The organism is Microcoleus sp. N9_A2 (assembly GCF_036701775.1).
Taxonomy (GTDB): domain Bacteria; phylum Cyanobacteriota; class Cyanobacteriia; order Cyanobacteriales; family Microcoleaceae; genus Microcoleus.
The window spans coordinates 1-57,671 of record NZ_JAUBRH010000023.1 but is presented as its reverse complement, the minus strand read 5'-3'; the positions used below and the strand labels follow the sequence as shown (position 1 = coordinate 57,671).

Below are 57,671 nucleotides of genomic sequence, written 5' to 3'. Positions count from 1 at the left end.
TAAAACCGCCCAAAAGCCGTCTCCGAAGAAACCGGCGCGGAAGATGTCGCGGTGGGCGATCGGTTTGGCCGCAGCCGGGTTGCTAGCTGTACCGACTACCATATATATAGCAAAAAGTCGATCGCAACCGAAAGTAGATGCGATCGCCACAATGACAGTGCCGGTGGAAGCCCAAAACCTCACGGTGCGGATCACGTCTAGCGGCACGGTGCAGCCCGTACAGCGCGTGAATCTCAGCCCCAAAGGCTCCGGGCGCATCGCAGAATTATTTGTCGAACAGGGCGATAAAGTCGAAGCAGGACAAATCGTGGCGCGGATGGAAAGCCGCGACGTGGAAGCTCAACTGGCTCAAGCTAAAGCCCGCGAAGCCAGCGTGCGAGCCAAACTTGCCAAAATCGAAGCCGGGAATCGATCGGAAGACATCGCCAGCGCCCGCGCGCGCTTAGATCAAGCCGAAGCCTCTCTCGCTCAACTCCAAGCCGGTAGTCGCGTAGAAGAAGTTGCAGGAGCCAGAGCCCGCTTGCAGCAAACTCAAGCTAATTTGCAGCAACTGCGAGCCGGCAGTCGTGTAGAAGAAGTAAACCAAGGGCGAGCTCGTTTAGCCCAAGCTCAAGCTCGTTTAGCAGATGCTCAAACTGGCAGTGTTAAACAAGAAATTGCCCAAGCACAAACGCAAATTGAATCGAGCCAAGCCCAAGCAGAACTAACAGCTCAACGGGTGGAACGCAACCGTCCGTTAGTGCAAGAAGGTGCCCTTGCTCAAGATAAACTGGATGAATTAGTCAAAGAAAATCGCACTGCTCAAGCTAAATTAACAGAATCTCAAAAACGCCTGCAACAACTGCAAGAAAGTCGGAAGTCGCAAATCAAGCAACTGCAAGCTGCTGTGGATGTCGAACAGCAAGCATTCAAGCAGTTACAAAACGGTACGCGATCAGAAGGAATTGCTAAAGGTGAGGCAGAAGTTTCCGAAGCAAAAAGCAAATTAGCACAAGTTGAAAACGGCAATCGTCCCGAAGAAATTGCTAAAGCCGAAGCAGCAGTTGCTGAAGCAAAAAGCCAATTAGCAGCCCAAGAAAACGGCGCTCGCCCGGAAGAAATAACTGCCGCGAAAGCTGATTTAGCAGAAGCTCAGGCTCAAGTCCGCTTTCAAGAAGTGCAGTTAGAAGATACAAAAGTTCGCGCTCCTTTTGCGGGAATTATTACCCAAAGATACGCGATTCAAGGAGCTTTTGTAACTCCGGCAACTTCGGCATCGGAAGCGACTTCGGCAACTTCGACATCGATTGTCGCTTTGGCTAGAGATGTGGAAGTTTTGGCGAAAGTGCCGGAAGCAGATATCAGTCAAATTAAACCGGGTCAAATAGTTGAAATTGTAGCTGATGCTTATCCCGATAAAGTGTTTAAAGGCCGCGTTAAATTGATTGCGCCGGAAGCTGTTAAGGAACGAGATGTGACTTTGTTTCAAGTGCGCGTCGCCATTGACTCTGGTAAGGATTTCTTGCAGTCGGGAATGAATGTTGATTTGAGATTTGTCGGTCAAAAACTCAGTAATGCTTTGGTTGTCCCGACGGTGGCAATTGTGACGAATAAAGGTCAAACAGGTGTGCTAGTTCCCGATGAGAAGCAGCAGCCGAAGTTTCAGCCTGTGACTGTGGGTTCGACTATTGGTAACAAGATTCAGATTTTGGAAGGTGCTAAGGCGGGCGATCGAGTTTTTACTGAACTTCCTGCTGGTAAAAAGCTGGAGGATATTATCAAGAATCAGAAGTAGGGAATGGGGCATGGGGAATGGGGCATTGGGCATGGGGCATTGGTCATTGGTCATTAGTGTCATTAGTCTAGGATTTTCGCACAGGTTTTTTTTGAGAAACCGGGTTTTTTCGATAATACTTCGTTGCAAGCAGTAGATTAGACAAAAAACCAGGTTTCTTTGGTTTTGATGAGTAAGTCCTGCAATCTAAAATCTAAAATCCAAAATCTAAAATCGAATTATGGATATTATTGAAAGTGTCAAAATGGCTGTCACAACTTTGACAGCAAATAAATTACGCAGTAGCTTGACGATGTTAGGAATTATCATCGGTAATGCTTCTGTAATTTCGATGATTGGTATCGGTGAAGGTGCTCAGACGTTTATTGCGGGACAAGTTAACTCTCTGGGTTCAAATTTGCTGTTTATCATTCCCGGAAGTCCTGAAGCCCAAAGTCGCCCGGTGATTCCTCCTCAGACGTTGGTGTTGGAAGATGCAAATGCGATCGCCTCTCAAGTTGCTTCTGTCCAAGAAGTTGCACCAACTCTCAACGACAGTCAACTGGTTACTTACCGCAATAAAAACGTTTCCTCTTCCATTGTCGGAACTACTCCCGAATTTCTGACAGTCAGAAGCTTTGATGTTGGTAAAGGTCGATTTTTAAACAAATTAGATTTAGAAAGACAGGAAAATGTAGTTGCTTTAGGTTCAGAAGCTGCTGAACAATTGTTTGGCAATACGCAGCCGATTGGTCAATATATTCGGATCAAAAATTCTACTTTTCAAGTGATTGGAGTGATGCAGTCAAAGGGTTCGAGTTTTGGCGACAATCAAGATATGAATGTTTATTTGCCGCTGACAACGATGGCTAATCGGATTGTCGGGCGCTCGTCTCCCTACGGTACTAAGGTAACATTTATTTCTGTGTCTGTGAAAGATGAAAAGTTGATGCGGGCGGCGCAATTTCAAATTGAAAATTTGCTGCGATTGCGCCACAATATTACGAAAGAAGATGATTTTACTGTCCGAAATCAGAAGGATTTAATGAATACTTTGGGCAGTATAACTGGTGCTTTGACTCTGATGCTGGCTTTTGTGGCGGCGATTTCGTTGTTTGTGGGCGGCATTGGAATTATGAATATTATGCTGGTTTCTGTGACGGAACGTACTAAGGAAATTGGACTGAGAAAGGCGATCGGGGCTTCTCCCCAAGATATTCTCATTCAGTTTATGATCGAGGCTGTGATTTTGTCGGCGGCTGGTGGTGCGATCGGCACTGGTTTCGGTATCGGCGGTGTTTTTTTAGTGTCGGCTTTTACTCCTCTGCAAGCTAGTGTGTCTCCAGTGGCGATCGCACTTGCAGTCGGCGTTTCTGGCAGCATCGGCTTATTTTTCGGCATCGTACCAGCAAAACAAGCTGCTAAATTAGACCCGATTGTGGCATTGAGAAGCGCTTAGTCAGTTGACAGTTGACAGTTGACAGTTGACAGTTGACAGTTGACAGTTGTCAGTTTTCAGTTGACAGTTTTCATTGGAAGAAATTCCCAATTTCCAATTACCAATTCCCAATTCCCAATTTATGAATTTTATTGAAAGTGTTAAAATGGCTGGCCAAACACTGCTAGCAAACAAAACTCGTAGCAGTTTAACGATGATTGGGATGATTGTCGGAAACGCTTCGGTAATTGCGATGATTGGTATTGGACAGGGAGCACAAAAATTTGTCAGCGGACAAGTTCAAGCCCTGGGTACAAATGTATTGATCGTGAGGCCAGGAGTGCCAAATGCTAGGCGAAGTTCGATCGCAAGTGCGCCTCAAACATTGATAGTAGAAGATGGTAAGGCGATCGCATCTCAAGTCCCCTCCGTCCAAGGTGTCTCCGCAGAGCTCAACAGTTCTGAACTCGTTCGTTACGGTAACAAAAATGTTTCGTCTCTAATTTTTGGCACGCTTCCCGAATTTCTAGAAGTCAGAAGCTTTGAAATGGCTAAAGGGCGATTTTTGACGGAACTCGATGTTAAGCAAAACAATCAAGTTGTGGTTCTCGGTTCAGAATTGGCCGAGAAACTGTTTGACAATGCTAATCCCCTCGGCGAACAAGTGCGAATCCAAAATGTCAGTCTAAAAATAATTGGAGTATTCGCGCCCAAAGGCACATCTTTTGGTACGAATTATGATAACTCGGCTGTTGTGCCGATCGCCACAATGGCCAACCGCATTGTCGGGCGGAAATCTCCCTACGGTTTAGCCGTCACTTCGCTGTTTATTTCGATTCAAGATGAGTCGAAAATGGACGCGGCTCAATTTCAGGTAGAAAACTTGCTGAGACTGCGGCACAAGATTAGCACAGAAGATGACTTTACGGTCAGAAATCAGAAAGATTTAATGGCGACAATGGACTCGATTTCCGGGGCTCTGACACTGATGCTAACTGCTGTGGCTAGTATTTCTTTGTTAGTAGGAGGAATTGGGATTATGAACATTATGCTAGTGTCCGTCAGCGAAAGGACGCAAGAAATTGGGCTCAGAAAGGCGATCGGGGCTTCCCAACAAGATATATTGTTTCAATTTATCGTCGAAGCTATAATTTTATCGGCTGCCGGAGGGATAGTAGGTACTTGCGTAGGTGTCGGCGGTATCTTGCTTGTAGGTAATTTTACGCCATTGCAAGCTGGTATCTCCCCTGTGGCGATCGCCCTTGCTGTCAGCGTGTCCGGCACAGTAGGTCTGTTCTTCGGCGTTGTCCCGGCGCGTCAAGCCTCCAAACTCGACCCGATCGCAGCTTTAAGAAGTGCTTAGCTTAATCAATATATACTTACTCAGTTACACAATCCGCGCCTTTTATGCTGGTAAAAATTATCTTGCTCTAAATATTAAAAATTATTTTTATAAACAATTAATAACCTTGCAGTATCTAATGCAGTTTTAATGTATGTATTTTTACGCAGATTCAAAGCGCAAAACTTCATAAAAAGACCGTGAAATATTAAAGATTAAATAAAGCTTGGTTGTGGTGTTTCAATACTCCGGACAGTTTTTGAGGCCGAGGCTGAAACCCTCATTCTACCGTTAGCATTTGACCTCACTGAGAAGGCTGAAACCCGGATTCTGCCGTTAGTGATTGAAAACTGTCCGGACTATTGGGTGTTTACATCCCCACCAGAAAGTTTAATAATATTAAATCAGGGGTAAACACACCTAAACATCTACAGACGGTACGAACCTTTGCACTGTAATCAAAATATCCAATAAATAAACATGGCATCCCTGACCCCTAGTCCTGAATTTGACTATCTCGAAGGAACCACCCAACCAGACAGATTTAACGCCTGGGATGGCAACGACATAATTTATGCCAACAGCGGAGACGACTATCTCGAAGGCGATGTCGGCAAAGACAAAATCTGTGGCGACCAAGGCAACGATACGATTCTTGGCGGTGCAGACAATGACATCCTCTGGGGAGGCAAGGGCAGCGACCTAATTGGTGGCGACTCCGGCAACGATCTCATCTATGCGGGCGCCGGTAGCGATACCGTGAGCGGCGGCACAGGCGATGATGTATTTGCCATTGCTAAAGGCAGCGGTGGCCCAACTGTAGCCACGGCAGATTATATCACCGACTTCGGCAGCGGCAATGACAAAATTCGATTGGTAGACGGCCTGACATTTAACGACTTAAACATCCAGCAAGGCACAGGCGCCAACAGCAACAGCACCGTAATTCAAGACAAACTCACAGGCGAGTATTTAGCAGCATTGCCGGGAGTCAACAGCAACACAATCAACCGCGACCAATTCACAAATCAGCTATCGGCAAACCCTGTCATCGAGTGGAACGGAGTCATGCTGAATGCAGTGCGGACATCCAACACCGCGCCTCCCCTCGCATCCCGCAACATGGCAATGGTTCACGCAGCCATTTACGATGCTGTTAACTCCATCAGCAAAAAATACACCCCTTACCTCGTGGAAATAGACCCACCCGCAGGTACATCAGCAGAAGCAGCCACCGCCGCGGCCGCCCACCGCGTCTTAGTCAACCTCTACCCAGCACAAGCAGTCACATTTGACGAAGCATACGCATCGTCTCTAGCTAAAATTACCGATGGCAAAGCCAAACAAGACGGGATTGCCCTCGGACAGCAAGTTGCTGACCAAATTATCAGTTCGCGGAGTACAGACGGCATCACGAAAGTAGTGCAGTACACCCCCAAAACCGACCCCGGTAGTTGGGTGCCGACTCCCCCCGCCCTTGCCGCCGCGCTGGCGCCACAGTGGGCCGAAGTTACTCCCTTTGCGATGACTAGCGGTTCTCAGTTCCGCTCGGCCGGCCCGCCCGCCCTTGACAGCGCCAAGTACGCAGAGGAAGTTAACTACGTCAAAGAAATCGGCAAAATTGACAGCCTCACGCGCACCCCAGACCAAACAGTCATCGCCAAATTCTGGGCCAACGGCGCTGGGACGTTTACGCCTCCGGGCCACTGGAACCAAATCGCCGAAGAAACAGCGACTCTCACCGGCCAATCCTTAGAAGATAGCGCCCGCTTGTTCGCCCTGCTAAATTTTGCCCTCGCCGATGCAGCTATTAGCTGTTGGGATGCTAAGTACCAGTACAATTTGTGGCGGCCGATGACAGCTATCCGCCAAGCTGACACGGACAACAACCCCGACACGACAGCCGACCCCTTGTGGACTCCGCTGCTAACTACTCCGCCCTTCCCTGAGTACACGTCGGGCCACAGCACCTTTAGCGGTGCAGCAGATCCTGTTATGAGTTCTGTATTTGGTTCGGATTACGGCTTTGCCGATCGGGGAGACAGGACTGTCAACACTTTGCGAACCTACGAAAACTTCAGCGAAGCGGCCGACGAATCGGGCATGAGCCGCATTTACGGAGGCATTCATTTCATGAGTGCTAACGTAAATGGTTTGAGTGCGGGTAGAAATGTGGGGAACTATGTTGTCCAGAATTTATTAGTCTAAGAAAGTAGGACTCGGAGATACAGCAGATTCCACATTTATGAAGCCGTAGGGACACGGCACTGCCGTGTCCTTATTTATGAAGCCGTAGGGACACGGCACTGCCGTGTCCCTACCTACAAACAAGTTTTTACATTTTTCTTTCCGTTTATTCGAGAAGTTCTACAGTGCCGAGATACCCGTCTACTCGCACTTTTTGACCGTCTCGCAAGCGAGTTGTAGCTTCAGCAATATTCATAACTGCGGGAATTTTGTACTCGCGAGCGATGATTGCTCCGTGAGATAGTTGACCGCCAACTTCGGCGATAATGGCTGTTGCTCCTAATAGCATCGGTGCCCAACCTGCATCGGTGTAAGGAACTACTGCGATCGCATTTTCTCCTAAATCTGTGTTCGCGGTGCGACAAATCTTCACAAAGCCTTCGACACAGCCAATACTTGCTGGGATTCCCTGGAGGATATTAGTTTCGGATGTTGCGGGGACGATCGACCTTTTGGAATAATTTGGCAGCAAATTGCCGTAGACTACAGGGGGAATCGGGCGATCGCGATCGGCTAACAGGCGATCGCGCCTTTGGCTAATTTTATATTGAAAACAAACATTTGCAGCGCTACGAATCCACTGCTGAATCTCCCCAAATTCCAGATAAAAAATATCCCCCGGTTCCTCAAATACCTGCATTTCCAATCCGCAAGCTTCAATCTCCAAAAAAGTCCAGCGTAGGTGAGCCAACAAACGAGCGTAAACTTCGCTAATTTGGCTTTTAACTATAGCTCGATCCTGACATTTATTTAAGCGCCATTTTTGAGCAAAAGTCAAGCTTAATTTACCCGTTGCTGCCAAATTAGCAACAGCAGGTTTTTGAGCCAGAGTTAACAGCAACTTTCGGTAAATTTCCGGCTGTTCTCGCCAAGTAGGAACAGCGATATCCGTTCCCACCTCGCTCAAATATCCGTAAGTATTAAGCCACTGCTCAAAGTTTGCTTGTAAAACCGAATTTTCAGCAAAAAATTGTGCTAACTGTGCGGTTGAAACAGTTTCGCCCAATTGCAAAATAGCAGTTGTTCGCAATTTTTCAGCCAACTGTTGCAAAGCTCGCACCGAAGCGATTTCAGGAGCAGTATCATTGACAAGCCATTCATCGTCAACCTGAAAAATTGATTTGCGAATTGCCAGCCCGATCGGCCCTAAGATATTGTAATAAGTAATCGGTTTCAGCCACTCCTGAATTTGCTCAGCTCTGGCCAACAACTCCGACAAATACTGATAATTGGGCATTGGGCATTGGGCATTGGGCATTGGGCATTGGGAATCGGGAATTGGGAATTGGGCATTGTTACTATTATCAACTGCCAACTGCTTACTATCAAATGACTTCTCCAGACTTTGCAGTGCGGGGATAAAAATAGAAGTACGATCGCCCTCAAAATCTGCATTCAGCGCCTTCTCACGCTGCACCAAACGCCACAAACCGGGCAAATTAGGCAAAATCTTCCCCCAAGGCGGCTTACCCATCTTTTGGCCTCTGAGCAAAAATTCCAAACCCTGCTCCGGCAATCCCATCATCCGAAAAATTTCGCCCAACAAAGTCGCGTTAAAATAGGCATGGGAACCAAGCAAAGTTGCTGTTTCATTAAAATTTAGATTAGCAGCGCGATCGCCCAAAACCACCCGAAAAATCTCTCCCCAAACCCCGCAAGTCAGCGGCCGATTAATCGACCAAGTTAGCGGGCGAATTGCACCGGGAATCACTTCTGCCGCAATAGTCCGCGTCCAAAACGGCTGCAAATTGGTAATCGGGCGGCTTTGCAAAATCCAAACTTTTTCCCCATCCCAACTCCACTCAATATCCTGCGGGATGCCGTGAAAAAAAGCTTCGATGGCTTGCGCTTGTTTGACTAATTCTGCTATAATTTTTTTATCAATAATTGAACTCAATTCTAGGGTGCTTAAATTTTGTTCTAAAGTTTCAGGTTGGCTAAAATCAACTTCCAAATGAACCGGAGTAACTTGCCCGCCAACAACAGATTCAGCACCTACTGGCAAAGCTTCAATAATGATTTGGGAACCGCCATCTAAAGGATTGCGGCTGAACATAACTCCGGCAATCTCGCCTTCAATATAAGGCTGAATCAAGACAGCCATTTGAGTATCGGGGAGTTGTCGCTGGCGGCGGTAAGCCACAGCTTCGGAAGTCCAATAAGACTGGCGGCAGAAATTAATGCCGTCGAGCAATTCTGCTTCTGTCAAAACAGGCCCGATGGTTTGATATTGTCCGGCGGCGGAACTCAAATCGCCATCTTCTCCCGCAGCAGAAGAGCGCACAATTATGCGGTTGGGGATTTTTGCTTTGAGGTTTTGGATGACAGAATTACTGATTGAAGGGCGATCGCACTTCCGATTATTTCCTCGGCCTATTTTCCTATTCTTAACATCCGTTACATCCGCTACAAAATCCGCTGCCGAACTGCCCTCTTCCCTCTTTCTTACATCCGCTACATCCGCTACAAAATCCGCTGCCGAACTGCCTTCTTCCTTCAAATATGGCAAAATCCAGCCCGAAGGAACATTAAAACCAGCGCGTTTTAGCTGAGACAACTTAGCAGCTTTATCGCCGCAGATTGTAGCATCCAACGAGTCATCGAGAGAAAACAATTGTTCCGATTTAGATAAAGCCATATCATCACCCTGACGGATATTAATCGCTGCTAATAAAACTCCCAATCCGGCTGCTGCTAAAAATTCGGGCATTAATTGCCGCCACACCCAAACCCAGAGAGGAGTGCACAGACAGCCGCAGCGGGAAGCAAAGAGTCTCGCCCGATCGCCCTTTTGCCACCATCGCCGTGCCAAACCCCACACCAGCAGCCCCCAAATGCCCGACGAGAAAGCCACCGCCGGCGAAAATACCAAAAGACCCCAAACGGCATTAGTGACACCTCCACCTCCGGCGATCGCGTACCGGGCCGCGACTAGAGGAATCAACAGGGCGATCGCAATTTGCGGTGCATCCGGGAAGCAAAATCTGCCCGCCAAAACCGGTAAAATACCCCTAGCAATTTCCGCCAACACCGCAGCAATCCCCGCCAATTTCCCGCCGTGAATGAAAGCAGCCGACACGCCAACATTCCCCGTACCCAACCGCCTCAAATCACCGCCGCCCAACAGTCGCACCGCCCAGGTAGTAAGCGGCAAAGCACCGAGGGCAAAACTGGCGGCTAACAGCAATGCCATTGTCAACAGCGACATAAAATCAGCCCCCAAATTCCCATATCTAAGTATTATGGCTGCAATGCACTCACTTTTTCAGCCTTCAGATATATTGCGCGATCGCCAATAGCACATAAAATACTATGGAAGTAGAGTAAATAAGGATTTCAACATAATGGTAGAACACAACCTAATTATTCCCATCTCAGTTCTTGGTGTGGGATTTGTAGCTGCGGTTAGTATCGGCTCCATTGCGTGGTACAACTCCAAGCGTCCGCCCGGTTGGGAATCCAAAGAACGGCCTGATTTTGTACCGAAAGTTGACAAAGACGATTTGATTGCTGATGTTTCTGATTCCAAAGGTAAGTAAAACAAAGTTTTTTTAAACAATACGTAGCGACAGTTTCATTGCTGACCGATATGTAGCTAGAAACCCGGTTTCTACGAGTTTTGCGTTTGGTAACGAACAATCACGCAAGAAACCGGTTTTCTGAAGTTGCCAGTTTAAGTTTAACTTTTCGGGCGCTACTCAAATCCCACCCACAAAAGTTTAGAAAAACAAGATTGTTAAAATTAGATGCGCGCCAGCTTAGAGCCTAGAAACGAGAAAAAATGCCAAAAAAGCTCGATCGCCCGCTACAATAAATAAGAGCCGGCACCGCCTTTTGCAATGAATCCAGAATCAACTCTCGCCAGACTACAAGCTACACTTCCCGACGGAAAACTGCCTTCTAGCTACGGGGTTTACTTCAAAAACACCCTAGTAGCCCTGTGTCACGCCCTAGAAGACCACATCTTGCAAACCAGCGGGGGGGAGGACGATCTCGCACTCAAACCACTGGTATTGGTGACATTTCAGCAGGGAAAATGGTATTTGCAAGAAGCCGATCGCTACCTGGATATTGCTAATGCCTCGCGGCGCGTCGTCATCGGTGCAGTAGCCGATAGCGGTTTCGCTACCCACAAAACAGGTCAATTAGAAAATGTATCTTTAATAGAACTCGATGAGATCGATCCCATCATCCAAGAATGGAATTTAATCATCCTCGCCCCGACATATAAAGCAATGGTGCTTTGTCGCGAACTTTCCACCGAAGAATATTTGCCAGAGGGCAAGCCAGAAGTTGATACAGAGCGAAAATTCTACGGTTTGTGGTCGTTTGACCAGTCTTTAGTGTCGGCTGCGGCAGAAATTTTTATAGAACAAACACGACATTATAATTCTTCCCTAGCCGACAGTTTGCAGGAAATTTACCACTCCATTTTGGCAACCAAAGGCCCGCCCTTAGCAGACATTAGCGGCGTAGTATCGCGGATCGTCACTTACCTGCAAACTTCTCAGCAGCAAATGGTAGCAATTAACCGCCAAACCCGCGATTTGTGGGAATTGGAAGGTCAAGCTTTGCGCGTCAGCCGCAATTTGAACGCAAACAAACTGCAAGCTTTTCTGCGGATGGCCCAGCGCGTGGACGAACGCGATCTATCAAATCCCGCAGCTTCTTTGCAGGTAGCGGCGCTGTCAGAAACTTTAGGTCAACTGCTGGATTTGCCCGCTTTGCAGTTGCGCCGGCTGCGGCTGGCCGGATTGCTGTTTCGAGTCGGCTTGGTTTCGGCCCCAAATGAAGTATTCGATCGCACTCCCGACACCTTCGACCAAGCAACTCTATCATTTTGGCGCGATCGCAGTTTCATCGGTTCCCAACTGCTGCAAGCCATGCCGGAAATAGCACCTGTAGCGGAAATTGTCAAGCACAAACTCGAATATTGGGACGGCAGCGGCAGACCAGAGGGTTTGCGAGGCGAAGAGATACCGATTGCTGCGCGGATTTTGGGGTTGGTCGCTTATTTTCAAGAATTGACTCAACCGCGGGGCGATCGTCCGGCCTTGAGTTTGAGCGCAGCTTTGGAACAGTGCCGCGAACAGTCGGGTACTCGCTTCGATCCGGCTTTGGTAGAAACTCTCAGTAACGTCGTCAGACTCGCAGAAATGGGTTTGATGGAGTTACCGAGCCGCCCCAGCCAATTGCCGAATGTCTGGTTGGAAGAATCGGGCGATCGAACGACCGCCGCCGCTCCGGCATTATAAAATCACTGGATTGTTGACTGTTGACTGTTGACTGTTGACTGTTGACTGTTGACTGTTAACCAACAACTGACAACCCACAACTGACAACTGACTAATGACTAACGACCTCGAAGCCATACGCAAAGGCAAAATTCTCATGTTGGCCGGCAGAGATTTAGCCGGCACAGACTTAGCGGGAGCCGAACTCGCCGGTGCTGACTTGTCTCAAGCCAACTTAGCAGGAGCTAATCTCGCCGGCGCTAACTTGCAGCGGGCGGTACTGCGAGCAAACCTCCGCGGCGCTGACTTGAGCGGTGCAGATTTGCGGGGCGCAGATTTTCGGAATGCCGATTTGCGCGGAGCTTCCTTTGCTAATGCTTTAGTGCGCGAGGCAAGTTTTGGGGGTGCTTTTTTGACAGGCGCTTCTATCGGCAATTTGGATTTGAGCGGTGTCGATTTGCGCGGTGCCGATTTGCGGGGCGCAGCTTTGGCTAGGGCAATTTTGCAATCCGCCGATTTGAGCCATGCTAATTTGTCCGGTGCTGATTTGTCCGGCGCTGACTTGGAAGAAGCCATCTTGAATGGAGCCGTACTGCGCGGCGCTAACCTGACGGGGGCTAATTTGCTCTGTGCTGCGATCGAACAAACCGTTTGGGATGGAGCGTTGCTCGATCGCGCCTGTCTCCAAGGCACCCCCCTGAGTCCTTAAATTTCAAAAATCTTCCTTTCTAGGCAGACCAAAAATAGCTTCTGCTTATAAAGTGAATAAGCACAAGCTATTTTAACATTTCTTAATGGGAGGTTATAATGGCGACTGTAGATCAGCAAACGCATAAATGGTAGCAGCTTTGTTCAGCGGTACATCCTTTCAAGGTCAAAGTGGCGATCGCCTTGTCAGCAAAGTAGCAGGAGCTGCGATCGCGGCCTTATTCAAAAGTTCGGAAAAGGCCGAAGCCAACATCCGAGTCGAACCAGTAGCCAAACTATTACAGGGAAGCATCGACGGTTTCGACTTCATTGGCAAAGGTATGTTGATGTACAACGGCCTTCGCATAGAAGTGATGGAACTCTACCTGCAAGCACTCTCCATTGATTTTGGGGCGATTTTTGCAGGAAGCGTGAAATTGCGGCAGCCTACCCAGGCAAATATGCGAGTAGTCTTAAGTCGATCGGATTTAACCACCTCATTCAACACACCTTTTGTAGTTGAAAAACTCCAGAAGCTGAAATATCAAGAGCAATCTCTGCACTTTCAAAACACAGAAGTCAGCTTCGGAACAGACAAATCAATTCGGCTTCAGTCCGAAATTGCCGTAGGCGATGCCAGCGAACCAGTCAACATAGATATTACAGCTCAATTGCAAGTAGAAGACCGACGCAAAATCCAATTTGTCAGCGTTACATACGGAGGCGACCAGCAAGCAGTAGACTTGGGTCAAGCTATAATTGCCCACGTAAATAACTTGTTAGACTTAGACAAATTTGCCTTAGAAGGCACTCAACTGCGAGTAGACCGCTGCCGAGTTCAAAACGACGAGCTAGTGTTTTACGGTTGGGCTGGCATAGAACAGTTCCCCAAAGGCAAGCGTTAAGCCTCAGCCTGCTGAGGTTTGCCCAGCCATCTAGTTTAGAAAAAGAGCATTTTTCAGTTAGCAAACAACCCGCACCGGCGGGTTTTGCTTTAGATTTTAGATGGGAGAAAAAATCTAAGATCTAAAATCTCGCATCTAAAGTCGATCGACCCAAAATCAGCACTGAGGTTGATTCGGGCTGGCAAATTATTTTGATAGATTTAAATAATAAATTAAATCACCCCTCAAGAATCAAGATGCTCGGATTTTATTTATTTTGTATCTACGTCGCAGTCTTGTCCGTGCTTGCGGGGCCCAGCCACCGCCGAGCTGAGAAATGGTGGGTAGAAATTGTCACCGATTTGCCCCACTGTACCTACTATTTTGGCCCCTTTGACACCGACAAAGAAGCTTCCAGCAATACTCCAGGCTACATAGAAGACTTGGAAAGCGAGGGAGCCAAAAGGCTTAGCATCCGCATTAAACGGTGTCAGCCTTCGCATCTGACCATTTGCGAAGAGGAAGTCTCAGAAAGTGTAGCGACGTAATGATTTTGAGTTAACTCAAATCTCAACAATAAGATAAAAAGGCTCTTTTTCTAGTCGTTGCCTTGCGGACTTTGTATGTCTAGCAGTGACTTACAGCCACCCAGCCTAAAACTCTTCTCCACCGAAATGCTGATTTTAGACAGCACAAACTCTCAAAAATTACCTGCGTCAAATCAGCACTGAGGATGAGCCGATCGAGTTATTTGCCCGGATAAGTTGAGAACAGTAAACACTACTTAACTTGTTGCAGAGGTGAATTATGTTTGAAGTTTATATGTTCGGTATGTTCCTGGCGGCGGTTTCGATACTGACTGCACCGATGGCCAGCGGTAGAGGTCGCGAGTGGTGGGTGGAAGTTGACACAGATTCGCCCAAGCACACCTATTACTTTGGCCCCTACGACAGCAAGGATGAAGCTTCTAATAACACTAACGCCTACATTACAGACTTGGAAAAGAAAGGAGCTAAAAACATTAGCATCAACATCAAGCAAGGTCGCCAACCCAGTCAGCTAAAAACTAGCGAAGAGTCTTGAGAAAGTGGAATGCTCAACTATGAATAGGTTGATCAACCTAAATCTGCTCGGGCGCGGGTTCACCAATATCGATGAGTTCAGAGCCAGGATATTTGTAAACCCGCCTAAACCCAAGGGATGATTCGCTCCTCTTCCTAATTTTGTTTGAGACAGGCAATGCAAGTTTTTTCAAAGTAGCGCTTGGTTTAAATTGCTCCGGGGATTAAAAGTGCGACTGGCCTGGATTTTTTCATAGCATTCGCGTTCTACAGTGCTAATTTCTTTCGGCGGGACAATCGCAATTTTTACCAACAAATCAGTCCGCTCGTTTTTCTTGGGTTTCGGCCATCCTTTGCCCCGCAACCGCAAAGACTGACCCGAACGAATCCCGGCTGGAAATTTCACAGTGATCATACCTTCAGGCGCCGGCAGTTCAATTGAAGCTCCCAACACCGCTTCGTCGGGAGTTATCGGCACTTCGCAGACCAAATTCTCTCCCTCAAACTGGAAAAAAGCGTGGGGTAAAACTTCTAACTTTAAGTACAAATCTCCCTGCTGCTTGGTGTACGGGTCAACTTGACCTTTGCCTTTTACCCGAATTTTACTGCCGGTTTTTACTCCTGCTGGAATCGAAACTTCGCCCGTGGCGACTCGCTTAGAAGTTCCCCGAAATGCTTCCCCCAGAGTCAGGGAAATGGCGACCTCGGTGTCGAGAGAGCTTCCTGCGGTGCGGTTTTCGTACCCCGCGAAATCTTCAAATCCGCCAAAACCTGTGGGCCCGCCGCTGGTGCGGTAGTTGCTGTAATTCCACTTGGCGTTACGGGCATTACCCGGACTACTACCTGCGCGGCCTAGCAAGGCATTGATAAATTCGTCAAAACTGCCGTACTCGCTGAAGTCAACCCCGCCAAAGTCTACATTCGTACTGCCCCCGCCTGGCCATCCGCCTGGAGTTGTGGCAGCTTGCTTCCAGTATTGACCGTATTGGTCGTATTTTTTGCGTTTTTCAGGGTCTGAGAGCACTTCGTAAGCTTCGTTGACTTCTTTAAAACGAGCTTCGGCTTCTTTGTTGCCGGGGTTCATGTCCGGGTGATATTTGCGGGCTAGTTTGCGGAAAGTTTTTTTAATTTCGTCAGAACTGGCAGTTTTGTTGAGTCCCAAAATAGCGTAATAGTCTTTAAAATCTGTTGCAGCCATTAAGCAATCCCCTCTTTATTAGTTGTTATTTGTTAGTTGTTAGTTGTTAGAAAGAATAAATCCCAAATTAGCCGCAGGATGGCGCATTAGTACAATGCCAGGAGCCGAAGTGCCTGCGGCATCTCATTCAAATTATAGGTTATCAAAGGTTTGGACTCGATCGAGTTCGGTTGTTGCTTGGCGTTCGATCGCAATTTCCGCACTCCGCTGCTGTTTAAGATTTTATAGCATTCGGCTCTCTCGTGCTGAAGGGAGCTGGAGCAGCCGCCTCTAGAAATGCTTTTGGCATTCGACAGCAAAAACAATGCTTTCATCAATTAAGGAACGTCCTTACCCTATAGGCCGTTGCTATAGTGAGCTTTGAGACGGTGAAACTCCTGCGGCGAAAACTTTTGGGGAGTTATGAGGCAAAGGGCTTTCGGGAGGTCGCAGCCCGATTGAGGTGAGGCGGGGAAAGCTGCTGCTGTTGCGGGCGCGAGGCTAGGAGGGTTGGCTGGCGCGGACGATCGATCTTTTTTTGGTCTTTTTTTCCGGGGCGCGGTGCGATGGCTACGCCCCGGCTTACGCCTACGAACTTCTCGATATGAGATTTATCACCCAATCGAAATCTTAGCAGGTTTTCATCAGCAAGTTAGATCCAATCTGGTGTCTAAATTGTGACTATATAATACCCTAAATTGCGCCGTTCTTCCACAAAATTTCTAGATATTTTTTATTGACCCCACACCCGAGCTATAAAATTTTATTTTTACTACCTCTGAATAGATTTAAATCCAAGTAATATAACATAATTTCTCCCCTGTCTGTTAGCTACATCACACACTTTTATAAAACATTAAGATAGGATAGTAGAGCGATAAGATTTTAACGCTACGAGGGTGCTAACATTATGAATTATTTGCTAAGTTGGCCTTGCGGCTGCTGCGACGATTGGAAAGATAGTTCCGAGAGTTCTGTTGTACTCAGAAACGGGCAGCGCATTTGTCAGTCGTGCTACCAGCGCAAATACAAGAATCAGAAGCTATTCGCCAGACGCAGGCGATCGGACATATCTGTATCACGGCAGACAGTAACAGAGACTGTCGCTTATTAATAATGCGCGAGCCTTTTAATAAAGCCAAGTATTTCGACAACCTCGCATCAGCGGTGGGAATTAATAATCAACAAAAAAAGAATGAATTTCGTCATCAGTCATCAGTCATCAGTCATCGGCCATTGGTTATCTGTCACTAATTTATTTATTTATCATCAGTCACTTGCTGAGAGGTAACAGATTTTAACTTAAAAAACTAATGACTGACGACTAATGACTAATGACTAATAACTAAATGATAGTTCCATCAGGAATCGTGGCATTTTTCAGAACTACGATAATGCCGCTGCGGATGTAAAAACCTTGGTTTTCGCGGTTGGCTTCTTCCACTCGGTCTTTATTAATTATTTGAACATTGCGGCCGATGCGGGCATTTTTATCCACAATTGCGCGGCGAATTGTAGTATCTGCACCGATACCGAGGGCGACGCCACCGCTGTCCAAACTCGAATGCCGTTCGGCGTCGGGTTCGTAGAAGTCAGCACCCATGACCAGAGTGTCTTGAATCGTACATCCAGCTTCAATGCGCGATCGAACTCCCAGCACAGAATGGTCGATCCGGCACTGTTTGAGAATGCAGCCTTCAGCAATAATCGATTCAGTCACGTGAGTATCTAAAAGCTTAGTCGGCGGCAAGAAACGCGGGCGAGTGTAAATCGGCGCATTTTCATCGTAGAAACTGAAAGGCGGCTGAGGCTGTTTTGTCAGAGCCATGTTAGCGTCGTAAAAAGCCTCAATGGTTCCGATATCTTCCCAGTAATCGTCAAACAAATAAGCTTGAACGTTGTGTTCTTTTGAAGAATTGGGAATTATCTCTTTACCAAAATCAGTTTGGTTTGGAGATTCTTTCAGGAGTTTAATCAGAACTTCTCTTTTGAAGACGTAAATCCCCATCGAAGCAATGTAAGGACTTTCCTGAGCCTGCTGCGCTGTCAGTCCCAGTTTAGTAGTATCCACCTGCATTTGTTTGAGCGCATCGCCTTTTGGCTTTTCGCTGAAAGAAACAATGCGGCCGGTGTCGTCGATTTTCATCAAACCAAAATCCGAGGCCCGCTTCTCGTCCATTGGCAAAACCGAGAGGGTGATATCGGCGTTGGTTTCGCGGTGTCTGTGCACAAACTTCTGGTAGTCCATGCGGTACAGGTGGTCGCCCGAAAGAATCAAGTATTCGTCAACGTCCCACTGTTCTAGCAGCGAGAGATATTGGCGAACTGCGTCGGCTGTCCCTTGAAACCAGTTGGGGTTTTCCTGAGTTTGCTGGGCGGCGAGCACCTCGACAAATCCCTCGGTGAAGCCGGAAAACTGGTATGTCCGAGAGATGTGACGGTTGAGGGATGCCGAGTTGAATTGCGTGAGGACGTAAATTTTGACTATTTCCGAGTTGATGCAGTTGCTGACAGGAATATCGATGAGGCGATATTTGCCTGCGAGGGGAACTGCGGGTTTGGCTCGCAGTTTGGTTAGGGGGTAAAGGCGGGTGCCTACACCGCCACCGAGGATGATGGCTAAGACTTTTTTCAAGGAACTTTCTCCCTAGGGTCGATTAACTCTCCAAGTACAGTGTCCGATGGTGAGGGCTTCTTGACAAGGGGGGGAGCAAGAAAGTTTTGAGTTTTGAGTTATGAGTTGAGTCGCTTACACAGAAACCGGGTTGTTTAATCCAAATACTTCTTCAAACCCTCAATAAGAGTTAAAAAATCCGGTTTAGGGGAGTTGGACTGTTTCCGGGGCTGGAGTTAGGAGTTTTGAGTTGTGAGTTAAAATACCCATCCATCCATAATGGATATTTTAAAAAGTTTTGAGTTGTGAGTTAAAATACCCTTCAATAAATAAAGGCAGTTTAAGGAAAGAATAAGGTTCGGGGTTTTGGCTGTTAATAACAAGTTTTTTGGCTAAATTCCCCGTTTTCACAATTTCTCGATCGAGGTTCATGGCGCTGTTGTTCTTTTTCAAGGCAGGTCGCGATGCACCGCCACGCCCGCTGACCCTCTGTATGGGGCCAAGGTGCGCTCTGGTTATGCTTGAATTTAAGCCGGTTCTTTTTTCGGGCGTTGCTGTTATCTGAGTTTGTTCGACTCCACAGCACTCAGGAAGCGCCACTCGTCGGGACGATAAATTTCGAGGTAGAGTCAGTTTTCAATCTTAGATTGACTGCCAATTTGTGTAAAATTTTACAATTTGTCGAGCGATAAAATGGGATAAAATGTCTATTCTCTACCAAAAGTTAGATCCCCTAGAAACCTCTGCTACTGTAGCGTAAGCCGTAAAAGCTAGAAAAAGTGTATGCAAATTCAAACGCCGGACTGGGTTAAACACGCGGTATTCTACCAAATATTCCCCGATCGCTTCGCCAAAAGCAAACAGCCTCGCAAACGCCTGCTGCAAAACTTCATGTGGGAAGAATGGCACGAAATTCCCACCCTGCAAGGCTACAAAGGCGGCGACTTGTGGGGCGTGATGGAACAGCTAGACTACTTGCAAGACTTAGGCATTAACGCAATTTACTTCACCCCCATATTTCAGTCGGCCAGCAATCACCGCTACCACACCCACGACTACTATCAAGTCGATCCAATGTTGGGTGGCAATCCGGCTTTTAAAGAGCTTCTAGACGCAGCTCACGATCGCAACATCAAAATCGTCCTCGACGGCGTATTCAACCACGCCAGCCGCGGCTTTTTCTTCTTTCACGACATTCTGGAAAACGGCCCCCATTCTCCTTGGCTCGATTGGTTTCAAATTGAAGGCTGGCCGCTATCCGCCTACGACGGCAATTTTCCAGCTAATTATCTCGGTTGGGACGGCAATCGAGCGCTGCCTGTATTCAATCACAACAATCCAGAAGTGCGAGAGTACATTATGGAAATCGCCGAATATTGGATTAAATTCGGCGTTGACGGCTGGCGGCTGGACGTTCCTTTTGAAATTAAAACAGAGGGATTTTGGCAGGAATTTCGAGACAGAGTGAAAGCGGTTAATCCTGAAGCTTACATTGTCGGCGAAGTTTGGGAAGATGCCAGAGAATGGCTCGACGGCAGTCAATTTGACGGAGTGATGAATTATCTGTTTGCGGCCCCGACTATTGCTTTTGCCGCGGGCGATCGGGTAGATATGAACCAATTAGAAGGTCGCTCTTATTACCCCTATCCGGCGCTGTTTGCCAAGCAGTACGGGGAGAAGATTCAGGAAGTTTTGGAATTATATCCCTGGGAAATACAGCTAACTCAACTAAATTTGTTGGCCAGTCACGATACTGCGAGGTTGCTGTCAATTTCTGGAGACGATCGAGCTAGTGTAGAAATTGCGACTTTGCTGCTGTTAACTTATCCCGGAGCTCCCAGCATTTATTACGGTGATGAAGTTGGTTTACCCGGTGCTCTAGATCCTGATTCTCGCCGCAGTTTTCCCTTAAATGCTCACTGGGAACTTGATGTTTTAGACTATCACAAGCAGTTGATAGCTTTGCGCCACAAATACGCCGCCCTCCGCACTGGGACTTACCAAATTCTGTTTGCTGAAGGCACGGTTTACGTTTTTGCTCGAATTTTGGAGGATGAGGAAATAATTGTGGCTGTGAATGTGGCAACTCAAGAGGTAAAGGTAAGTTTTGAGACTCCCAGTTTGAAATCTCCTCACGAGAAATTGCTGTTCGGTAAAGGCGAATTTGTTTGGAAAGGTGAAGGGGAAACTCGGCAGTTAGAATTGAGTCTGCCGGCGCGATCGGGTTTAATTATCGGTTCAGCTAATTAGTGCTTTACACATTTGAGACCAAAGAAACCGGGTTTTTGACCTAATCTGTGAGTGAAAACGAAATATTGAAGTAAAAAACCCGGTTTCTGACATTGGTGCAAGATTTCTGATTGATGAGATTGTTGGGCAAAGTGAAACGTAGGGTTCGTTCCTCCTGACATCTTGCACAACAAACAAAAACTGGGAATAGGATTAAAAATCTAGGATAAAAACTTAGATTTTTGGTTTTATTCGCGGTTTTTATAAGTTTATTGACAATGGTGCAATATCTCAGTTCCTCTCAACCCAACCTACACAAACTGCCTCTTATTGATGCTGCCACCACAAAGATAGGCATCAATGCACTACACTAGGTTGGTAAAAAATATTTATTGTTTCTCAGGATATGTAATGCAGCGCCTAAAGATATTAGCGCAGTTCCTTCGGTTGAGACGCTGGTTTGCTCAGAATTTAGGGGTGAGCACCCTTCGCAAAGAACAAGTCTATTTGGACCTTGCTCAGTCGGTGACTCTGACAGATGCCAGTTATTGGATTCAAGTTTTATTTTCTGCTGGGATAGCTACCCTGGGATTGGTGTTGAATAGTCCGGCCGTCATCATTGGCGCGATGCTGATTTCACCTTTAATGGGGAGTATTTTGGCAAACGGGCTGGCTTTGGCTGCTGGGGATGCGATTTTGGCGCTGCGGGCCCTCGTTAATTTAATTTTGAGCTGCACGCTGGCTATTTCCTTTGCGGTGGTGTTGGTATTGATTTTGCCATTTCAGGAAATGACCGACGAAATTCTGGCGAGAACTCAGCCAAATTTGCTGGATTTAGTGATTGCGCTGTTTTCTGGGGCTGTGGGGGCGGTGGCTATTTGCAAGGAGGCTAAGGGGGTTGTTACGTCTATTCCGGGGGTTTCGATCGCAGTGGCGCTGATGCCGCCGCTTTGTGTTGTGGGTTATGGTATTGCAACGGCGGTGAGTGTGAGTCCTGGAAGCGGGTTGGCGGTGGCGCGGGGGGGAGGGCTGCTGTTTTTTACCAACTTAGTCGCTATTACGTTTATGGCGATGCTGGTGTTTTTGGTTCTGCACATTGATAGCTTTCCCGTGCGCGAGCGGGTGCGTTTGTGGCGGGAAAGCAATGGAGAAAGCATTTGGATGCAGTCGTTGGTCGCTCGAATTCCGGCGTCGGAACGATTGAAGCGCATCGGTAGTTTGCCAAGTCGCCTGCTGCTGATTTTGATGACTATTTCATTGACTTCGATTCCTCTGTATCAATCTTACAATCAACTTAGCGAAGAAATTTCTCGCAAGCAGCAAGAAAATCAACTGCGTAATAGCACTACAGAAATCTGGCAAAAAAACTTTGGTAACTTTCCTGATGGTAAGGTGCGATCGTACATCAGTCAACTTTCGTTTCGACAACAAAAGCGTAAATTAGTCGCTCAACTTCAGGTAGTTACTAGCAAGGTTTACACAGAAGCGGAACGAGAGCAATACAAGCAATTGCTGTCAGCGAAACTTGGGAGGCCGTTGGAGTCAATTGCTCTGAATTTGATTCAAATTCCCATAGCTTCTAACGAGCTGTTACCAACAAAGGTTTCTGAAACAACAATCAAGCCGGAGCCTCCCCCCACGGTTGCGGAATTGCAATCGAGTTTTTTGACGGCTGTGGAGTCTGCCCTCGACTCCCTGATTTTGCCCCTACCGGCTCAATTGATGAGTTATCAGGCGATTACTAGCCCGCTGACGCCGTTAAGGATTCAGATTGCTTACTTTAGTGCGCGGGATCTCGATCGCGACGGACAAGCGCTGCTGGTGGATGATATCCGCAGTCAATTAAATTACCCTACAGCCCAGGTCAATTTCAATCGGATTGCGCCGGTTGCTGGAACGGTTACTTTTGCGTTAAATCAAGCTCAAATTGCGGCAAATCAAGTTCAATTGCTCGATCGACTGGGTAAGACGGTACAGCAAAATCCTAAATTGCAGATTGAAATGAGTTCCGGTCAAGCGCCCTCGGAAGCTGGGGCGCCGGCGATCGGGCGATCGGTGGCGGTTCGCAATTATTTGCAAACAAAATGGCAAATTAAGCCCGATCGCTATATTACTAAAACTGCAGCTGCAACTCAACCAATTGTCCAGTTAAAAACAGTTCTGAAAAAACCGCCCCAAAATTCCTCACCTTCTGTTCAGCAGGATGCAGTTGAAGGAGGAGTGACACGCTGACTGTTTTTAACACTGGTGTCAAAAAGACGGTTCGTAGTGCAGACTCGCATTCCGCACTACGAACCAATCTGTCTGTGCAATCCGATAATTACAAATAGGAAAATTTTAAAATGATAGAAACGAGTCTACAAGAAGTGGCGATTGAAGACAATCTGAAGCAATTTTTACTGGTTCTTTCAGTTTCTTTGAGTGTGGCAACTCTGCCACAAATTGTTAGTTGGTTGCGCCGAATTCCCTATACGCTGCTGCTAGTAATTGTGGGAGCAGGACTGGCTTTGGTCGATGTGCGGTTGGTGAATCTTTCGCCTGAATTGATTCTGTTGATTTTTCTGCCGCCGCTGCTGTTTGAAGCTGCTTGGAATTTGAAGTGGTCGAGTTTAAAACAGGATTTAATTCCTATTTGTCTTTATGCTGTTTTCGGTGTGCTGATTTCTATTGCGGGTGTGGCAATTGGTTTGAATCAATTTGCCGGTCTTTCTTTGGGAACTGCGCTGATGATTGGGGCTACCCTTTCAGCTACCGATCCGGTTTCGGTGACGGCTTTGTTTCGGGAGTTGGGGGTTGAGAAGCGTCTCAGCACTTTGATGGAAGGCGAAAGTTTGTTTAATGACGGAATGGCAGTTGTGGCGTTTGGATTTCTGGCTGCTTTTGCTCAGGGAACTGCTAAGTTATCGCCGGGGCCGATTGTGCTGGAGTTGATAACGGTGGTGGGGATTGGGCTGGGGGTTGGCGGGCTGATCGGGTTTGCGATTTCTTATCTGACGCAGCGGTTCGATTTGCCTCTGGTGGAGCAGTCTCTGACGTTGGTTTCGGCCTACGGTACTTATTTGATTGCGGAGGATTTGGGGGGTTCGGGGGTGATTGGGGTGGTCACGACTGGGCTAATTTTGGGCAATTTTGGTTCTCGCATCGGGATGAATCCTCGCACTCGGATTATTGTGAGTGAGTTTTGGGAATTTTTAGCTTTTTTTGTAAATTCGATTGTGTTTTTACTGATTGGCGATCAGATTCGGTTTGGGAGTTTGGGCGAAAATTTGGATGCGATCGCGGTGACGATTGTGGCGGTGATTGTAACGCGGGCGATCGCCATTTACGGACTGGGAAGTCTCAGCAACCGTTTTGCCGCATCCGCCATTCCGCTGCAGGAGCAAACGGTGCTGTGGTGGGGAGGGCTGCGGGGTGCGGTGTCGGTGGCTTTGGCTTTGAGCGTACCTGAAGGTTTACCGGGCCGGGAGGTGGTGATTGCGACGGTTTTTGGGACGGTGTTGTTTACTTTATTGGTGCAGGGACTGACTATTCAGCCTGTTCTGAAAAAACTGGATCTGCTGGGGGATGGGCCGATGCGCGGGGAGTATTTGGAGGCGATCGCCCGTCGGGCGGCTTTGGGTAGGGTGTTGCAACGGTTGGCTGAGATGGAGGATCAGCCGGGGGTCGATCGGGAGTTTTATGAGTATCAAGAATCGCTGGTTAAGGGGGAGTTAATGAGGATTGAGGCGGAGGTCGATCGGCTTCAAGATGAATATCCCGATCTCAGCACGTTTATTGCTGAGCAAATTCGAGCGGAGTTGCTGGCGATCGAAGCTGACACCTATGCTGAGTTTGTGCGATCGGGTCGCTTAAATCAAGAACTGTCTCTGTTTTTGGGAGTTGAGAATATAGGGGAGTAATTATAGAGTGCGACGGTTTTTTCTATATCTTGGAGACTTCCAAAATGCCGCCGCAGAATAGATTCAAACTAATACTTAAACATTTCGAGCAAGTTCGATCGTTCGGACTTCAATCCTTTCCATCAAGTGCGATCGTTCGGACTTCAATCCTTTCCATCAAGTTCGATCGTTCGGACTTCAGTCCTTTCGAGCATTGTCTAACAGTGTTAAGGGAACTGAACGGGTAACTCAATCAGTTTAAGCCGTTATAATGCAAAAGTAATCTGAGTATCAAGTACCAAAGTGCGCTGGCAAAGTATTCCTCAAGCACTGCCGCACCGTTAATCCTTCTGATGGTTGCACTTATTGGGCTTTGTCATCAATATCCAGTTTGCAATTCCCTGAGACCTCTCTAACGATTCTTGTAGAACGGGCATCCTGCTTGTTCAAAAACTTGCTTTGCGGTGGAGGTCTATTAGAGGCATAGCGATCGCGGAATATGAGGAGTGCATTGAAATTGGTAAAATATGTTAAATCGCCGGAAATCTTCATTTGTTCGTTACCAAATACTGGGAATCATCACAGCCTTAGCGCTGAGCTTAGTTTTACAGGCTGTACCCGTTCAAGCAGCGAGGACGGCGACATCTGTTGTGGTAGATGGTCGTCCAATTTTTAGCGTGAGCGATGCTGACTCATTGACGGGCGCCGAACGAGCCGATTTGCTCAATTTGCGACTAAAACAAATTGAGCAATCTCAAGAAACCATTCAAGTTACAACTGAATTTCGCGATCGGTACCCCACCATTCTGGTTAATGGCAAATACTTGCTGACAGTCACTCAATCCGATGTGCAAGAAAATCGCACGCCCGCCGAACAAGCTAATCTTTGGGCAGAACAACTCCGTCAAGCTTTGCAGCAAGCTCAAAATGAAAAAAGCGCCGGATTCATGAAAAATATGTTGATGCTGGCAGCGGCGACTGTCGGGCTGGCGATCGCCCTCAACAAAGCATTGGGATGGCTGTGGCGATCGGCCAGACAAGCTGCAATCCAGCGATTTGTCGAACCATCAAACGAAGAAGTTGGGGTTAATGATTCGCCCAAAGCTCTGAACTTATTATTTAACTTAACTCTGTTTTTCGCAAGGGTTGCGCTTTGGATTGTCACTGCCCTTTACATTACCAATCTGTTTCCGGTAACTCGGATTTGGAGTTACACTCTAACCAGCAGTTTAGTCAGCACTTTCACATCTAAAGCCCTGTCTGTAGGACGCAACAATTACTCAGTCACCGATCTGCTAATTCTAGCTGCTCTAATCCTGGGATGGGTTGTCCTTAGCGGCGTTATTTCTAAAATATTTAAACTGCGAATTTTGGAAGTCACCCGCATCAGTCGAGGCAGTCAAGAAGCCGTTGCCGTGATTGCCAAATATTTGCTGGTTGTTATAGGAACCATCGTTCTGATGCAAATATGGGGAATTGACCTGAGTTCTCTAACAATTATCTTTAGTGCATTAGGAGTTGGTATCGGTTTTGGATTTCAGGATATCGCTAAAAACTTTGGTAGCGGTCTGATTTTGCTCTTTGAACGTCCGATTCGGGTAGGCGACTTTGTGAATGTCGGTAAAATTGAAGGCACTGTGATCCGTATTGGCGCTCGCAGTACAGTGCTTCGCAACCTAGATCAAGTTTCGATTATTTTGCCCAATTCTCGTTTCTTAGAGGATGATGTAACTAACTGGAATTATGAGAATTCTGTGTCGCGAATCAGAATTCCAGTTGGTGTTGCCTACGGCTGTGATATCAATCAAGTTAAGGAGGCACTGCTAAAAGCTGGTAGGGGACATTCTGATGTCTTGAAGACTCCAGAACCGATTGTTTTTTTCTTGGGTTTTGGTGATAGTTCCTTGGATTTTGAGCTGCGGGTTTGGATTGTTGAACCCATCGCACAGTATCGCGTCAAGAGTGATTTATTTTTCCGTATTGAAGAACTGTTTCGAGAGCATGAAATCGAAATTCCGTTTCCTCAACGAGATTTGCACGTGCGTTCTGGGAGCATTCCTTTGGCTTTATCACCGGAACTAGAGGCAACCTTACGCAACACTTTACTCAAGTCGGAAAATAACTCAACCATCCAGAAATAATCTCGGCTATGCAGAACAACAACGCTATAACTAATACAATCTTTGATTTCAAATCTAGCACTTAACTTTGCCATGATAAAAACAATCGATGCGCTATTTATGCTCGCACAACTGCCTTTAGATAATGGCGATCGCTTCCTGCAAATTACTCTAATTTTGATAGCAGGAGGGATTGGCGGATTAGCAGGAATGGTGGCGGTTCCTGCCTTGAGTGTAGCCTTAAATGGGTTTGCTCCCAATTTATTGACACAGGCTTATATTCGTGTATTCCTTGCCTCTAAAAACATAATTTTAACGTTATTCACTCTGTCGGCGATGGAAGTGATGTTGCTTCTGCTCCCTCGCACTGAATGGCTGAAATTTATGGAATTTTGCCTGAGTGCGGGCATCACTTTTTTTTGCGGTTGGTTGCTGTGGAGTCTATTTCGAGACTTTTTTAATACCACAATTATAGGCGTTACTTTTGAGTCCAATCCTAAAGTAAGAGGCGAGTCTATTTTTTTGATTCGCTATCTCGGAGAATTTGTGATCGCTATCACGTTAATTTTAGTTTTTTGTATTAGCCACAACATCAACGTTGCCGGGATACTTACTAGCTTGGGGATTGGCGGTATTGCTTTTGCCTTTGCCGCTCAAAAGACTCTAGAACAACTTTTGGGAGGGATTGTTTTAACTCTCGATCGCCCTTTTACAGTTGGCGACTATATTGGTTTAGGAGATGGGCAGCAAGGCAAACAAGGTACTTTTGGCAGAGTAGAAAGTATTGGCTTAAGATCGACCAGAATTCGCATCTCCGGTAAAGGCACTCTCACAGTTATTCCTAATAATTCCTTGACTCAAGCTACCATCGAGAACTTTACCGGCGCAAAGAAAGTTATGTCTGTCATGATGCTAGAGTTTCCCGAACAGGTACCTGCGGACAAACAAGCACTAATCCGCCAAACCGTGATGGACAGCACGGTGGACATTTTTGGTTTAGACTGGCGCAGCACAGAAGTTTCCTTCAGTGACGATCGCGCCCAAATTTCTTTTTTTATTCTGGGTGCTAATGAATTATCTATGGAACTGAGGCGGCAATTGCTCGATTTGGCTACCCAACAAATTACTAAACAACTGCAAAAGCATGATATTTCTTTTACCATTAACCAACCAACGATTTATGTGGATGCTCCAATCGCTATTTAAGCGGCAAATTAAACTGATATTTTTAGGTACGATCTGCTGGTTGCTGTTCGCCACTCCGATGAGTTTTGCTCAAAGTGTTGGTGGCCCTCGTTCTCCCGTAGTAGTTGATGGAATTCCGCTGTTTTATTTGCAACCTGTCGATCGGTTTACAGCATTGGAACGTACCCAATTTGCCAACGATTTACTGGCTGAGGCAATCTCTAACCAGAAAGTCATAACTTTTGATGTGCGTAATGACTCCAATACAAGTGCTACCTCAATTTCTTTGAACAACAATTACCTGTTGACAGTTACAGCCAACGATGTTCTACCAAATTTTTCTTTATCTCAACAAGCTAAACAATGGCAAAATGTTTTAGAAAAAGCGGTAGCTAAAGCTAAAAAAGAACGAACTTCAAAATACGTTTTGCAGAGAGCTCTGTGGATTTTAATTGGCATAGGAATTATTATCCTGTTGCGGTTTTTAGTGGCAATTGTAGCCAAAATAGCTAAGTGGGAAACGGGAATTTTTACCAATATTATTTTTGGTTCTGCCTGGATAGCGATCACCCTAGTGAGTTCGGAATGGTTTCCGGTATTACGCAGTATTCGTTATCAGATTGTTTCCCCATTTTCTCAGCCCCAGTGGCTAATATTTTTGGGAGCATTAGGAGGCTCTTTTGTATTTAGCCATTACGCTCCAGCCTTATTGAGATTTGCCATCAAAAAGTTAGATATCCAATCAGCAGAAAATATTTATCTGGCAATTATTCAACCCAGCGATCGCCTCGTGCAATTTTCAGTCCTCTGTATTTCTATAAGTTGGTCTCTGAACTTACTCGAAACATTAGTACCAGTTGTTTACGGCCTGCTAAAACCAATTGCTAATCTATTTGTAGTTGGCTGTTTGTATTGGTTATCTACAAAACTTACTAGCCGCTACCTGCGTACCTATGGATTCAAGTTTGGGGGTAAATTTAATCCCAGTAGCGATGATGCAATTCTGGTATTTGAGACCGTGTTGAATATCTTTATCTTTATTGTAGCACTGGTGACATTTGCCCGCAGCGTCAACTTTGACTTGATTGGCTTGGTTGCTAGTTTGGGGTTAGTTGGTTTGGCCGTCGCTTTTGCTGCCCAAAAAATTCTCGAACAACTCATTGCTACTTTAGTATTGTATTTAGATCGTCCTTTTGTTACTGGTGACTATATCCGTCTACCCGCTGGAGAGTTGGGGAAAGTAGAAAGTATTGGCTTGCGATCGACAAAAATTCGTTCCCTTGGCACGGGTACAATTATTGTGATGCCAAATTCTATCTTAGTCAGCGTAGAAATTGAAAACGTTACTCTTGCCAAAAAAATTATGGTGTTACTGTATATGGACTTTGCGAGTGTTTTAGGAGAACGAGAATACGCCCTAGTGCAGCAAGCTATAATGGAAAAAACTGCTTTCCTATCAGGAATTGATGCTAACAGCACAAATATTGCTCTCGCAAATGGATCGGGAAAAAGATTGAGGGTAAGTTTGGCAATTTTAGGTTCTCAGGATAATGCGGTTGAGGTGCGTAAACGCCTACTAGAGTTAGCAAGCGTTCAAATTGCTAAATCTCTTGCAGTCCACGGTATTGTGTTTACGATGGAAAATCCTACGGTTTACGTGCAGTCCCCTGCTACTATTTGAGTAAAACTGTTCCCTTGCCCAAAAACTGCTTTAAAATTTCTCCGGGTTTTCTGTCCCAAGTGTCGATATGTTGGTAAATCAAGCTGTCCTCATCCATTTTGTAGGTAGAGTAGCCGTTAAAGAAAATTTGAGCTTTCCAGGGTACGCGCAGCGTCCCGCGCACAGTCCAATTTGCCACAATAGTATCAGGGGCTGTCTGACTTACGTCGTGGAGGTCGAAGTAAATCTCGTTAAAAAATAGCTGCCCGTGAAATCGCAAAGTCCAAAAGATAATGCGGTAGTTGATTTTTCCTTTAAATTTGTTGACGGGATCTTGAAAATAGATGGCTTTTGTGTATATGTCGTAGGAGATGTCTTTCTCAAACAGCGTCGGGAGATCCGCTTTCAGGGTGTCTACTACTTGTTTTACCTGCATTTGATATTCGATCGCGCTCAAGCTACCACCTTGTGACAGTATTGATTTATAAGTTTAAATGAATAATCTCGATCGCTGGACGATCGCAGATTTGAGATTTCATCCAGCTCTGATTTTAACTCTAACGCTATTGTCCGCATCTGCCTTTGTGCAGACCCGGATTTGCGACATTGAAACCTTGGCACAGATTTGACTGAGTACACCAACCCCTCTGACATTCTCGCAGAAATCAACAGCGGCAAGCTGTTGATGGTAGATAGCCGTCGCCGGAACGGTCTAATTTTGATTAAACGCTTTCACGCAGAGTTTGCCGGGCCGGGGGCTGCGGTTGGCGGTGCTTTTGATGTTGACTCTGTGCGGGCGATTCCGGTGGGGGATTTTTGTTTGGTTTGTCCTCAATCTCCCGAAGAAAAACAGAAAGCTTTTGAAATTCGGCGGCATTGGGTGCGTTTAACGGAACAGTTAACGGCAAAGCCTGTAGCTTTGGAACGGGCACAAATGATTTTAACTCAGTTTGAACAATATTTTGATGGGGAAACAGTGGCACAAATTCCCGATGAACCTTTGGCACTTTTAGTAGGCGTATTTCCCAAAACTATTCGCGCGGCCCGACAAGAAAATGATTAGTTATAAATTGGTGTAAGCTGTTCCACATTTAAACTGCATTATTTGTGGTCTATACCCCATACTGTAAGGGGTTCAGGCAAGAAATTTAAATGACTAACAGCTTATAGCCTTTCGATATCTCATATTAAGTACGCGAACGGCTATGGGCTATGGGCTATGGGCTATGGGCTATGGGCTATGGGCTATCCTCACCACGCTTGAGAACCGCTATAGATATTTTATGTGGCGGGCGATCGCGCTGCTACAAGCTCCACTCGGCATTCTGCAAAACGACTCGATAGCCATCTGGGTCTTCAAAAGTCACTCCATTTTTGTCCCAGTAGGGATTGTATGAGTTTACAGGCTCAAATCCAATTGCTTTCATTCGCTCAACAGCCTGCTGCCATTCTTGTTGGTTAGGAAGGTAAAAGACGATAATATTGTCTTGAGTTGGAGCGCCACCTACAATATGTCCCCGTTGATGGATGAATTCAAGGTGGTGGCTTTCTCCTGGCATCCCAACCATTACTCCGTCAAAACCTTCATGGTTTTCAAAACTATCGAGGATTTGCAGCCCTAAACCCTCTGTGTAGAAATGAACAACTTGATCGAGGCAATCAGTTGGACGAGCAACCCGTAAAACCTTTCCTTTAAGCATATATATCTTCTCCAAAGTTATTTTTGTGTTAAGCAAAAACTGGATACCGAATATTATGAGTTGTCAAAAATTTCTCCAATGCGATCGACTGTGCGCTGATTTTCCTCGGGACTTCCTACCGTAATTCGCAAACCTCCGCCGGTGTGCCGAATCAAAGTACCTCTAGCTTTTAGCTGCTGCATGATTTGTTGCTGTTCCTGTTCTGCTGATTTACCCTCACCGGCTTTCACCCGCAGGTAAACAAAGTTGGCCGCACTGGGCCAAATTTGCAATTTTTGATGCTGAGTTAGCGCTGCAATTAATTTGGATCTTTCTGATATAGTTTGGGGAATTGTTGCTAGCAATAATTGTCGCTGGGCTAGGGCAAATTCGGCGGCGATTTGAGAAAACGCGGGCAGGTTGTAGGGGAGGCGGATTTTTTCTAAGGCGGCTACGAATTCGGGATGGGCGATCGCATATCCGACTCTCATTGATGCTAGTCGAAATGCTTTGGAAAATGTTCGCAAAATTATCCAATTCGGGTGTTGGTGCAATCTGTCTGCTAAGGTATTTTGGCTGAATTCAAAATAAGCTTCGTCAATTACTACTAAAATATCTTCGGGCAAACTTGACAACCATTCTATTTCATTGGTTGTTAAAGCATTGGCTGTGGGGGAATTGGGATGGACGACAAAGACGACGCGCACGGGGGGATTTTGATTTTGGTCGTTAGCGCAGCCCGCCCCTACGGGGGCTGCGCCAACGGAGAGGATCGCTCTTTTTGCTGCTTCTAGATCGATCGCAAAATTATCCTCTTTTCGCGCAACACTGACAGCGGGAATACCGAGGGTTTGCGCGATAATGCCATACATCGAAAAGGTGGGATTGGCGACTAAAATTGAGCCTTGGCCACCCAGACAGGTTGCAATTAAGAGCGATCTAATTAGTTCGTCGGAACCGTTTCCGACAGAGATATTGTCGGCTGTAATGGCATTTTTGGGCCGTGTAACTCCCCCTTGCCCCCCTTTGTTAAGGGGGGAGATATTTAGGAGAACACCCTGGTTAAGGGGGGAGACATTTAGGGATTCGTTGACGTATTGGGCGATCGCCTCTTTGAGTGCTGCGTGGCCTCCGTCGGGATAGCGATTTGTTTCAATTAACTGCTGGTAAGTCCAAGCTAGCTTTTGTTTTAATTCTTCTGGTAAGTCGTAGGGGCATTCGTTGGTGTCTAGGCGATCGATTACAATTTCCGAGTGCGCTGATTCTGTTGATGCGCCACCCGGATGGGGAGTGTAGGCGGTAAGTTCGGCTAAGTCTTGGCGGATAAAAGGCAGCATAGTATGATTTCAGCTTTGAGATTGTAGATGGTCTAATTACGATTTAGTTTTACACTATTAGGGTTATTAGTCATTAATCTCTAATATCTAGTTGGTAAATTCTTCATTCTTACAAATAACTAATGACTAATGACTAATGACTAATGACGGCAGGAGGGCGGGCACGGGGGCACCGCCCCTACTGACTAATGACTAATGACTAATGATTATTTAAATCGCGCCACAAAGCGATCCCGCCCAACAAACCGCTGACATTCGGTACTATTTTAGCCTGCGGCGGTAAATCAAAAGCAATTTTTTTTGTATTGCCGCCACCGATGTAAAGCCGATCGCAGTTAAACATATTTTGCAGACATACCAGCGCTTTTTCCAGACGGCGATTCCATCTTTTGGTGCCGACTGCATCTAATGCCGATCGCCCTAATTGCTGTTCGTAAGTTTCCCCTTTGCGAAACGGGTGATGTCCTAACTCTAGATTTGGCACCAAAATACCATCGACAAATAAGGAAGAACCGAAACCGGTGCCGAGGGTAATTACTAATTCTACGCCCGTCCCAGCGATCGATCCCAATCCTTGAATGTCGGCATCATTCGCCACTCGTACAGGTTTTCCCAAACGGTCTTTGAGGGTAGTTGCTAGGTCAAAATCGACCCAAGACGGATCTAAATTTACTGCGGTTTTGGTGATTCCGCGACAAACCACGCCGGGAAAACCGACGGATACTCGGTCAAATTCTCCTTGTGCGCTTGCTAAAGAGGCGATCGCCTCTAATACCGGTTCCGGTTTCGGCGGTTGAGGCGTTTCTAAACGGCTGCGTTCCGTCTGAGGTTCACCTTCAGCGTTCAAAACCATAACTTTGATGCCGCTTCCGCCAATGTCAACGGCTAAGGTGCGAGTCGATGAATCTTGTTCAGTCATTTGATTGTTGACACTTGCAAGTTGGTCAAATTTTAATTTTTGAATTGGCAAAACTTTTGAATCGCTTCCCAAATTTCCCCTAGGACATTTCCCAAAGAATGATCGTCTTCTAATTCGATTAATTGCACCCAGGGACGGTTAGCGGCAAAATTTCTGCTAGCTGTTAGAGTCGAGAGAGGCATTTCTACACCTACCTCTACTTCAGAACCGGACGTGACACGCTAGAGTCGAGGGGGTTCTGCGGAAAGAGTAAAGATGCGACTCGCCACCAAAAACTGCAAGTTCTGTATTGGCTCAAGACCCAAACTGTAGAAACCGTATTGTCGGCTGCTGTGCGGTTATGAAAACATCGTACCACAATACAAAGATGGTTGTCTAGCTATCGAGCGGGGGGAATAGAAGAATTATTATTTCAGAAACCACGTTCGGGAAGACCAAGAATAATGAATCCTGAAACTGTATAGAGATTATCAAAGGAATTGCTCCAACCAGAAGGATTTAGTAGCTACAAAGAAGTACATCAATGTTTGACAATCTGTTGTGAAGTAGAGGTGTCATATCAGACAGTACATCAGTGGGCTAGATATCGGCGATCGAGGAAAATTAAAAGTACCACGTCCCGTGAGCAAAAAACAGAAAAAAGGCGCAGTAGAAGAATTGAAAAAAAGCTGCTATTCCTGGTAAAAGCCAGCCGCTCGTCAGAGTGAGACATTTTTAAATCAATGGAAAAAATTCGCTATTGGAGTCAAAACGAAAGTCGAATGAGCCTACACACAATTAAAATAAGGAAATTAACTGGCAAAGGAATTAAGCCTCACGGAAAAGTGCAATGAGACTTTGTATATCGGTGATTATATGGATTAGTAAAACCTCAAACACCAGAGGGATTATTTTATGAATTTACGCATCTAGACACAGTGTGTTTAGAGAAGTTTTTAGAGCTATTTGCCAGCGCTTATCCAGAGGATTTGCATATAATTCAACTAGACAATGGAGGATTTCATAGTTCATTGAACGTAAATAAGCTGTTGTGCACATTTAAACTGTGATATAAGCATTACCCTTGTTTTTGATTTTGCGCCCATTTAATTATTAATTGTCCTTCATTTAAGAGGCGATCCAATAAATACTCTAGCTCTTCAATTGATTTAAATAGCCTATTGGCAATATATTCTTTTATCGAATGTCATACTAATTCAATTAAGCTATAGTCGGGGCTGTATTCTGGGAGAAATTCTAAATGGAGATTAGGCATTTCTGTTTCATTTTTTTGCAGGTACTCTTCTTGATCGTGAAAACTAGCATTATCAAGAACTATCACTATTTTCGCTTCTTATTCAGCAAATTGTGATGTTTGATTAGCTGCTGATACCCATTCATTAATTAGCTCTTCATAAAAGATTTTTAGAAATTTATAAAAATTATGTAAATTGCTTTTTTTCAGAAACTCTACAAACTTTTTTTATCTAAATTACTCACTCCTCCCATTACATTAAGTCTGCGTTTTCTTCGGTCTCCTCTGGCCTTTTTTATGCTGCCTTTTTTACCACAAAGAATTGGTTTAAAGCCTCTCCCTTAAAGGCGAGAAATTAAAAGAAAACTATTCATTACTCCAATCCTCTTCCTTCTAGGTAGAGGTCGCTGTCAACTGTCAACTGTCAACTGAATGAAACCCGTTCTTTCTTCTGTTGACTCTTGAACTCAATCCACTCTCGTCCCAAAACCAGACCTGTAATCGTTATGGGGTTTCTTTTTCTACTTTTAAATATTCGGCTATGTTTATTTTAAACGCTGTTCTTTTTTCGGGATTTCTCTGGGACTCCAGGCTATACTTATCCCAGAGGTAAACATACTTTTTTTGCTTTAATATCCTCCTAAGTTGGACTCCACTTAATTTTATTACTGTGGATTTTTTTAAGTATGTTGCTAATCTCTGCGCTGTCCATCTTCCTTTCATCATATCCTAATTTTTGAGGGTCTCTCTAGAGTTTTTAATAATATTTCTATATATTTATCTGTGGTTTTTTTGTGATTTCCATTCATCCTCTCATCTATTAGACTTTCTAGATTGTCTGAGTCTCCCTTCCGACATCAGTAAGATACTTGGTTTACAAAGGCACAACAGCTTATGTGCGATCGCACCTACCCTACAAATCAAAATTATCTTCACCGATACTTCCTAGTTCCCCGCTACTCAGAAACTCTTCCTCCTCTACTTCCTCAATCCCAGAGTCGAAACTTTCCATCACAAACGGCAAACCAGCCGCCATCAAACCCCGTTGAATCAGTTCCGGCGTTGCGTCAAACAAAACAAATAGCGGATGAACAGCCTCAGCTTCATCGCTGTAAATATGTCTGTAGCGGTGTGGCATCACCCATTCGTAACCTTTATCTAGCCAAACCTGAGACTGGCGCCAGCGGCCGAGCAACTCAGAAAACTCTTCGCCCGGACGATGAATGAAAATCAAAATTTCCACTCCAATTTTAACTTTCCATTCAGGATCGCACATCAAAATCGCCAAATCGCAGGGCAAACAAACTGCCTGTCCGGGCGATATGCTAGTGCCGCTGCTTCCGGCATAAGAAACCCCGTCCCGCAAGCGGGCAATTGGCAAAGGAATTGTGATTAAACTCTCATGGGCGCGGCGGATACTCGGAATCATTTCCATGTAAACCCGATATTTTTTCAGCAGGGCGATCGCGGCCGAAGATTCGCTGTACTCTGCTAGTAAATTCTCGTAATGTGATTGTTTAACAGACATTTTCAAACCAAAGAATAAGTAATTACTAATTGCTGCTAATTGCTAATTGATCGCTTCTCGTTACCAGGAAGACCAAATTGGTGACAACTTAAGCTCAAGTTCCCCCCTTCGGGAAACTTGAGCTTGCCTCCAGGCCTTGGTGTGTAACGCGAACAGCGATTGAAGCATTGAGGGCTATGGGCTACCAATGTCTGGAGAATGCTTACAGCCTTTTTATTTACAAGGTTTGAGCCATTTGCCGTCTCAAGATTAAGCCCGAGACGATGCCTCTTTGTCATTTTATGCCGATCGCCTGAACTTCATCTGAGCCAAAAAGGTAATCTGGTCTGTAAGGTGTGACTCTGGGAGCAACAGGGGAAAACGACGTACTATAAATCCAGATCATATTCGCCATCGGAATGTACCGGTTCGCCTCAACTGAAGCGATCGCAGCCAGATTGCAAGAATTGCTCTCTCCCCTAGTCTATAACCAACTAGGCTACTACCAGTTGGGATTAAGGTCGCCGATACTTGGTTTACCTTTGATGATGGCCGCTGTGCTAACCTTGCATAACTTTGGGGTGGAACTTTTCTTGCAATCCTTTATGGATTACGCGGTCAAGCCAGAAGCTTACCAGAGCAGCTTAGGTGAAGTATTCGCCACCTACCCAGAATTCACCGGGTTTGTGTTCAAGCTTCAGGCAAACATGAACCCGAAACACCGCGGGTGTGTTCTGGTAATTTTGAACACAAGCCTGGTGGTGAAACACGCTCGCACGGGTAAAAGCATCTGCGACAATGCCTTTGAAGGTCAGATTCTCCTCTATTTAAGAATCCAGCGTCTCTTCAGACCTGAGAGTGTCAATTCCCCAAGCTCAAGATCGCCATCCGGCAATCTTGAGAATCATAAGGTTGATCATAAGTCAACATTAAAACCTAAATATTTACAAAAATCGGCTAATTTTAAAGACTTGCTAAAGCAATGAGGGGTTGTACCCCCCATAAGTTAGAGTCAGATATTATAGATGCACCCTGATGGCTTTCCCGTTCCACAAGAGCGGGATTTTTATTGGAAAGCCGGAGCGAGCGTTAAGTTTGACAATACCTACTACAGATAAAATGACGTGGGGATGCCAAGATTAAAGATATAGCAGAGCTAAAGCTCAAACTAGGGCGCAGATCATCGATCGAACCTCACCCCTAATTCTGCGAAATAACCCAAAGGCGGTAGCATAGTTTGGGAAACGGCATCAACTGAAGATGAACTTAGCGCCAGCAACAGTCCTGCAACAGGGCAAATACAAAATTAACGCGACTTTAGGGATAGGATGGTTCGGCATCACTTACCGAGCTATCCACACCCATTTAAACCAAACCGTTGTACTCAAAACCCTCAACGAAAGTCTGCGCCAACACCCAGAATCTGCCCAATTTCAGCAGCAGTTTATTGCAGAAGCCCAACGCCTGTCGCGATGTCAGCATTCCAACATAGTCAGGGTAATCGACTTTTTTGAAGAAGCCGGACAGTCTTTTATTGCAATGGACTACATTCCGGGCCAAACTCTCGCCCAAATAGTCGAAACCGATCAGCCGCTGCCAGAAGCCCAGGCCCTGCACTATATTCGGCAAATAGCCTCAGCCGTAAGTACAGTGCACCACAGCGGATTGCTGCACGGAGATATCAATCCAGAAAATATTATCCGGCGAGCCGATTCTCACGTAGTAATGTTAATAGATTTCGGAATTGCCCGCAGCTTTACCGCCGGCACCAAAGAAACCCACACTAACTTGCTCTCGCCCGGGTACGCGCCGATCGAACAATACCTCCATGACGGTAAATGTACACCGGCCACTGACATCTACGCGATCGCAGCCACCCTCTACTACTTACTCTCCGGCGTGGCGCCCGTAGCAGCACCCCTGCGCGATCGCATTCCCTTGACTGAGTTACGGCAATTTCAGCCCAACCTCAGCCCAGGAATCGAGCGAGCCATCCTTCAGGGACTCGAAATCGACCCCCACAACCGCCCTCAGACAGTCGAAAATTGGCTCACCATGCTGCAAGAAACAGAGCGAGTATCAGTAAAAAGAAAAGGCAAGCAAAGTCTAAGATTGCCCGCACCTCCCCCGCCGCAGTTGACTTTTCTGGCGTTTGTCGTAACGGCTGCAATTGCAGGCTGGATGGGTTTTGACCTAGCATGGTACTACAACAGCACCAGTCTCAGCAATCGTCCCAAAATTGAATCCTTCCCATCTCTCGAAGATTTGCTCAAATCCCGCGATTTGTCAGGGCCGATGTTCGGGCAGCCGTCTGTCGAAAGCAGCCCTCTCTACCCGATCGAACTCAACAAGCTCCCCAAACCCCCCTTAGACAGCACCAACGTTCCCGAACAGATCGACGATCCCTCAGAAACTAGCGCCGAACCTTCTGAGCCTCCAAGCCAGGAAACTCCCGCCCCCGAACCCGAAGCGGAACCTGAGCCATCGCCGACGCCCGAACAGGCAGAGGAGCCTTCTGAGTCCCCCATTCCAGAGCCTCCAACCGAAATCGAGCCCGAACCCCAACCTGAAGCCGCACCGATACCGGAAGTTGCGCCCCTGCCAGCAGAACCGCCCGCCACACCCGCCCCGCCGGCCCCTGGGAGTGCTAGCGCTGAAACCTGGCCGTCGTCGGAATCCGCGCCGCCAGTAATAGCATCGCCGATCGAGCGATCGCCTGAGCCTGCCATACCAAGCCGCAGTGGCAACAATTCAGATAGTTCGATCGCACCTGATTCACCACCCCCTGTGGCAGATCCCACGATGCCTTTTCCCGAACCTGCGACAAATTAGTATGGTTTTTGTTGGTTTAAAGTGCGGACAAATACTTGGTTTTATGAGTCAGCAAATATCTGCTCAGTAGTTGAGATAATAAGGCCCTACCTAGCCAACCACTATCTTCCAAAAACTTCCGTCGAATCTGAAAATCCCAACAGTCACCGTCTGAGTTTATCGAATATTTCCTATTCCCTCTGCCATCCAAATGCCCGCAAAAAAATGCAGGACTGTTTTCTATTTTGATTTGAATTTTGATTGAAATTATGTTAGAATATGTGCGCGGCGCTGAGGTGGTGAGATGTCGCGTATTAATACTGCCAAGCTGCAAACATTTTGGTACAAAGCAACCCCAACCTCGAATTTGAGCCACTTTAAGCGAGGCTTTTGTGCTAAGCCGTGGCGCGTTAGATTGTTCTAACTCTCAACAATCCCATCCCCGACACTCGGGGTGGGAGTGTCAATTTCCCCAAACTTCCTTCCTTTGGGAGCAAGCATCATCGGGGAAAAGCAAGTTATAATTTGTTGCGGAAGCGCACAGAGATTTTTTATGAGTAAACCCCCAGTTCATGCTTTTTTTGTAGGCAGAGCACTTGCCGAAGCACTGTACGAGCAATTAGAAAGCGCAGCAACCAACGCTTTCTCTGAACTCGGCAAATTTGACGCAGAACAAAGAGAACGCCTGCGACAGTTCACCGATCGAGTTGTGGAACGGGCCAATCGAGCTTCGGATGAGGCGATGCAGACCAGAACTGGCACTGCAAGCACCACCACCATTCAAGACATCCATCCGGCAGATTTGCAAGCGACTATTGACGAGCTGCGCGCCGAAGTGGCTCTGGTGCGATCGGAATTGCAGCGCTACCGCAGCACTTTGCCCTAGCGCTCGATCCTCCGACCACAACTATTATTTACGACTACGTGAGCGCATGGTTTTGCGCTCCTGCGCTCCTACTTTCAATCAAAGCAACAACATAAAATAAGCAATTTGGGAACCCAAGTGTCTGCTCTCCTTGATGACTCTGTTAATCGCCAGCGCTCCCCCAAGCACACTGGCGAAGCCGATGAGCCAAAAACTGCTGCTGGTAAATCCTACAAAAGTAAAGCTTATCGCTGGAATCGCGAAAAATATTCCCGGAAGCGGCGCTTCTTCGACATTTGGGCCTTTGTCTTGCTCTGGCTGGCTTCCCTCTGGCTCGACAGCAAAAATTGGAGCTACTGGGGAGGCGTGACTGAAGAAAAGAAAGTTGCCAGACGCCGCTTTCAAGCTATCTGGGTTCGAGAAACACTCTTGGATTTGGGGCCAACTTTCATTAAAGTTGGGCAGTTATTTTCCACCCGCGCCGACTTGTTCCCAGCAGAGTTTGTGGAGGAACTTTCTAAGCTGCAAGATAAAGTCCCTGCTTTCAGCTACGAGCAGTTAGTGGTAATTGTTGAGCAAGATTTGGGCAAGACAATTCAAGAACTCTACCGCAGCTTTGACCCAGTGCCCCTGGCTGCTGCCAGTCTGGGTCAAGTACACAAAGCTCAACTGCATTCGGGCCCGGAAGTGGTGGTCAAGGTACAGCGGCCTGGACTGCGGAAGCTGTTTGAAATAGATTTGCAAATTCTTAAGGGAATTGCTCGTTACTTTCAAAATCATCCTAAGTGGGGCCAAGGCCGAGATTGGATGGGGATTTATGAGGAATGCTGTCGCATTCTGTGGCTGGAAATTGACTATCTCCATGAAGGCCGCAATGCTGATACTTTTCGCCGCAATTTTAGCAACTGCGACTGGGTGATGGTGCCGCGGGTTTATTGGCGGTATGCAGCTCCGCGAGTGCTGACTTTGGAATACCTGCCAGGGATAAAAATCAGCCACTACGAAGCTTTGGAAGCGGCCGGTATCGATCGTAAATTAATCGCTCAGTTGGGGGCAAAAGCTTATTTGCGGCAGTTGCTCAACGACGGCTTTTTCCACGCTGACCCACACCCCGGCAACATCGCTGTTAGTGCTGACGGTTGTCTGATTTTCTACGATTTTGGCATGATGGGGCAAATCCAGTCGAACGTCCGCGAAGGACTGATGGAGACGCTCTACGGCATTGCTTCCAAGGATGGACAGCGGATTATGGATTCTCTGATCAATTTGGGAGCTTTGGTGCCTACGGGTGATATGAGTCCGGTGCGCCGCAGCATTCAGTATATGCTGGATAACTTCATGGACAAGCCTTTTGAAAATCAGTCCGTGAGCGCGATTACCGACGACCTTTACGATATTGCCTACAACCAACCTTTTCGCTTCCCAGCTACCTTTACTTTTGTAATGCGAGCTTTTTCCACCATCGAAGGGGTGGGCCGAGGTTTAGATCCCGAATTCAACTTTATGGAGGTGGCACAACCTTTTGCCATGCAGCTTATGACTAATGGAAATGGCCATGATACAAGTAGCAGCATTTTTAACGAAATCGGCCGTCAGGCGGCTCAGGTGAGTTCGAGTGCTTTGGGTTTGCCCCGCCGGATTGAGGAGACTATTGATAAACTCGAACAGGGAGATTTGCGGATTCGCGTCCGTTCGGCAGAAACAGAGCGCTTGCTCCGCCGCATGAGCAGCGCTCAAATGGGCACGAATTATGCTTTGCTGATGAGTGCTTTTACTTTGTCGGCGACAATTTTGTTTGTCAGCAATCAAGTCTGGCCGGCTGTCGCTGTGGCAGTGCTGGCGGCGGGTGCAGGGTTTGCTATGCTGCGTTTGTTCAAGCGGATCGATCGTTTAGACAGGATGTCATAATTGTGCAATTTGGGATGGGAAATTTTAGGTTTGAGATTTCTCGCCAGCCAAAATTTGACATCGAATGTTAAGTTTTGGCTGGCTCACCACAGATTGCTGAAATTTACAACACTTACGCGCTTTGAGGCTAAAAACCCGGTTGCGGCCTAGATTTCTCGCCAGCCAAACCTCTAATTTTGGGTATAAATCCAGTTTTTTTTTGCAGGTGCTGCTTAATTTACTGGATTTACCGAAATTTTAAGATGGGATTACCATCATACGATCTACAATATGAGGTCAAGGAAGTGCAATTTTTCCAAAACTCGCGATCGCAGGTGGCAGAAATTTCAAGTCCCCTTCGCGATTTAAGTTGTGGAAGAAAACATTGCACATCTTAAATCAAGCTTTTAAGTTCGATGAGTCCAATCACCCAATCTGTCAGGAACCTCAGCCTAAAGGCATGAGGCTTGTAAGAGATTCTTGCGAGCCGTCCTGACCAGCCTAAGACTTTCGAGGTCTACGTTTTTTGAGTCACGACACCCTGGGATGCGAAGCTAGTCCCCTGCCCTGTCATTTGCAGTTAAACAGTTTTAAGGTCACTGAAACAGTGCTGCAAGTTTAACAAGCTCTCAAAACATTGGCGAAGCTAACTTTACCCGTAAGGGAGTTTTGGAGAAGACCACATCTCCACGGAGGGGCAACCATACCCCTCCACCCCAATCCAATGTAAAGCCGTCCTTCTAGGACGGGGTTTCAGACCCATTTTTCTGATGAAACGCTCTTTCGCAGGTAAGACAGACACAGGGCTAGTTCGTTCAGTAAATCAGGATTCATATTACATTGACTCTGACGGGCGATTTTTCATAGTGGCCGATGGAATGGGAGGACACGCCGGAGGTCAAGAAGCCAGCCGGATTGCAACTCAGGCGATTCAATCTTATTTGCTCGAACATTGGGAAGGGCCTGAAGATTCTCCGCTGTTGTTGGAAAAGGCTTTGTTGATTGCCAATCAAGCAATTTTAACGGATCAGCTCGACCACCCGGAGCGTGCTGATATGGGAACTACGGCTGTGGTTCTAATGTTTAGGGATGAGGGCCGACCCTGGTGCGCTAATATCGGGGACTCTCGCTTGTACCGACTGCACGGCTCTCGCTTGGAACAGATTACTGAAGACCAGACTTGGGTGGCTCAGGCTGTGAAAAGAAAGGCTCTAACTCCCGACCAGGCTCGCACTCATCCTTGGCGTCACGTTTTGTCCCAGTGTTTGGGTCGCGATGATTTGCGGGAGATAGATATTTTGCCGGTGGACGTGCAGCCTGGGGATCGCTTGCTGCTCTGCAGCGATGGCTTGACTGAAGAACTTTCCGATCCTTTGATTGCTTCGCCTCTGAAGTCGATTCGCGCCTGCGAGGGCGCTGCAAATGCTTTAATTCAAGCAGCTAAGGATAAAGGTGGACGCGATAATATTACTGTGGTGATCGTGACGATCGACCTCAAATAAATCGGGCAACCCCCCGGAAAATCTAAAATCTAAAATCTAAAATCTAAAATTGAATGACCCGTGTTATCGGTTTGATCAGCGGCACGTCGGTGGATGGCATTGATGCTGCTTTGGTGGATGTGGTCGGTTCCCAAACAGACTTGAAAGTGCAATTGGTGGCCGGCAAGACTTTCCCTTATCCTGCTAATTTGCGATCGCAAATTCTCTCGGTTTGCAGTGGCTCAGCTTTGTCAATGGCTGAACTAGCGGAATTAGATGATGCCATCGCCCAAGAATTTGCCACGGCGGCATTGACAATTCAAGCAGAGTATGATATAGCCGAATTAATCGGCTCTCACGGTCAAACCGTCTACCACCGACCTACTGGGAAAGCCCAGAAAGACAGCGCCGGTGCGTTAATGGGCTACAGCTTGCAACTCGGGCGGGGCGCGCTAATTGCGGAATTGACAGGAATTACTACTGTGAGTAACTTTCGCTCGGCAGACATTGCTGCAGGGGGTCAAGGAGCACCCTTAGTGTCCATAGTTGATGCCTGCCTGCTGGCGGAACCCAACATCAGCCTCTGTATCCAAAATCTGGGGGGAATTGGCAATGTTACCTATCTTCCGGCAAGAGGAAAAGGGGGAAACAATGACGAGTCTGAGATTTTCCGTCTTGGGGATGGCATATCGGGCTGGGATACAGGCCCGGCGAATTCCCTGTTAGATTTGGCAGTGCAGCACTTCTCAGGTGGCACTAAGACGCTGGACGAAGGTGGAGCTTGGGCGGCATCGGGAACTCCCTGTCAAGCTTTAGTAGAGGATTGGCTCGCATCAGAGTTCTTCCGCCAAGCACCGCCGAAATCAACGGGGCGAGAGCTATTTGGTGTAGACTATTTTGACAGGTGTTTGGTCGAGGCCGAAGGTTACAACCTCAGTCCTGCTGACGTGCTGGCTACTCTGACAGAACTGACTGTTGCCTCGATCGTTCACAGTTACCAAACTTTTTTACCGACTATGCCCGATCGAGTTTTACTATGCGGGGGCGGCAGCCACAATCTCTACTTAAAACGCCGATTGCAATCTCAATTGCATCCCGTGCAAGTGTTGACTACTTCTGAGGCAGGCTTGAATGTAGATTTTAAAGAGGCGATCGCTTTCGCGGTTTTAGCCGCATGGCGGGTTCGGGGCATTCCCGGCAATCTGCCTCAAGTTACTGGTGCCCGGACACCGGTACTTTTAGGAGAAATTAACTCTTGTTGGCACAGTTGGGCGTGATAGCATAGAGTCGGAGGGACAACGGCTGTGCGTTGTTGCACCAGCATTGTAGCCAGCAGCAAAAGCATAGGAACAGCACTGTGGCTCACACGTTTTTAATGGAATCTGGCCAATGGACGCTCGAAGGAAGCTGGATTGAGCGCAATGGCGTGCCAATTACGGTTAAAGGCAAAACTTTAGTGAGCTGGAACCGAACAGATTGGTTCAGTATGGTGACAAAGCTCGTATTTCCTGGAGGCGATCGCGAAGAGATTATTTTGCAGTACCGAGGACACCTCAACAGCGATGAACGGCAGTATACTTTTGTACTCCAACACAGCGAACTCGCCCGCGTCGAGGGCGAAGGTTGGATTGCTCCCCAGTCGATCGTCCAGCGTTATTGGGTATTGGGAGACGAACGCCAGCGGCGGACGGGTTTTGATACCCTTCACCGGGTTGATGACAACCACTACTACCAATCTAGCGGCATCATGTCTGGTCATTACTTGACAAGTACAATGGAGGCGACTCTGGAACGTCAGCCGGAATAACTCTTTCTAGAGTCCACAGTTGCCAGTTCTAGGGATTGATGTGAAAACTAAAGGTTTTGCTAGTCGGAGGTCGCGCTCAGATGTCCGACTAGCGCCATTGTTGTCAAACCTCATCCGCTGCAAATAAACACAAATATATTGAATTTGTTAAAAATTTTAATTGGTTAAAAAATTAACACTTACTTATTATTAATAGTTATCCAATTTTCGAGTTGAGGCGCGATAAATTATCTTTGCACTCTCCAGTGGTGTCGCTCGACAAACTGCTGAGTTCGACTCCCCAATTCGAGTGAACTCCACAAAGAAACTTTCCAATTTTCCTCAAGTCTCTACACAGGTCTTCTAGCTTCTGCCTTCGAGTGACGCCCCATCACCCCCAACTCCTTTCCGCCTGAGGGAAGAGAGTAAGAGACGGAGGTCGCCGACTGCGACTCTTGGTTACTCAACACCTGGGTTAGGTTCTAAACCCCAGTGGTGTTTCAGAAAATGGCGGTACATGGTTTCTCGTAGCATCATTTGCTCGTAAAGCTTGACCAAAAACTCCTGAGCTTGTTCGCGGCTCATGTCACTTACCTGTGTTTTGAAGGAACACAGGCTAAATTGCTGTTCCAAAGACAATTCTGCTGGTTGGCTCATGACTTTGACTCCTCTGTAAGTAAAGGTGACTTAAAAGTGAACACCTGGATTAACCAGATTTGTAAGTTGTTTCAGCGATCGACCGTTGGTTTCGGGATGCCCGATTGCCCATTTGGTTTTAGTCTATATTACAAAAGGTAACAATCATTTGACAAAATCACCCTCTGTCCTAAGAAATAGCTTACTTAGGGATAGAGATAGCGAGATGCCTGCAAAAGTTCCTTCCGCAGGCATATACAAGTGTATCTACTTGTCAAGAGAAAAAAGGCTCAGTACGAACCAAAAGAATTGAAGCCGTTTATACCAAATCCGGCGGAGATTCTCTCCGCGATGAGGAGACGGGGAGAGGCGGAGATTGGAAGATGAGGAGAGGGGGAGATGAGGAGAGGGGGAGATTGAAAGATGAGGATATCAGGAGAGGGGGAGATGAGGAGAGCGGAAGAGCGGGAGAGCGGGAGATGAGGAGATTGGGAAAATTTCTATTTCTCTGTTCTCCCTTCTCCCTTTTTCCGACGGACATCCGTTACATCCGTTACATCCGTTACACAATCCGTTGCCGAACCTTCTTCCTTCTGACTAATTCGAGGGCCCGCCATCCTGCGGTGGAGTGGCGATTCCGGGTCTGAAATTGGGAGCAGCGGGTGCAGGCGAAACAGGAGGAATACCCAAATTGGCCCCAGAGTTGCTAGGCTGCCCTGGAGCCGGGAGAGGAGATTGAAACTGATTTGGATTGAACTGCTGCTGCCCTGGAGCCGGGAGAGGAGATTGAAACTGATTTGGATTGAACTGTTGCTGCCCTGGAGGCACAGGAGAAGGAAGAGGTTGAGCGGAATTGCCGATCGCCGGTGCTGCAGGAATGCCAGAATTGGGAAGCGAGGGATTGGGCAATGGGGAGGAAGCCGAACTAGGAAGAGTTGCCAGGGCAACTCTATCGCCCCCTACCTCTCGCAATTTGTCTAAAACCTCGACCACTTTGGCATATCTCGCATTTTGAGGAGCGTACAGCACCATCAACCCCGTAGGATTTTTACTTTGGAAACTCTTTAAAACTCGATCGAGCTGTTGGTAATTAACAGGCAATTGATCGATATAAGTTTGACCGAAATCGTCAATGCTGACAATCAGCATCTCTCGCATTTGCGTTTGTCCCGTCTTCGCTTTAGGCAAATCGACATTAATGGCTTGCTGGCGAGTCAGTTGCAAAGCCGCCAGGAGAAAAAACGTCAGAATGCAAAATATCACGTCAATTAAAGGCACCAGTTCAATCCGAGCCTCTTCAGCAGGAGTATCTAGATTAATCTTCATCAGTTCTCAGGAGTTTTAATTATTAGAAGGTGAATCTTCAGCCGGATCGGAACCTTTCAATTTCGGCTCCCGATTCCGTTCTCCCGATTCTTGAGAATTGAGAGAACGCCTGTTCAAACCATCTGCACCAAAAGAAGAATTGCTGTATTCTGCACCGGGTGCTCGACCCTTAGCATTAGCAGCAGGCCAGTATTGCCTGTAAAGCAATTCCAGTTCATTTCCAGCTTTGCGAAATATTTTTGCCTGGTTGAACAAAAAAGCTTGAAATATCCGATAAAACACCAAGGTAAAAATTGCTACTACCATCCCAGTAGCAGTAGTAATCAGCGATTCGCCAATGCCCGATGTCACGCCACTCGTGGCCGCCGTGCCAATGTCGCCCAGACGGATGGAACTGAGCGAGTTAATCAAGCCCAAAACTGTTCCCAGCAAGCCCAGCAAAGGGGCTAGAGCGATCGTAGCTTCTAAGATTTTGTCGCCGCGACGCATCGAAGCCAACTCTTCATCGGCAGAGGCTTCGAGTGCGAGTCGAAATAAGTCGGGTTCAGGATTGTACAGGCGCAGGGGTGCAGATAGAAATCGCCCGATCGGCTGTCGGTTAGCTTGTCTGGCCATCTCGTTAGCCGCCCCCCAATCGCTGCGGGCCGCTTCAAGAATGCGGTTAACTATTTGCTTTTCTTTGCTCAGGAGGCTCGCCCAAAACCACAAGCGCTCGATAATTGTACTCAAAGATAAAATCGATAACACCAACAGGGGCCACATGGCAGGGCCACCTTTTTGAAACAGTTCTTGAATATTCACAGTATTTTTACTCCTGCATAACCGGCTTCGCTTTGCTTCTGTTGTACTTTTTTTAACAAATTTAAGGCCATTTAATTTTAGCTATTAATGTACTGTGCTCCGGGGCCGATCGACCGATCGCGATCGACTAATTCCTCACAACTCGTCTAAATCTTGACACATCTCCTGCAGCGACTGGTGTTGAAGGCGACGGGAAGAGCGCCGATACTTTTTAGTTTGCAGCTTCGGTTCGTATTGCTGCGTACCATCCGACTTGGTTTGCTGTTTCAAACTCGCCTCGGCACTACTAGAGTTTTGCTCTTGTTGCTGGCGGACGATCGCCTCTTCGAGAAACTGCAAGTAATACTCATAGCGCTCCCAATCGCCCCGCACGACACAGTTAGGCTCGTCTCGGTGCGAACAGTCGCTAAACTGGCAGCTACCCAAAGCCAGCCTCTGACGCGCTTCTGGGAAACATTCAGCTAACTCGGAGGGGCCGCATTCGAGAGCCGGCTGATTGAACCCCGGAGTATCGGCCAAGAGTCCGCCGCCGGGGAGTTCAAATAGTTCTACGTGGCGAGTCGTGTGGCGCCCGCGGCCGAGTTTGCCGGAAACAGCGCTGACTCGCAGGTTCAGCGCCGGGATCAGTTGATTGATCAAGCTGGACTTGCCAACCCCAGAAGGGCCACAAATTACCGTTATTTTTCCTTGCAAGTGAGTTTGGATAGAGGAGGCAGGAGGCTGATTAGAGCTATCTATTTCCTCTGATAAAGTGGGGTTGGAAGATTTAGATTCAGAAACTTCATTTTGACTGTCATTGGCGGTTTTATTGTAGATACCTAAGCCGCTGCGGACACTAATAAACATGGGTTCATATCCCCATCCAGAAAGCCGATCGCGCCACTGTTCCAACTCCTCTTTCGTGACCAAATCGCATTTGTTCAGGCACAAACTCACCTCTAAACCTGTAGATTCTGCCTTGACTAAAAACCGAGTTAATGAGGCGGGGTCTAAGTCGGGTTCAGCGAGGGCAAAAACCAGGAGTATGCGATCGGCATTAGCTACAGGCGGGCGGTTGAGTTCTGTTTGGCGCCCGAAGACTTCAGAAATTGCACCCCGGCGGTCAGTCCAGTCCGGTTCGTCTACCACCACGCGATCGCCCACCATCACCTGTTGACCAATTTTTTTGAGTCGAGTGCGACGAGTGCACAGGAGAGTCGGAGAATCAGCGAGGGGAGCATTTTTCCCGTCAATGGAGACTTCGGCATCTAATCTCACTTGGTAGAAGTTAGCCTGAACAGCAATTACAGTACCGACGATGGAGGGCGAATTCAGGCTCATCCTGCTTCCTTGTCTTCTGGGCGCTGCACTTTCATTGAAAAAAAGCCCGACTCCGGCTCATCCGCGACAAATTGCGTTTCGAGAATCTGGTAGCCTTCCATTTTGAGACTATCGGGCACTTGTTCGATCGGCTCCCCAGCATCCAGCCACACTTCCAAAACAGCACCCGGTGCCATTTGCTCCAAGCGCAGTTTAGTGCGGACAAAATTCAGAGGACACGGAGTACCCCGCAGATCGATTTTGGCATCTGGGGATTTGGGATTTTCAATTTTCGATGTTGAATTCATAATGTTTTTTGCAATCTCCAATCCTGAAAGCCTTAGTTTTTTAAACAAATTGCCTGGACACTGGAGAATCTAAAATTTTGTGTCCAATTGGACACAGAATATTATTCTTTCTCAAAAAGTGAGCGCAATTGCGCTCACTTTTTTAATCGCTGCTGAAACGCAATGCCTAGGAAGCGTGCCACCTGAGATTTTTGTGAGCAATTGCACACAATTTTTTGACAGAGACTAAAACAAATTGCCGAGGAATCCTCAAACAGAAAAATTTGACACCAATTGGTGTCAAAAATTGCTTATTTCTGAAACAAATTGCCCAGAAATCCTTCCAAGCCGCCTTTACCAGTACGATCGCCCTTCAGCTTAGCAAGCTGCATCAGCAACTCCCGTTCCTCAGCCGTCACCTTAGTCGGAATGTCAATAGACACCGTAATCAAATGATCGCCGCGACTGACTGGATTTCCCAACCGAGGCACCCCTTTTTTCTCCAAAGTCAGAACAGTATTTGCCTGAGTTCCCGTAGGAATCAACAATTCCGTCGGCCCGTCTACAGTTTCGACTTCCAATCGGCACCCTAAAATTGCTTGCAAATAACTAATCTTCACTTCCGAGCTAACGTTAGTCCCGTCGCGCTTAAATAGCGGGTCTTCATTCACCGCCAAGAACACGTAAAGATCCCCCGGCGGCCCACCCAGTTTGCCGGCATCCCCTTCATTGGAAACACGCAAGCGAGTACCGTTGTCAACCCCAGCCGGAATAGTGATTTTCAGCTTTTTCATCACTTCTTTCTGGCCACGGCCGCCACAAGTTTCGCACTTATCCTCAATCACTTGCCCGGTGCCGTTGCAAGTGGGGCAAACTGAAACTTGAGTAAAGCTGCCGAAAGGAGTGCGGGTAGCGCGTCGGACTTGACCACTGCCGGTACAAGTCGAGCAAGTTTGGGGTCGGGTTCCCGGTTTGGCGCCAGTCCCGGTGCAAGTTTCGCAGGTTTCTAGATGCTTGATGCGGAGTTCTTTTTCCCCACCAAACACTGCTTCCCGAAAATCCAGCCGCAAATCCAGGCGTAAATCGTCTCCGCGCACCGGCCCGCTGCGCCTACGACCTTGCTGTTGTTGGCCACCGACGCCTCCCTGAAAGCCCTGAAAGAAGCTTTCAAAAATATCGGCAAAGCTGTCACCAAAGTCTTGGAAGCCCGGAGCGCCTGCACCACTGACGCCTGCTTCGCCGAAACGGTCGAAACGGGCGCGGGTTTCGGGTTCAGAGAGTACCTCGTAGGCGCGGTTAATTTCTTTAAACCGCTCCTCGGCACCGGGTTCTTTGTTGACATCTGGATGGTACTTGCGAGCAAGGCGGCGGTAAGCACGCTTAATTTCTTCTTTGTCTGCGCTGCGAGAAACGCCTAATATTTCATAGTAATCACCGGCCATAGAGCTGCTTGCCTGGAGGTAAATAACAAAAAGTGTACGAAAAAAAAACGGGCGACCTTTCCTGAAATTACAGATTAAAAATCAAAAACTCTCATTGTTAATTTTTAACTTTTAATTTTTAGCTTTTCTGTTTTAAAGGAAAGGATTCATATCATCAACTTCTGGTTCGGGAACCTTCTGTTTTTGTTTTGACTGTGGATTTGACTGTGGATTTGACTGTGGATTTGACTGTGGATTTGACTGTGGATTTGACTGTGGATTTGACTGTCGTTTTGACTGTCGCTCCGGCTTTGATTCCGGCTTTGATTCCGGCTTTGATTCCGGCTTTGGTTCCGGCTTTGGTTCCGGCTTTGGTTCCGGCGGAGCTTGGGGCGCCACCAGCAGCTCTTCTTTCAGCAAAATACTGTCGTCGTCCGCTTTAACTTCTTCGGGTTCTGATGATTCTACTTCTGACATCATCTCGCTTTCAACAACAGATCCTGACGGGGCTACCCCGCTGCGGGCTTGGTCGTAGACTGCTGTCCCCAGCGAGTATAGCAGTTGCTTGAAAGATTCGATCGCGGGTGTGAGTTCCTCGACTGTGATATCGGGGTTAGCCATCGCCTCCCGCAAAGCTGCTGCTGCTGTTTCGGCTTCGGCCTTGAGGTCGTCGCTCAGCAGTTGCGCGTTGGTTTTTAAAGTTACACCACAATTATAGACGAGGGAGTCAGCTTGATTTTTGAGTTCGACGAGTAGAGCGCGCTTGATGTCCTCGTCGGCGTAAAGTTCGGCTTCTTGTCGCATCCGCTCGACTTCGGTTTCGCTCAATCCCCCTGTATTGGAAATTTGGATGCTTTGTTCTTTTCCGGTTCCCTTGTCTTCAGCAGCCACTTTGAGAATCCCGTTGGCATCGATTTCAAAGGTAACTTCGATTTGAGGTACGCCGCGGGGTGCTGGGGGAATGCCTTTGAGCAGGAACTTGCCGAGACTTTTATTGTCTTTAACCAATGCCCGCTCGCCTTGGAGTACGTGAATTTCTACCGAGGTTTGCCCGTCTGCCGCCGTGCTGTACATTTGCGATCGACTGGTAGGAATAGTTGTATTGCGCTCGATTACTTTGGTGAATACCCCGCCCAAGGTTTCGAGTCCCAGGGAGAGCGGAGTCACATCGAGCAGCAGCAAGTCTTTGACTTCACCGCCCAACACCCCGGCTTGAATTGCCGCGCCTACCGCTACAGCTTCGTCGGGATTGACTGATTTATCGGGAGAAACGCCCCCAAAATACTTGCTAATTGCCTTTTGAACTGCCGGAATCCGGGTTGAGCCTCCCACTAAAATAATTCTGTCTATGTCTTTGGGGGTCAAACTTGCGTCTTTGAGGGCTTGAGTCACCGGATCGATCGTCGCTTGCACCAAATGAGCCACCAGTTTTTCAAACTGAGCTTTGGAGAGTTCCATTTCCAAATGCTTCGGCCCTTTGTCGTCAGAGGAGATGAAGGGCAAATTGATTGAGGTGGATTCCCGGTTGGAGAGTTCGATTTTCGCTTTTTCGGCAGCTTCTCGGAGGCGCTGCAAGGCCATTTTGTCTTGTGAGAGGTCACTGCCTTCTTGAGTCCGGAAAGCTTCTACCAGCCACTGGACTATGCAGTCGTCAAAGTCATCTCCTCCGAGATGGTTGTTACCGGAGGTAGCGTTGACTTCAAAAATTCCGTCTCCCAGTTGCAGGATCGAAACGTCGAAAGTACCGCCGCCCAGGTCAAAGACCAAGATTTTTTGTTCGATATTTTGCTTGTCTAGCCCGTAGGAAAGGGCTGCAGCCGTCGGTTCGTTGACGATCCGCAGGACTTCTAGGCCGGCGATCGTACCGGCGTCTTTAGTAGCTTGCCGTTGGGCGTCTGTGAAGTAGGCTGGCACTGTAATCACGGCTTGGGTAACAGTTTGTCCCAAATAAGCTTCAGCATCTTGCTTGAGCTTTTGGAGTACCATTGCCGAGATTTCTTGGGGAGTGTGAACCTTGTTCCGAATTTGGACGTTAACGGTATCGTCTTTGCCTTTTATGCAGGTATAGGGAGTCCGCGCTCGTTCTTCTTCCGTGTCGTCCCACCGCCGTCCGATAAATCGTTTGATACTGTAGACAGTATTTACAGCATTAGTTACAGCTTGCCGCTTGGCTAGTTGACCTACTAAGCGATCGCCCGCCTTGCCGAATCCTACTATACTCGGAGTTGTGCGGCCGCCCTCGGAATTGGCGATCACGACGGGTTTACCGCCCTCTAACACAGCTACGCAACTGTTAGTTGTGCCTAAGTCAATTCCAATAATTTTTCCCATAGCGCCTCATAAAACTTTGTGGGATGTTTGGAAACCTCCAACTACAGGTTGGGGGAGGAAAAACGACTCAGCTTGTTCAAACAAGCATCACCCGACCAGATTTGTAGGAAATAAACTTGATGTCAATCAGGTAATATCAAAGACGGGTAAAAACATTTTTCAGAATTTTTGTAGAAAGCGCTGACCTGCTTTTAGTCATCTTTATAAGAAGTTGGTGAGTCTGCCACCTGGGAACCCCCGAGCTCTATTCGGGGGTCAGTGACTTTGAGGAATGCAGTAACTTGTATCCCGATTAACCTTCGGAACTATCGGGATTTTCATCTGAGGCTACCACAGATAGCCCAGCCGCTGCAACTTTCACTTTGGCGTGCCGCAAGACGCGATCGCCCAGAATGTAGCCGCGTTCTAGTTCTTGGATAATTGTTCCTTCCTCGTGTTCGTCAGTTGGCTCGCTCAGCAGAGCTTCGTGGAGGTTGGGGTCAAACTGTTCACCTTCGGGGCGCATCGGAGAAACCCCGATTTGCTTGAGGCCCTCTACCATTTGCTTGTAAACGCTTTGGTAGCTTTTGTGAATGTTCATTTCGCCATCGGTTTGCGGCTTGATGTGCGATCGAGCGCGCTCGAAATTGTCAATTACCGGCAACAGGGGTTTGATCGTGAGACACCTTGCCTGTAAATCTAGCTCTTCTTTTTCCTTTTGGGTACGCCTGCGGAAGTTTTCAAAATCTGCTGCTAGGCGGAGATTTTGATTTTTCAGTTCTTCTAGTTGAGCGGATGCGACTTGCAACTGAGTTTTTAAAGCCTCTTTTTCCTCGGTTACCTGCGCCAGTTCATTCTTCCAAGGCTCCGCCGCGTCTGCAGTCGGACTATTGGTGAAACTGTCGGTGACGGTAGGCCCGGATGCGTTTGCTGGCGTGCGATCGCCCTGAGCACTTTGATAAGCTCGAGCAAGTTCGAGCTCCCAATCCGCCGATCCGTTCGAGTTTCCTGATGCCGCCGGATTTTCGCTTGCCATTGGCGAACCCTCTGGGGTGGTTTCCCCAGTTGAGTTAGGATCTTGATCTTGCTGTTTTTCCTCGTCAATCATAAAAGCTGCGCGACAGAACCCTATCAATTCTAGCAGATACAGTTAACCCGGTAAATCTAGAGGACTCGAATTGACTGTGTATGGCACAATTTGATACTCCCCAGGGCTGAAGCCACGGGGATTCTTGAATGAATCCGAAAACTCTCAAAGGTGTTATCAAGTCACCTCTAGACGCTCAAAACAACTACCAGTACAAAAGGTATTGCAATTGCGCTTACTTTTAAATTGTTTGCTTTCATAATCCATCACTTTTGCCAGATAGGTACGCTTCACATTCTGCCGTTACTTGTCAGTTATACAGGCTTACTACTCAATGATAGTGGTGGCTCACTGTGCCGGGATTTCTCCGATACTAGAATGCTTCAACACGTAGATGGTTTTTTTACTGACAATTATCTAATTATAACAAATCTTTCAATGAGTTGTGTAAATAAATATTGAAGGCGGTTGAAACCGCTACCGAGTTCCTCCCCATGTCTCAAGCCAGGAGCTTCCCTCTCGTTTTTTGATGAAAAGAGGAAAACTCGCCAGAGATCGAGACATTGCTCAAAGCTTTCCATAAAATATTCAAAAGCCCGTTTAGATATTTGCGTATAATATGGCAGCAATGGGGGCAACCCAAGGTTTGTTGGTTCCTGATTTTTAATTAACGCGATCGCATTTACCACAATTTTTATAAGTATATTTTGCTGTTAAGTCTACTACAAGATTTCCCACCTATGAGGCTTGATGTTTCAATGTTTACTTAAAACGATAAGTAGGTCGGCGGAAAAATCCATCAGTATGTAACAAAATATTAAGTCGGGTGACGGGACTTGAATTTAATACGTTGTGTTGGGTAATCTCCTCTTTTTCCTCTAACTTCTACTCCATGAATTACGGCGTAGGCGAGTTCTAATTCATCCTCAAACAAATGTCGCAGCTAATTCATCTTCTTTAATGTGTTGCCACTCTAATTCAATTGGGTTCATTTCGGAACAATATTTAGGCAAGAAAAAAATATATAAACCCTGACCTTCCCACTTTGACCACAACTGTTTAACCTCCTGACATCGGTGTATTGGACCGTTGTCTTGTACAATAATTCTAATCCGTTTCATTTGGGCCGCTTCTTCTGCTTCTTTCTCCATCATCTGAATATAAGCTTTTCGATCAACACCTCCAATTACCAAACCATAGACAAAGCTACTTAAAGGTTCAAAAATCCCCACAATACTTAATCTACGACCTCGATTTTTAGTTTGTTGTATCCGTTTTGCTCACCTTTTTTATAATAGGTATAACTAGGTTTACTCCAGGCACAGAATCCTGATTCATCTAAATATTTTAAGTCAATTTCTCCGGCGGCTGCTGCTAATTCCAGCATATCTAGGTCTGATTGCTTTATTTCTCGCTCTTTGGGGTCTTGTTTTCCTTTATGACTTGGACTAGCTCTTTTCCAAATGATCCCCTTTTTTTTAGTACCCGTCTTAGTCGGTCGGGACTTAATTTAATGGAGCGCTCTTTTTCTAATTTATCAGCTAATTGAAAACTGTTATATGTACCTGGTTCTTTTTTTAAGCATTCTGACAAAAACTCTATATCCTCTTCTTTCCACGCTTGCTTTACCCCTCGACCTGGTTTTTCCCAAAGGCTTTCTATACCAGATTATTCCCATTTATGTAAGACTGCTCTCACTGTTTGTGAAGCCCAGTTAAAGTGAGTAGCTATTTTCTCAACATACCAGCCATCTGCATTTAACCTGATTACTTCTGGTATCCGCTCAATAAATAGGGGTAACAGCAAAAAAGAAGATTCACAATCTAGGCACAGTATGGTAGAATATAAAGCATGACGCAAAAAACATCTGCTGACCAATTAGTAGAGACCTTACTGCAAAGCATTGAGCCATCTGAGATTGCCGACGAATCATTGCGTCGTACTGTGTCCATATTGCTGAATCTTGTAGAGCAATTACAAGCAGAAACCAGAGAATTACGGTCAGAAAATCAAAGATTAAAATCCGAAAATAATCGTCTGAAAGGAGAACAAGGCAAACCAGAGGTTAAAGCCAATAGACCGAAAAAGTCAAAAGAAAACTACTCATCCGAGAAGGAGCGAAAAACACCAAAAAAACATATTAAAAGCAGTAAAAATGCTATCGTCAAAGTTGATGGAGAGCAAATTCTGGAGTATCCTGAAGCAGAACTACCAAAAGATGCAGAATTTAAAGGTTATGAATTCGTAATAGTTCAAGACATTTTACTGAAAACAGATAACGTGTTATTCCGGAAAGAGAAGTATTACTCACCTTCAGAAAAGAAAACATACTTAGCATCGTTACCATCCGGATATGATGGAGAGTTTGGCCCCGGAATAAAAGCGTTAGTTATGAGCCTGTATTACGGGGGAAATATGACTCAAGGGAAGCTATTAGATTTTTTAAGCAATATTGGGATTTCAATGTCAGCCGGTTATTTATCAAATCAGAAGAATAAAAAATTCATCAAAGTTTGAATCAGAATTTAACGAAGTGTATGTATCCGGATTAGCAAGTAGCCCTTGGCAACACTTAGACCAAACAAGTGCGCGTGTTAAAGGAGTAAATCATACTACAAATATAATTTGCAACCCATTATATACAGTTTATTCTACAACCTTAAGAAAAGACCGATTAAGCGTACTTGGAGTATTACAAAAGAACCTAGAACTTGAGTTTATTCTATCTCCACTTACTTACCAGCTATTAGATAAGTTCAATGTACCCCAGAAGTGGAGCCATCAAATTAAAGGATTGCTAAGAGAAATTCCGTTGAAGGGTGATGAGTTTAACTTCTTGCTGAATCAAAATCTGGGTTCTGTAGGCTCTCAACATCGTACCAGGATTTTAGAGGCAGCAGCGATTGCTTTTTATGCTCAGCAATCCCAGATTCCGGTAATAAAAACTCTGGTGACTGATGATGCACCCCAGTTTAAATTACTCACAGATGATTTATTTTTATGTTGGGTGCATGAAGCAAGACATTATAAAAAGTTAAGTCCATTTGTTACTTGTCATCAAAAAAAGTTAGACAAGTTTCTTGATGATTTTTGGGATTACTACCGAGAATTATTAGCTTACAAAAACTCTCCATCTGGGTTAGAGAAGCTCAGACTCAAATCAAATTTTTTGGAAATTTTTGGCAGTCTAAGTGGTTATGAACAATTAGATGAACGAAAAAAATTAACTTTGAGTAAAATATCAGAGTTGCTTTTAGTTTTGGAGCATCCGGAATTACCTTTACATAATAACCCGGCCGAATTAGCTGCTAGAACAATCGTGCAGCGACGAAATATTAGTTATGCAACCCAAACTTGTGAAGGAACTAAGGCGATGGATGTTTTCATGTCTCTGGTGGCGACTACCCGCAAATTATACCATTTTTTTAAAGATGTGCTAGAGATAAAGAATGTAAAATCCAAGACCATCCTGTGAGAAAACCAATGACA

The 57,671-nt window shown here is 46.6% G+C and carries 50 protein-coding genes (1 of these 50 running past the window's edge); 28 read left to right on the top strand and 22 right to left on the bottom strand.

The features are described 5' to 3' along the window. The 4 genes from QUA44_RS15515 to QUA44_RS15500 all read left to right on the top strand — a co-directional run. A protein-coding gene (locus QUA44_RS15515; RefSeq protein ID WP_333252242.1) for an efflux RND transporter periplasmic adaptor subunit crosses the window boundary here: on the top strand, positions 1–1,774 show its 3' portion. Its footprint begins 95 nt before the window's first position; 1,774 of the gene's 1,869 nt are visible here — the last part of the coding sequence; its start codon lies beyond the left edge, outside the window; the stop codon is at positions 1,772–1,774. Between the two features lie 220 nt (positions 1,775–1,994). Next, positions 1,995–3,212, top strand: coding sequence for an ABC transporter permease (locus tag QUA44_RS15510; RefSeq protein ID WP_333252241.1), 1,218 nt, complete (start codon positions 1,995–1,997; stop codon positions 3,210–3,212). Positions 3,213–3,333: 121 nt separating this feature from the next. Next, complete coding sequence (locus QUA44_RS15505; protein ID WP_333252240.1) at positions 3,334–4,554, top strand: ABC transporter permease; 1,221 nt, start codon at positions 3,334–3,336, stop codon at positions 4,552–4,554. Between the two features lie 459 nt (positions 4,555–5,013). After that, on the top strand, positions 5,014–6,741 hold the full coding sequence (locus tag QUA44_RS15500) for a M10 family metallopeptidase C-terminal domain-containing protein (protein ID WP_333252239.1): 1,728 nt from the start codon (positions 5,014–5,016) through the stop codon (positions 6,739–6,741). 145 nt (positions 6,742–6,886) lie between these two features. Here QUA44_RS15500 and QUA44_RS15495 read toward each other — a convergent pair whose 3' ends face one another. Next, the gene (locus QUA44_RS15495) at positions 6,887–9,988 is read right to left on the bottom strand and encodes a glycerol-3-phosphate acyltransferase (RefSeq protein ID WP_333252238.1); all 3,102 of its coding nucleotides are present in this window, start codon (positions 9,986–9,988) and stop codon (positions 6,887–6,889) included. A 136-nt stretch (positions 9,989–10,124) separates the two neighbouring features. On the opposite strand from QUA44_RS15495, the gene psb35 reads away from it, so the two are divergent. From psb35 to QUA44_RS15465, 6 genes are all read left to right on the top strand, one after another. Continuing rightward, positions 10,125–10,319 (top strand): photosystem II assembly protein Psb35, encoded by a 195-nt coding sequence (gene psb35 / locus QUA44_RS15490; protein WP_332973682.1) that lies wholly within the window; start codon positions 10,125–10,127, stop codon positions 10,317–10,319. Positions 10,320–10,619: 300 nt separating this feature from the next. Then, positions 10,620–12,035, top strand: a complete 1,416-nt coding sequence (locus QUA44_RS15485; RefSeq protein ID WP_333252237.1) for an HD domain-containing phosphohydrolase — start codon at positions 10,620–10,622, stop codon at positions 12,033–12,035. Positions 12,036–12,129: 94 nt separating this feature from the next. Then, the gene (locus QUA44_RS15480; RefSeq protein WP_333252236.1) at positions 12,130–12,723 is read left to right on the top strand and encodes a pentapeptide repeat-containing protein; all 594 of its coding nucleotides are present in this window, start codon (positions 12,130–12,132) and stop codon (positions 12,721–12,723) included. A gap of 127 nt (positions 12,724–12,850) precedes the next feature. Next, a complete protein-coding gene (locus QUA44_RS15475) occupies positions 12,851–13,606 on the top strand; it encodes a DUF2993 domain-containing protein (RefSeq protein ID WP_333252235.1) in 756 nt (251 codons plus the stop codon). Between the two features lie 236 nt (positions 13,607–13,842). After that, the gene (locus tag QUA44_RS15470) at positions 13,843–14,133 is read left to right on the top strand and encodes a DUF1816 domain-containing protein (protein ID WP_333252234.1); all 291 of its coding nucleotides are present in this window, start codon (positions 13,843–13,845) and stop codon (positions 14,131–14,133) included. 259 nt (positions 14,134–14,392) lie between these two features. Beyond that, complete coding sequence (locus tag QUA44_RS15465) at positions 14,393–14,668, top strand: DUF1816 domain-containing protein (RefSeq protein ID WP_333252233.1); 276 nt, start codon at positions 14,393–14,395, stop codon at positions 14,666–14,668. Positions 14,669–14,836: 168 nt separating this feature from the next. Here QUA44_RS15465 and QUA44_RS15460 read toward each other — a convergent pair whose 3' ends face one another. Beyond that, positions 14,837–15,844, bottom strand: a complete 1,008-nt coding sequence (locus tag QUA44_RS15460) for a J domain-containing protein (protein ID WP_333252232.1) — start codon at positions 15,842–15,844, stop codon at positions 14,837–14,839. An 889-nt stretch (positions 15,845–16,733) separates the two neighbouring features. On the opposite strand from QUA44_RS15460, the gene QUA44_RS15455 reads away from it, so the two are divergent. Further along, positions 16,734–16,937 (top strand): hypothetical protein, encoded by a 204-nt coding sequence (locus tag QUA44_RS15455; RefSeq protein WP_333252230.1) that lies wholly within the window; start codon positions 16,734–16,736, stop codon positions 16,935–16,937. A gap of 231 nt (positions 16,938–17,168) precedes the next feature. Here QUA44_RS15455 and QUA44_RS15450 read toward each other — a convergent pair whose 3' ends face one another. Then, positions 17,169–18,458: a glucose-1-phosphate adenylyltransferase gene (locus tag QUA44_RS15450; RefSeq protein ID WP_333252229.1), complete on the bottom strand. Its 1,290-nt coding sequence runs from the start codon at positions 18,456–18,458 to the stop codon at positions 17,169–17,171. 267 nt (positions 18,459–18,725) lie between these two features. Next, positions 18,726–18,890 carry a hypothetical protein gene (locus QUA44_RS15445; RefSeq protein ID WP_333309772.1) on the bottom strand — a complete coding sequence of 55 codons (165 nt, stop codon included), beginning with the start codon at positions 18,888–18,890 and terminating at the stop codon, positions 18,726–18,728. A 330-nt stretch (positions 18,891–19,220) separates the two neighbouring features. On the opposite strand from QUA44_RS15445, the gene QUA44_RS15440 reads away from it, so the two are divergent. The 6 genes from QUA44_RS15440 (at position 19,221) to QUA44_RS15415 (ending at position 29,530) form a co-directional block, all read left to right on the top strand. Continuing rightward, entirely contained in the window at positions 19,221–20,687 is a 1,467-nt protein-coding gene (locus tag QUA44_RS15440) for an alpha-amylase family glycosyl hydrolase (RefSeq protein WP_333252227.1), read from the top strand. A gap of 390 nt (positions 20,688–21,077) precedes the next feature. Beyond that, positions 21,078–22,898: a DUF389 domain-containing protein gene (locus QUA44_RS15435; protein ID WP_333252226.1), complete on the top strand. Its 1,821-nt coding sequence runs from the start codon at positions 21,078–21,080 to the stop codon at positions 22,896–22,898. Positions 22,899–23,008: 110 nt separating this feature from the next. Continuing rightward, positions 23,009–24,565, top strand: a complete 1,557-nt coding sequence (locus tag QUA44_RS15430; protein WP_333252225.1) for a sodium:proton antiporter — start codon at positions 23,009–23,011, stop codon at positions 24,563–24,565. A 506-nt stretch (positions 24,566–25,071) separates the two neighbouring features. Continuing rightward, a complete protein-coding gene (locus QUA44_RS15425; RefSeq protein ID WP_333252224.1) occupies positions 25,072–26,685 on the top strand; it encodes a mechanosensitive ion channel domain-containing protein in 1,614 nt (537 codons plus the stop codon). Between the two features lie 72 nt (positions 26,686–26,757). Next, positions 26,758–27,870 carry a mechanosensitive ion channel domain-containing protein gene (locus QUA44_RS15420; RefSeq protein ID WP_333252223.1) on the top strand — a complete coding sequence of 371 codons (1,113 nt, stop codon included), beginning with the start codon at positions 26,758–26,760 and terminating at the stop codon, positions 27,868–27,870. Next, positions 27,851–29,530, top strand: a complete 1,680-nt coding sequence (locus QUA44_RS15415) for a mechanosensitive ion channel domain-containing protein (RefSeq protein WP_333309769.1) — start codon at positions 27,851–27,853, stop codon at positions 29,528–29,530. The genes QUA44_RS15420 and QUA44_RS15415 overlap by 20 nt, the downstream gene beginning before the upstream one ends. Here QUA44_RS15415 and QUA44_RS15410 read toward each other — a convergent pair. Beyond that, a complete protein-coding gene (locus tag QUA44_RS15410) occupies positions 29,523–29,945 on the bottom strand; it encodes a DUF2358 domain-containing protein (protein ID WP_333252269.1) in 423 nt (140 codons plus the stop codon). The two genes, QUA44_RS15415 and QUA44_RS15410, sit on opposite strands and share 8 nt — an antisense overlap. Before the next feature lie 189 nt (positions 29,946–30,134). Here QUA44_RS15410 and QUA44_RS15405 point away from each other — a divergent pair, with 189 nt between their 5' ends. Continuing rightward, positions 30,135–30,572, top strand: a complete 438-nt coding sequence (locus QUA44_RS15405) for a hypothetical protein (RefSeq protein ID WP_333252220.1) — start codon at positions 30,135–30,137, stop codon at positions 30,570–30,572. Positions 30,573–30,813: 241 nt separating this feature from the next. On the opposite strand, the gene QUA44_RS15400 is transcribed toward QUA44_RS15405, so the two are convergent. The 4 genes from QUA44_RS15400 to QUA44_RS15385 form a co-directional block, all read right to left on the bottom strand. Continuing rightward, positions 30,814–31,209 carry a VOC family protein gene (locus QUA44_RS15400; protein ID WP_265237708.1) on the bottom strand — a complete coding sequence of 132 codons (396 nt, stop codon included), beginning with the start codon at positions 31,207–31,209 and terminating at the stop codon, positions 30,814–30,816. A 53-nt stretch (positions 31,210–31,262) separates the two neighbouring features. Continuing rightward, positions 31,263–32,525, bottom strand: coding sequence for a histidinol-phosphate transaminase (locus QUA44_RS15395; protein WP_333252219.1), 1,263 nt, complete (start codon positions 32,523–32,525; stop codon positions 31,263–31,265). Positions 32,526–32,724: 199 nt separating this feature from the next. Then, entirely contained in the window at positions 32,725–33,444 is a 720-nt protein-coding gene (locus QUA44_RS15390) for an ROK family protein (RefSeq protein ID WP_333252218.1), read from the bottom strand. A gap of 32 nt (positions 33,445–33,476) precedes the next feature. Then, the gene (locus QUA44_RS15385; protein WP_333252217.1) at positions 33,477–33,626 is read right to left on the bottom strand and encodes a hypothetical protein; all 150 of its coding nucleotides are present in this window, start codon (positions 33,624–33,626) and stop codon (positions 33,477–33,479) included. Between the two features lie 177 nt (positions 33,627–33,803). Here QUA44_RS15385 and QUA44_RS30700 point away from each other — a divergent pair, with 177 nt between their 5' ends. Then, positions 33,804–33,908, top strand: coding sequence for a hypothetical protein (locus tag QUA44_RS30700; RefSeq protein WP_445243675.1), 105 nt, complete (start codon positions 33,804–33,806; stop codon positions 33,906–33,908). Positions 33,909–34,630: 722 nt separating this feature from the next. Here the strand turns inward: QUA44_RS30700 and QUA44_RS15380 are convergent. From QUA44_RS15380 to QUA44_RS15370, 3 genes are all read right to left on the bottom strand, one after another. Then, positions 34,631–34,765 (bottom strand): transposase, encoded by a 135-nt coding sequence (locus tag QUA44_RS15380; RefSeq protein ID WP_333252216.1) that lies wholly within the window; start codon positions 34,763–34,765, stop codon positions 34,631–34,633. A 417-nt stretch (positions 34,766–35,182) separates the two neighbouring features. Next, positions 35,183–35,404 carry a winged helix-turn-helix domain-containing protein gene (locus QUA44_RS15375; protein ID WP_333252215.1) on the bottom strand — a complete coding sequence of 74 codons (222 nt, stop codon included), beginning with the start codon at positions 35,402–35,404 and terminating at the stop codon, positions 35,183–35,185. A 187-nt stretch (positions 35,405–35,591) separates the two neighbouring features. Continuing rightward, complete coding sequence (locus QUA44_RS15370; protein WP_333252214.1) at positions 35,592–36,206, bottom strand: hypothetical protein; 615 nt, start codon at positions 36,204–36,206, stop codon at positions 35,592–35,594. 437 nt (positions 36,207–36,643) lie between these two features. Here QUA44_RS15370 and QUA44_RS15365 point away from each other — a divergent pair, with 437 nt between their 5' ends. The 7 genes from QUA44_RS15365 (at position 36,644) to QUA44_RS15335 (ending at position 45,036) form a co-directional block, all read left to right on the top strand. Continuing rightward, on the top strand, positions 36,644–37,171 hold the full coding sequence (locus QUA44_RS15365) for a hypothetical protein (RefSeq protein ID WP_333252271.1): 528 nt from the start codon (positions 36,644–36,646) through the stop codon (positions 37,169–37,171). Between the two features lie 274 nt (positions 37,172–37,445). Next, entirely contained in the window at positions 37,446–39,017 is a 1,572-nt protein-coding gene (locus tag QUA44_RS15360) for a serine/threonine-protein kinase (protein WP_333252213.1), read from the top strand. Between the two features lie 532 nt (positions 39,018–39,549). After that, positions 39,550–39,882: a DUF6825 family protein gene (locus tag QUA44_RS15355; RefSeq protein ID WP_333252212.1), complete on the top strand. Its 333-nt coding sequence runs from the start codon at positions 39,550–39,552 to the stop codon at positions 39,880–39,882. 117 nt (positions 39,883–39,999) lie between these two features. After that, positions 40,000–41,769 (top strand): AarF/ABC1/UbiB kinase family protein, encoded by a 1,770-nt coding sequence (locus tag QUA44_RS15350; protein WP_333252211.1) that lies wholly within the window; start codon positions 40,000–40,002, stop codon positions 41,767–41,769. Between the two features lie 749 nt (positions 41,770–42,518). Then, on the top strand, positions 42,519–43,250 hold the full coding sequence (locus QUA44_RS15345; RefSeq protein ID WP_333252210.1) for a protein phosphatase 2C domain-containing protein: 732 nt from the start codon (positions 42,519–42,521) through the stop codon (positions 43,248–43,250). Between the two features lie 53 nt (positions 43,251–43,303). Then, the gene (locus QUA44_RS15340; protein ID WP_333252209.1) at positions 43,304–44,506 is read left to right on the top strand and encodes an anhydro-N-acetylmuramic acid kinase; all 1,203 of its coding nucleotides are present in this window, start codon (positions 43,304–43,306) and stop codon (positions 44,504–44,506) included. A gap of 98 nt (positions 44,507–44,604) precedes the next feature. After that, on the top strand, positions 44,605–45,036 hold the full coding sequence (locus tag QUA44_RS15335; RefSeq protein ID WP_445243731.1) for a hypothetical protein: 432 nt from the start codon (positions 44,605–44,607) through the stop codon (positions 45,034–45,036). Between the two features lie 438 nt (positions 45,037–45,474). On the opposite strand, the gene QUA44_RS15330 is transcribed toward QUA44_RS15335, so the two are convergent. The 10 genes from QUA44_RS15330 to QUA44_RS15285 form a co-directional block, all read right to left on the bottom strand. Continuing rightward, a complete protein-coding gene (locus QUA44_RS15330) occupies positions 45,475–45,672 on the bottom strand; it encodes an NblA/ycf18 family protein (RefSeq protein WP_006635253.1) in 198 nt (65 codons plus the stop codon). A 576-nt stretch (positions 45,673–46,248) separates the two neighbouring features. Further along, complete coding sequence (locus QUA44_RS15325) at positions 46,249–46,977, bottom strand: biopolymer transporter ExbD (RefSeq protein WP_333252207.1); 729 nt, start codon at positions 46,975–46,977, stop codon at positions 46,249–46,251. A 15-nt stretch (positions 46,978–46,992) separates the two neighbouring features. After that, positions 46,993–47,778 carry a MotA/TolQ/ExbB proton channel family protein gene (locus QUA44_RS15320; RefSeq protein WP_333252206.1) on the bottom strand — a complete coding sequence of 262 codons (786 nt, stop codon included), beginning with the start codon at positions 47,776–47,778 and terminating at the stop codon, positions 46,993–46,995. A 135-nt stretch (positions 47,779–47,913) separates the two neighbouring features. Beyond that, positions 47,914–49,098 (bottom strand): ribosome small subunit-dependent GTPase A, encoded by a 1,185-nt coding sequence (gene rsgA / locus QUA44_RS15315; protein ID WP_333252205.1) that lies wholly within the window; start codon positions 49,096–49,098, stop codon positions 47,914–47,916. Continuing rightward, positions 49,095–49,385 carry a sulfurtransferase TusA family protein gene (locus QUA44_RS15310; RefSeq protein WP_333042225.1) on the bottom strand — a complete coding sequence of 97 codons (291 nt, stop codon included), beginning with the start codon at positions 49,383–49,385 and terminating at the stop codon, positions 49,095–49,097. The genes rsgA and QUA44_RS15310 overlap by 4 nt, the downstream gene beginning before the upstream one ends. Before the next feature lie 290 nt (positions 49,386–49,675). Continuing rightward, complete coding sequence (gene dnaJ, locus QUA44_RS15305; protein ID WP_333252204.1) at positions 49,676–50,806, bottom strand: molecular chaperone DnaJ; 1,131 nt, start codon at positions 50,804–50,806, stop codon at positions 49,676–49,678. Positions 50,807–50,938: 132 nt separating this feature from the next. After that, positions 50,939–53,116: a molecular chaperone DnaK gene (gene dnaK, locus QUA44_RS15300; RefSeq protein WP_333252203.1), complete on the bottom strand. Its 2,178-nt coding sequence runs from the start codon at positions 53,114–53,116 to the stop codon at positions 50,939–50,941. Between the two features lie 292 nt (positions 53,117–53,408). Further along, positions 53,409–54,203, bottom strand: a complete 795-nt coding sequence (gene grpE / locus QUA44_RS15295) for a nucleotide exchange factor GrpE (protein ID WP_333252202.1) — start codon at positions 54,201–54,203, stop codon at positions 53,409–53,411. 905 nt (positions 54,204–55,108) lie between these two features. Beyond that, positions 55,109–55,414, bottom strand: a complete 306-nt coding sequence (locus tag QUA44_RS15290) for a transposase (protein WP_333252201.1) — start codon at positions 55,412–55,414, stop codon at positions 55,109–55,111. 5 nt (positions 55,415–55,419) lie between these two features. Beyond that, the gene (locus tag QUA44_RS15285) at positions 55,420–55,569 is read right to left on the bottom strand and encodes a hypothetical protein (protein WP_333252200.1); all 150 of its coding nucleotides are present in this window, start codon (positions 55,567–55,569) and stop codon (positions 55,420–55,422) included. A 464-nt stretch (positions 55,570–56,033) separates the two neighbouring features. Here QUA44_RS15285 and QUA44_RS15275 point away from each other — a divergent pair, with 464 nt between their 5' ends. Beyond that, complete coding sequence (locus QUA44_RS15275) at positions 56,034–56,699, top strand: hypothetical protein (RefSeq protein WP_333252199.1); 666 nt, start codon at positions 56,034–56,036, stop codon at positions 56,697–56,699. 16 nt (positions 56,700–56,715) lie between these two features. Continuing rightward, positions 56,716–57,657 carry a hypothetical protein gene (locus tag QUA44_RS15270; RefSeq protein ID WP_333252198.1) on the top strand — a complete coding sequence of 314 codons (942 nt, stop codon included), beginning with the start codon at positions 56,716–56,718 and terminating at the stop codon, positions 57,655–57,657. Positions 57,658–57,671 lie beyond the last annotated feature (14 nt).

Excerpts from the sequence above, each read along its gene's own strand:
- QUA44_RS15510 (WP_333252241.1), top strand. The coding sequence starts at position 1,995 with ATGGATATTATTGAAAGTGTCAAAATGGCTGTCACAACTTTGACAGCA.
- QUA44_RS15505 (WP_333252240.1), top strand. The coding sequence starts at position 3,334 with ATGAATTTTATTGAAAGTGTTAAAATGGCTGGCCAAACACTGCTAGCA.
- QUA44_RS15500 (WP_333252239.1), top strand. The coding sequence starts at position 5,014 with ATGGCATCCCTGACCCCTAGTCCTGAATTTGACTATCTCGAAGGAACC.
- QUA44_RS15495 (WP_333252238.1), bottom strand. The coding sequence starts at position 9,988 with ATGTCGCTGTTGACAATGGCATTGCTGTTAGCCGCCAGTTTTGCCCTC.
- psb35 (WP_332973682.1), top strand. The coding sequence starts at position 10,125 with ATGGTAGAACACAACCTAATTATTCCCATCTCAGTTCTTGGTGTGGGA.
- QUA44_RS15485 (WP_333252237.1), top strand. The coding sequence starts at position 10,620 with ATGAATCCAGAATCAACTCTCGCCAGACTACAAGCTACACTTCCCGAC.
- QUA44_RS15480 (WP_333252236.1), top strand. The coding sequence starts at position 12,130 with ATGACTAACGACCTCGAAGCCATACGCAAAGGCAAAATTCTCATGTTG.
- QUA44_RS15475 (WP_333252235.1), top strand. The coding sequence starts at position 12,851 with ATGGTAGCAGCTTTGTTCAGCGGTACATCCTTTCAAGGTCAAAGTGGC.
- QUA44_RS15470 (WP_333252234.1), top strand. The coding sequence starts at position 13,843 with ATGCTCGGATTTTATTTATTTTGTATCTACGTCGCAGTCTTGTCCGTG.
- QUA44_RS15465 (WP_333252233.1), top strand. The coding sequence starts at position 14,393 with ATGTTTGAAGTTTATATGTTCGGTATGTTCCTGGCGGCGGTTTCGATA.
- QUA44_RS15460 (WP_333252232.1), bottom strand. The coding sequence starts at position 15,844 with ATGGCTGCAACAGATTTTAAAGACTATTACGCTATTTTGGGACTCAAC.
- QUA44_RS15455 (WP_333252230.1), top strand. The coding sequence starts at position 16,734 with ATGAATTATTTGCTAAGTTGGCCTTGCGGCTGCTGCGACGATTGGAAA.
- QUA44_RS15440 (WP_333252227.1), top strand. The coding sequence starts at position 19,221 with ATGCAAATTCAAACGCCGGACTGGGTTAAACACGCGGTATTCTACCAA.
- QUA44_RS15435 (WP_333252226.1), top strand. The coding sequence starts at position 21,078 with ATGCAGCGCCTAAAGATATTAGCGCAGTTCCTTCGGTTGAGACGCTGG.
- QUA44_RS15430 (WP_333252225.1), top strand. The coding sequence starts at position 23,009 with ATGATAGAAACGAGTCTACAAGAAGTGGCGATTGAAGACAATCTGAAG.
- QUA44_RS15425 (WP_333252224.1), top strand. The coding sequence starts at position 25,072 with ATGTTAAATCGCCGGAAATCTTCATTTGTTCGTTACCAAATACTGGGA.
- QUA44_RS15420 (WP_333252223.1), top strand. The coding sequence starts at position 26,758 with ATGATAAAAACAATCGATGCGCTATTTATGCTCGCACAACTGCCTTTA.
- QUA44_RS15415 (WP_333309769.1), top strand. The coding sequence starts at position 27,851 with ATGCTCCAATCGCTATTTAAGCGGCAAATTAAACTGATATTTTTAGGT.
- QUA44_RS15410 (WP_333252269.1), bottom strand. The coding sequence starts at position 29,945 with ATGCAGGTAAAACAAGTAGTAGACACCCTGAAAGCGGATCTCCCGACG.
- QUA44_RS15400 (WP_265237708.1), bottom strand. The coding sequence starts at position 31,209 with ATGCTTAAAGGAAAGGTTTTACGGGTTGCTCGTCCAACTGATTGCCTC.
- QUA44_RS15395 (WP_333252219.1), bottom strand. The coding sequence starts at position 32,525 with ATGCTGCCTTTTATCCGCCAAGACTTAGCCGAACTTACCGCCTACACT.
- QUA44_RS15390 (WP_333252218.1), bottom strand. The coding sequence starts at position 33,444 with ATGACTGAACAAGATTCATCGACTCGCACCTTAGCCGTTGACATTGGC.
- QUA44_RS15385 (WP_333252217.1), bottom strand. The coding sequence starts at position 33,626 with ATGCCTCTCTCGACTCTAACAGCTAGCAGAAATTTTGCCGCTAACCGT.
- QUA44_RS15375 (WP_333252215.1), bottom strand. The coding sequence starts at position 35,404 with ATGATGAAAGGAAGATGGACAGCGCAGAGATTAGCAACATACTTAAAA.
- QUA44_RS15370 (WP_333252214.1), bottom strand. The coding sequence starts at position 36,206 with ATGTCTGTTAAACAATCACATTACGAGAATTTACTAGCAGAGTACAGC.
- QUA44_RS15360 (WP_333252213.1), top strand. The coding sequence starts at position 37,446 with ATGAACTTAGCGCCAGCAACAGTCCTGCAACAGGGCAAATACAAAATT.
- QUA44_RS15355 (WP_333252212.1), top strand. The coding sequence starts at position 39,550 with ATGAGTAAACCCCCAGTTCATGCTTTTTTTGTAGGCAGAGCACTTGCC.
- QUA44_RS15345 (WP_333252210.1), top strand. The coding sequence starts at position 42,519 with ATGAAACGCTCTTTCGCAGGTAAGACAGACACAGGGCTAGTTCGTTCA.
- QUA44_RS15340 (WP_333252209.1), top strand. The coding sequence starts at position 43,304 with ATGACCCGTGTTATCGGTTTGATCAGCGGCACGTCGGTGGATGGCATT.
- QUA44_RS15335 (WP_445243731.1), top strand. The coding sequence starts at position 44,605 with ATGGAATCTGGCCAATGGACGCTCGAAGGAAGCTGGATTGAGCGCAAT.
- QUA44_RS15330 (WP_006635253.1), bottom strand. The coding sequence starts at position 45,672 with ATGAGCCAACCAGCAGAATTGTCTTTGGAACAGCAATTTAGCCTGTGT.
- QUA44_RS15325 (WP_333252207.1), bottom strand. The coding sequence starts at position 46,977 with ATGAAGATTAATCTAGATACTCCTGCTGAAGAGGCTCGGATTGAACTG.
- rsgA (WP_333252205.1), bottom strand. The coding sequence starts at position 49,098 with ATGAGCCTGAATTCGCCCTCCATCGTCGGTACTGTAATTGCTGTTCAG.
- QUA44_RS15310 (WP_333042225.1), bottom strand. The coding sequence starts at position 49,385 with ATGAATTCAACATCGAAAATTGAAAATCCCAAATCCCCAGATGCCAAA.
- dnaJ (WP_333252204.1), bottom strand. The coding sequence starts at position 50,806 with ATGGCCGGTGATTACTATGAAATATTAGGCGTTTCTCGCAGCGCAGAC.
- dnaK (WP_333252203.1), bottom strand. The coding sequence starts at position 53,116 with ATGGGAAAAATTATTGGAATTGACTTAGGCACAACTAACAGTTGCGTA.
- grpE (WP_333252202.1), bottom strand. The coding sequence starts at position 54,203 with ATGATTGACGAGGAAAAACAGCAAGATCAAGATCCTAACTCAACTGGG.
- QUA44_RS15285 (WP_333252200.1), bottom strand. The coding sequence starts at position 55,569 with ATGCTGGAATTAGCAGCAGCCGCCGGAGAAATTGACTTAAAATATTTA.
- QUA44_RS15275 (WP_333252199.1), top strand. The coding sequence starts at position 56,034 with ATGACGCAAAAAACATCTGCTGACCAATTAGTAGAGACCTTACTGCAA.